Annotated in this window: 38 protein-coding genes, 1 rRNA gene and 1 pseudogene; 25 read left to right on the top strand and 15 right to left on the bottom strand. The window is 42.9% G+C overall.

All coding sequences use genetic code 11. The features are described from left to right. Positions 1 to 254, top strand: a 254-nt coding sequence (locus N518_RS0110410) for a CoA-transferase (protein ID WP_026444218.1), incomplete at its 5' end; no start/stop codon positions are given. A 2-nt stretch (positions 255 to 256) separates the two neighbouring features. Continuing rightward, positions 257 to 910, top strand: coding sequence for a CoA transferase subunit B (locus N518_RS0110415; RefSeq protein WP_010700113.1), 654 nt, complete (start codon positions 257 to 259; stop codon positions 908 to 910). Between the two features lie 557 nt (positions 911 to 1,467). On the opposite strand, the gene N518_RS0110420 is transcribed toward N518_RS0110415, so the two are convergent. Further along, complete coding sequence (locus N518_RS0110420) at positions 1,468 to 2,472, bottom strand: patatin-like phospholipase family protein (RefSeq protein WP_005016034.1); 1,005 nt, start codon at positions 2,470 to 2,472, stop codon at positions 1,468 to 1,470. Positions 2,473 to 2,608: 136 nt separating this feature from the next. Between N518_RS0110420 and chrA the strand changes: the two genes are divergently transcribed. Next, positions 2,609 to 3,817, top strand: coding sequence for a chromate efflux transporter (gene chrA, locus N518_RS0110425; protein WP_026444219.1), 1,209 nt, complete (start codon positions 2,609 to 2,611; stop codon positions 3,815 to 3,817). 38 nt (positions 3,818 to 3,855) lie between these two features. Here the strand turns inward: chrA and N518_RS0110430 are convergent, their stop codons facing one another. The 3 genes from N518_RS0110430 to N518_RS0110440 all read right to left on the bottom strand — a co-directional run bounded on the left by N518_RS0110430 (position 3,856) and on the right by N518_RS0110440 (position 8,627). Then, positions 3,856 to 5,331, bottom strand: coding sequence for an alanine/glycine:cation symporter family protein (locus tag N518_RS0110430; protein ID WP_005016036.1), 1,476 nt, complete (start codon positions 5,329 to 5,331; stop codon positions 3,856 to 3,858). Positions 5,332 to 5,423: 92 nt separating this feature from the next. Beyond that, a complete protein-coding gene (gene gltS, locus N518_RS0110435; protein ID WP_005016037.1) occupies positions 5,424 to 6,659 on the bottom strand; it encodes a sodium/glutamate symporter in 1,236 nt (411 codons plus the stop codon). Between the two features lie 612 nt (positions 6,660 to 7,271). Next, a complete protein-coding gene (locus N518_RS0110440; RefSeq protein WP_005016038.1) occupies positions 7,272 to 8,627 on the bottom strand; it encodes a DcaP family trimeric outer membrane transporter in 1,356 nt (451 codons plus the stop codon). 386 nt (positions 8,628 to 9,013) lie between these two features. Between N518_RS0110440 and N518_RS16240 the strand changes: the two are divergent. Further along, positions 9,014 to 9,718, top strand: a pseudogene (locus N518_RS16240) (nitroreductase). 44 nt (positions 9,719 to 9,762) lie between these two features. On the opposite strand, the gene N518_RS0110450 reads toward N518_RS16240, so the two are convergent. Then, the gene (locus N518_RS0110450) at positions 9,763 to 10,971 is read right to left on the bottom strand and encodes a multidrug effflux MFS transporter (RefSeq protein WP_026444220.1); all 1,209 of its coding nucleotides are present in this window, start codon (positions 10,969 to 10,971) and stop codon (positions 9,763 to 9,765) included. 138 nt (positions 10,972 to 11,109) lie between these two features. Between N518_RS0110450 and yccS the strand changes: the two genes are divergently transcribed. The 3 genes from yccS to N518_RS0110465 all read left to right on the top strand — a co-directional run bounded on the left by yccS (position 11,110) and on the right by N518_RS0110465 (position 16,706). Further along, positions 11,110 to 13,281 (top strand): YccS family putative transporter, encoded by a 2,172-nt coding sequence (yccS, locus tag N518_RS0110455; RefSeq protein ID WP_026444221.1) that lies wholly within the window; start codon positions 11,110 to 11,112, stop codon positions 13,279 to 13,281. Between the two features lie 86 nt (positions 13,282 to 13,367). Continuing rightward, on the top strand, positions 13,368 to 13,928 hold the full coding sequence (locus N518_RS0110460) for a hypothetical protein (protein WP_005016053.1): 561 nt from the start codon (positions 13,368 to 13,370) through the stop codon (positions 13,926 to 13,928). A 168-nt stretch (positions 13,929 to 14,096) separates the two neighbouring features. Next, positions 14,097 to 16,706: a PepSY domain-containing protein gene (locus N518_RS0110465; RefSeq protein ID WP_017401204.1), complete on the top strand. Its 2,610-nt coding sequence runs from the start codon at positions 14,097 to 14,099 to the stop codon at positions 16,704 to 16,706. Between the two features lie 61 nt (positions 16,707 to 16,767). Here the strand turns inward: N518_RS0110465 and N518_RS0110470 are convergent, their stop codons facing one another. The 3 genes from N518_RS0110470 to N518_RS0110480 form a co-directional block, all read right to left on the bottom strand. After that, complete coding sequence (locus tag N518_RS0110470; protein ID WP_005024839.1) at positions 16,768 to 17,259, bottom strand: DUF934 domain-containing protein; 492 nt, start codon at positions 17,257 to 17,259, stop codon at positions 16,768 to 16,770. Beyond that, positions 17,252 to 18,895: a nitrite/sulfite reductase gene (locus tag N518_RS0110475; RefSeq protein WP_005024837.1), complete on the bottom strand. Its 1,644-nt coding sequence runs from the start codon at positions 18,893 to 18,895 to the stop codon at positions 17,252 to 17,254. The genes N518_RS0110470 and N518_RS0110475 overlap by 8 nt, the downstream gene beginning before the upstream one ends. 149 nt (positions 18,896 to 19,044) lie before the next feature. Continuing rightward, on the bottom strand, positions 19,045 to 20,178 hold the full coding sequence (locus N518_RS0110480) for a CaiB/BaiF CoA transferase family protein (RefSeq protein ID WP_005024835.1): 1,134 nt from the start codon (positions 20,176 to 20,178) through the stop codon (positions 19,045 to 19,047). A gap of 205 nt (positions 20,179 to 20,383) precedes the next feature. On the opposite strand from N518_RS0110480, the gene N518_RS0110485 reads away from it, so the two are divergent. The 5 genes from N518_RS0110485 (at position 20,384) to N518_RS0110510 (ending at position 26,360) form a co-directional block, all read left to right on the top strand. Continuing rightward, positions 20,384 to 21,394: an AraC family transcriptional regulator gene (locus N518_RS0110485; protein ID WP_026444222.1), complete on the top strand. Its 1,011-nt coding sequence runs from the start codon at positions 20,384 to 20,386 to the stop codon at positions 21,392 to 21,394. Between the two features lie 188 nt (positions 21,395 to 21,582). Beyond that, positions 21,583 to 22,788 carry an acetyl-CoA C-acetyltransferase gene (locus N518_RS0110495; RefSeq protein ID WP_005024831.1) on the top strand — a complete coding sequence of 402 codons (1,206 nt, stop codon included), beginning with the start codon at positions 21,583 to 21,585 and terminating at the stop codon, positions 22,786 to 22,788. A 10-nt stretch (positions 22,789 to 22,798) separates the two neighbouring features. Then, the gene (locus N518_RS0110500) at positions 22,799 to 24,937 is read left to right on the top strand and encodes a 3-hydroxyacyl-CoA dehydrogenase NAD-binding domain-containing protein (RefSeq protein ID WP_017401202.1); all 2,139 of its coding nucleotides are present in this window, start codon (positions 22,799 to 22,801) and stop codon (positions 24,935 to 24,937) included. A gap of 207 nt (positions 24,938 to 25,144) precedes the next feature. Continuing rightward, positions 25,145 to 25,471, top strand: a complete 327-nt coding sequence (locus N518_RS0110505) for a hypothetical protein (RefSeq protein ID WP_005016067.1) — start codon at positions 25,145 to 25,147, stop codon at positions 25,469 to 25,471. 19 nt (positions 25,472 to 25,490) lie between these two features. Next, the gene (locus N518_RS0110510; protein WP_005024827.1) at positions 25,491 to 26,360 is read left to right on the top strand and encodes a patatin-like phospholipase family protein; all 870 of its coding nucleotides are present in this window, start codon (positions 25,491 to 25,493) and stop codon (positions 26,358 to 26,360) included. A gap of 93 nt (positions 26,361 to 26,453) precedes the next feature. On the opposite strand, the gene N518_RS0110515 is transcribed toward N518_RS0110510, so the two are convergent. After that, positions 26,454 to 27,674: a class I SAM-dependent methyltransferase gene (locus tag N518_RS0110515; RefSeq protein ID WP_005024824.1), complete on the bottom strand. Its 1,221-nt coding sequence runs from the start codon at positions 27,672 to 27,674 to the stop codon at positions 26,454 to 26,456. Between the two features lie 102 nt (positions 27,675 to 27,776). Here N518_RS0110515 and trhA point away from each other — a divergent pair, with 102 nt between their 5' ends. Together trhA and N518_RS0110525 are read left to right on the top strand one after the other, a co-directional pair. Beyond that, positions 27,777 to 28,418, top strand: a complete 642-nt coding sequence (trhA, locus tag N518_RS0110520; protein WP_017401201.1) for a PAQR family membrane homeostasis protein TrhA — start codon at positions 27,777 to 27,779, stop codon at positions 28,416 to 28,418. 139 nt (positions 28,419 to 28,557) lie between these two features. Next, positions 28,558 to 29,871, top strand: coding sequence for an MFS transporter (locus N518_RS0110525; protein ID WP_017401200.1), 1,314 nt, complete (start codon positions 28,558 to 28,560; stop codon positions 29,869 to 29,871). Between the two features lie 63 nt (positions 29,872 to 29,934). Here N518_RS0110525 and N518_RS0110530 read toward each other — a convergent pair whose 3' ends face one another. Further along, entirely contained in the window at positions 29,935 to 30,945 is a 1,011-nt protein-coding gene (locus N518_RS0110530) for a metallophosphoesterase (protein WP_026444223.1), read from the bottom strand. A gap of 136 nt (positions 30,946 to 31,081) precedes the next feature. Here N518_RS0110530 and N518_RS0110535 point away from each other — a divergent pair, with 136 nt between their 5' ends. Next, a complete protein-coding gene (locus N518_RS0110535; protein ID WP_026444224.1) occupies positions 31,082 to 32,680 on the top strand; it encodes a phospholipase D family protein in 1,599 nt (532 codons plus the stop codon). A gap of 67 nt (positions 32,681 to 32,747) precedes the next feature. Here N518_RS0110535 and N518_RS0110540 read toward each other — a convergent pair whose 3' ends face one another. After that, positions 32,748 to 33,560, bottom strand: coding sequence for a lysophospholipid acyltransferase family protein (locus tag N518_RS0110540; RefSeq protein ID WP_026056672.1), 813 nt, complete (start codon positions 33,558 to 33,560; stop codon positions 32,748 to 32,750). Positions 33,561 to 33,740: 180 nt separating this feature from the next. On the opposite strand from N518_RS0110540, the gene N518_RS17230 reads away from it, so the two are divergent. From N518_RS17230 to N518_RS0110565, 5 genes are all read left to right on the top strand, one after another. Next, positions 33,741 to 33,878, top strand: coding sequence for a hypothetical protein (locus N518_RS17230; protein WP_005024813.1), 138 nt, complete (start codon positions 33,741 to 33,743; stop codon positions 33,876 to 33,878). Positions 33,879 to 33,967: 89 nt separating this feature from the next. Beyond that, positions 33,968 to 35,308: a ribosome rescue GTPase HflX gene (gene hflX, locus N518_RS0110550; RefSeq protein WP_005016093.1), complete on the top strand. Its 1,341-nt coding sequence runs from the start codon at positions 33,968 to 33,970 to the stop codon at positions 35,306 to 35,308. Positions 35,309 to 35,346: 38 nt separating this feature from the next. Next, on the top strand, positions 35,347 to 35,718 hold the full coding sequence (locus N518_RS0110555; RefSeq protein WP_005016094.1) for a hypothetical protein: 372 nt from the start codon (positions 35,347 to 35,349) through the stop codon (positions 35,716 to 35,718). Between the two features lie 12 nt (positions 35,719 to 35,730). Continuing rightward, entirely contained in the window at positions 35,731 to 36,399 is a 669-nt protein-coding gene (locus tag N518_RS0110560) for an LrgB family protein (protein WP_005024806.1), read from the top strand. 95 nt (positions 36,400 to 36,494) lie between these two features. Continuing rightward, complete coding sequence (locus tag N518_RS0110565) at positions 36,495 to 36,941, top strand: DUF2147 domain-containing protein (RefSeq protein ID WP_005404335.1); 447 nt, start codon at positions 36,495 to 36,497, stop codon at positions 36,939 to 36,941. Positions 36,942 to 37,055: 114 nt separating this feature from the next. Here the strand turns inward: N518_RS0110565 and N518_RS0110570 are convergent, their stop codons facing one another. The 3 genes from N518_RS0110570 to pdxA are packed head-to-tail and all read right to left on the bottom strand — an operon-like array spanning position 37,056 to position 39,700. Next, the gene (locus tag N518_RS0110570) at positions 37,056 to 37,898 is read right to left on the bottom strand and encodes a symmetrical bis(5'-nucleosyl)-tetraphosphatase (protein ID WP_017401196.1); all 843 of its coding nucleotides are present in this window, start codon (positions 37,896 to 37,898) and stop codon (positions 37,056 to 37,058) included. A 3-nt stretch (positions 37,899 to 37,901) separates the two neighbouring features. Then, positions 37,902 to 38,714, bottom strand: coding sequence for a 16S rRNA (adenine(1518)-N(6)/adenine(1519)-N(6))-dimethyltransferase RsmA (gene rsmA, locus N518_RS0110575; protein ID WP_005016100.1), 813 nt, complete (start codon positions 38,712 to 38,714; stop codon positions 37,902 to 37,904). A 20-nt stretch (positions 38,715 to 38,734) separates the two neighbouring features. Beyond that, complete coding sequence (pdxA, locus tag N518_RS0110580; protein WP_005024803.1) at positions 38,735 to 39,700, bottom strand: 4-hydroxythreonine-4-phosphate dehydrogenase PdxA; 966 nt, start codon at positions 39,698 to 39,700, stop codon at positions 38,735 to 38,737. Between the two features lie 553 nt (positions 39,701 to 40,253). On the opposite strand from pdxA, the gene rplM reads away from it, so the two are divergent. The 5 genes from rplM to N518_RS0110610 all read left to right on the top strand — a co-directional run bounded on the left by rplM (position 40,254) and on the right by N518_RS0110610 (position 43,206). Next, positions 40,254 to 40,682 carry a 50S ribosomal protein L13 gene (rplM, locus tag N518_RS0110585; RefSeq protein ID WP_005016108.1) on the top strand — a complete coding sequence of 143 codons (429 nt, stop codon included), beginning with the start codon at positions 40,254 to 40,256 and terminating at the stop codon, positions 40,680 to 40,682. 12 nt (positions 40,683 to 40,694) lie between these two features. Continuing rightward, entirely contained in the window at positions 40,695 to 41,081 is a 387-nt protein-coding gene (gene rpsI, locus N518_RS0110590) for a 30S ribosomal protein S9 (RefSeq protein ID WP_005016111.1), read from the top strand. A 336-nt stretch (positions 41,082 to 41,417) separates the two neighbouring features. After that, the gene (locus N518_RS0110600) at positions 41,418 to 42,071 is read left to right on the top strand and encodes a glutathione S-transferase N-terminal domain-containing protein (protein ID WP_005024799.1); all 654 of its coding nucleotides are present in this window, start codon (positions 41,418 to 41,420) and stop codon (positions 42,069 to 42,071) included. 9 nt (positions 42,072 to 42,080) lie between these two features. Then, positions 42,081 to 42,509: a ClpXP protease specificity-enhancing factor gene (locus N518_RS0110605; protein ID WP_005024797.1), complete on the top strand. Its 429-nt coding sequence runs from the start codon at positions 42,081 to 42,083 to the stop codon at positions 42,507 to 42,509. 19 nt (positions 42,510 to 42,528) lie between these two features. Beyond that, positions 42,529 to 43,206: a hypothetical protein gene (locus tag N518_RS0110610; RefSeq protein WP_005024795.1), complete on the top strand. Its 678-nt coding sequence runs from the start codon at positions 42,529 to 42,531 to the stop codon at positions 43,204 to 43,206. Positions 43,207 to 43,575: 369 nt separating this feature from the next. Here N518_RS0110610 and rrf read toward each other — a convergent pair. Continuing rightward, positions 43,576 to 43,690: ribosomal RNA gene (rrf, locus tag N518_RS0110615) — 5S ribosomal RNA — on the bottom strand. Positions 43,691 to 43,896: the final 206 nt, after the last annotated feature.

The raw sequence follows: 43,896 nt of genomic DNA on the forward strand, positions 1-43,896 counted from the left end.
ATATATCGCTGGTTAAAGCCTATAAAGCCGACAAAGCCGGGAATCTGGTCTTTCGCAAAACCGCGCAGAACTTTAATCCGGTCTGTGCCATGGCCGGAAAAATTACTGTGGCTGAAGTTGAACAGATTGTCGAGATTGGTGAGCTGGATCCGGATGCTATTCACCTGCCGGGAATCTATGTTAACCGTATTATACTCAATGCCACACCTGAAAAACGGATTGAACAGATGACACTGAAAACGGCGGAGGGATAAATATGGCCTGGTCACGTAATGAAATGGCACAGCGTGCCGCACAGGAGCTTGAAGACGGATTTTATGTCAACCTGGGTATTGGATTGCCGACCCTGGTCGCCAACTATATTCCAGAACAGGTCAATGTCTGGCTCCAGTCTGAAAACGGTTTACTGGGGATTGGGGAGTTTCCGACTGAAGAAACGGTGGATGCTGATCTGATCAATGCGGGTAAGCAGACCGTAACAGCCCGGCCCGGCGCTGCATTTTTCTCAAGTGCTGAATCCTTTGCCATGATTCGTGGTGGACACGTCAATATTGCGATTTTAGGGGCAATGGAAGTTTCCGAACAGGGAGATCTGGCCAACTGGATGATTCCGGGCAAGAAAGTTAAGGGCATGGGCGGAGCTATGGATCTGGTTGCAGGTGTACAAAAAGTCGTAGTGCTGATGGAGCACTGTGCGAAAGATGGAACACCAAAAATTGTAAAACAGTGTAGCCTGCCACTTACAGGTAAAGGTGTAGTCCACCGGATTATTACTGACCTTGGTGTGATGGATGTCACCGAACAGGGAATCGAGCTGATTGAACTGACTGAACAGGTAAGTTTTGAAGATATTCAGGCTGTAACCGGAGTCAGGCTCATCAATACAATTTCTACAGAACTGGCAGATTAAAATATTTGAATACAAATTTTAAAGTGGTTGTAAACAGCCACTTTAATAAGCTTTGGGAACTAAAAAATTTAATTCAATTAGGATATAAATTTAAAGTGAATAATTAACTATTAAGGACGTGTTAAACTTTGTAAAAAAAAATTAAGAGTGTATCTATAATATATTTTTTTTATATTACATATAAGCAAGGAATCCAAATAATAAGAATTATTCTCTTTTAAATCAATCTATAAAATTGCCTATAATTTCTACAAAATATAAAAATTATCTCTAGTCAGCTAATTTTATAAATAAATTAAATACTTATAAAAGTTTTTATTTAGCCTGCATTTATACTGACAATGTTTACATAAGTTCTCGAATTAGTTGCATTTTTCAATATACAGTTTGCCAAGCATATTGCAAACTGATCATGAGCTTATCAATGACCCTTTTATTTCACTCCAGAGATCTCAAGGTCATTGTTCTCCTCAGCTGGGATAAGAAAGTCAGATAATGGCTTTCTTAGTTCCCATTTAGGGCCCCTTCACTCTCGCTCCCAACCAGGGGCTCTTTTTTTACCTATTAGTTTTGACAGCAGCCGTATCATTAAGCGCAGTAAGATTTTTCTGGTCGTCTCTCTGCTGGTTGTTATGTTTAGTCTCAATAGCCAGTTCAATCATTTCCAGTTTTTCCAAGGTAGCCTCCCGACCAGCTTGCATGCTGGCTTCACGTCCACGCACATCAAAAATATGGGCTTTTTCACGTAAGTCAGGCTGGATTACTATATCAGCATACTTCAACTCTTCATTAGCTAGCCGGTTCTGCATGATATTAATATTCTGATTAAACAGACCCCAGACATTTGAAGTTTCGGTATGAGTGGGCTGTGCCAGAATATCAACTGCAATAATAATATCAGCGCCCAGATCACGTGCCACCTCAACCGGCACCGGACTGGTCAGTCCCCCATCAACATATTCTTTATCACCAATACGGGTAGGAATAAACATGCTCGGAATAGATGCCGATGCGCGTACTGCCTGTCCGGTATTTCCATAGTTAAATACAGTACGGGCACCCTCTTTGAGTTCAGTGGCTACTGCATAAAAAGGTATTTTCATTTTTTCCAGCGGCATGTTATCAACCTGCTGGTTAATATAGTCTTCAACTTTCTTACCATCAAAAAAGCCTTTCATATCCAGGGTAATATCGCGTACATCGGTGGCTTTCATATTAAGAGCAATACTCCGCAGCTCTTTTGCAGATTTTCCACTGGCATATATAGAACCTACAATACTGCCTGCACTGGTTCCCACAATAAAATCTGGACGGATTCCCTGCTGCTCCAGAACCTCAATTACCCCTATGTGCGCATAGCCCCGGGCACCGCCGCTACCCAAGACCAAAGCCACAACTGGCCGCTGCTCTACTGTTTTAATCTGAGCAAAAGGAACCTTTTCAAACTGTGCCCGTGCATCAGTGACCATCTGTGCAGCCTGTGGCTCAGATGTTTTAAAATGTTGGCAGCCGGTCAGGCCGACCAGACTCATCCAGAGTAAGCAGAATGTGAGCTGTTTCATGGGCACTTGAGAGATCTGAGTTATTTTTCTGAAAAAGGAATTGTAGAAGTACATTTCAGAAATTGCTGTATAAAATTTATTTAAATTGTCATGATTGGACTCTAAACTCAAGCCATTTGTGAGAAGAATATCGATCATGAATTTATCTGTTCAGTATCTCACTATTTTTCTTATTTTTTTAAAACTGGGTTGTACCTCATTTGGAGGACCAGCTGCACACCTGGTCTTTTTTCACCGCACCTTTGTTGAAAAATATCGCTGGCTGACCAGCGATGAATATACGCAACTGGTCGCATTAGCCCAGCTTCTTCCCGGCCCTACCAGCAGTCAGGTTGGACTCGGTATCGGTTACTTACAAAGGGGTTATGGGGGCGCTCTTCTGGCTTGGCTTGGTTTCACCTTACCCTCTATAATTTTAATGCTGGGCTGTGCACTACTGAGTGTTTCCCTGTCTTCCTGGCTTTCTTCATCAGTTTTTCATACAGTACAACTCGTCGTACTGGCCGTCGTAATTTTTGCTTTCTGGCAAATGTTAAAAAACTTCTGTAGTACGGTCTGGCAATTTATTTTGATGCTGGCTTCAGCACTTATTATTTATTTTATACCGCTAGCCATGAGCCAGCTGCTGGTGATTATCTTGGGGGGCGTGGCAGGATTATACTGCGTTCATACAGCGAAACTTGCTGCACCAATAGTTGTAAAAGATCAGCCAGAAATACAAAAAAATGTCTCTACACCCTTTCGTGCCTATTATTGGCTGTTGATATTTGTTGGCCTGTTTATATTACTTTTTATCATGCAATGGTGGGCACCTTCTTTTGCTGTACAAATATTTGAAAGTTTTTACCGTTCAGGCTCACTGGTATTTGGCGGAGGACATGTTGTGCTTCCTCTCTTATACCAGGAACTGGTAACGTCCAGACTAATTGAAGAATCAAATTTTGAACTAGGTTATGCCTTTGCACAGCTTGTACCTGGGCCCTTATTTACTTTTGCTTCTTACTTGGGTGCATTCTTACCGGTTACTTCTTCTCCATTAATTAATGCAGCGATTACTACAGCCGCCATTTTCCTTCCTTCATTTTTACTGATTTTCGGAACACTGCCTTACTGGTCTATCTTATTAAGGCAGACAAAAATTCAGGCTGCAGTTTATGGAATCAATGCCGCAGTAGTCGGTTTACTGCTGGCGATGGTATTGCAGCTCGGACAAAAAGGTATCCAGCACTGGAGTGATATAATTTTTGTTGGTCTTGTTATTGCTTTACTGAACAGTAAAATTCCGGTTCTATTGAGTTTACCACTCTCATGTTTAGGCTATTTTTTATTTTCACTTTATTTCTGATCATAAAAAAGCTCCTCGCAAGGAGCTTTAAACAAGTTTTACCAAATATCTGAATCGACTTTCTTCTTGAGTTCCGGATACTTATCTATTTTAAATTCCGGCTCCTTAATGCCTTTTTTAAGCTGAGAGCTATAATCTTTCAATAACATTCGCAAGAAAGGCGTCAGGAGTAAAATAGCAAACAGGTTAATTGTTGCCATTAAGCCCATGGATAGATCCGCCATTGACCAGACCAGTGGTACGCTGGTAATCGCGCCAAAATATACCATTGCCAATACCAGAAGACGAAATACAAACATGACTTTTGGCTGATTATTGATAAATTGAACGTTACTCTCAGCATAGGCGTAATTCCCGATAATAGAAGAGTAAGCAAACAAGAATAAAATCAGGGCCAGAAAATCATCACCCCAGCTACCGATCTGACTGACCAATGCCATCTGGGTGAGCGTAACGCCCTCAAAACCTGCTTCATGATACAGACCGGAAGCCAGAATGATAATCGCAGTACATGAACACACTACAAAGGTATCTACAAATACCCCAAGCATCTGTACTAGCCCCTGGTCTACCGGATGTTTTACATCTGAAGCAGCTGCAGCATTCGGTGCAGACCCCATGCCGGCTTCATTTGAAAACAGGCCACGTTTAATACCCTGCATCATAGCCATCGATACCATTGCACCAAAAAAACCACCCGCAGCAGCATCAAACTTAAAGGCTTCAGTAAAGATTAGTTTGAATATATCTGGAAGAATACTGAAATTTATTATGGCAATATAAAGTGCAACTGCCAGATAGAGCACAGCCATTAATGGCACCATACGCTCTGCCACGACCGCAATACGCTTGATTCCACCAAAAATAATTGCTGCGGTCATAATGACCAGTACTACGCCAACCCAAGAAACTTCAAAACCCAGTCCACCCAGATCAAGCATAATATTTGCACGGTCCCAGCCCCAGGCATGAGCAGTTGCATCTACAATCGAGTTAGCCTGTACTGCATTAAATACAAAGCCATAAGCTAAAATAAGAGAGAGTGCGAATACAACGCCTAACCATTTCTGCTTTAAACCTTGGGTAATGTAATAAGCTGGCCCTCCACGGAATTGCTGGTTCTGATGATCACGTACTTTAAATAGCTGTGCCAATGAGGACTCAACAAATGCTGAACTCATCCCCAGAAATGCAGTAAACCACATCCAGAATACGGCGCCCGGACCGCCAATTGCAATTGCAATTGCGACACCTGCAACGTTCCCTACCCCAACCCGACTCGCTAGACCCGTAACAAAAGCCTGAAACGGGGTAATACCATGCTGATCGTCACCTTCTTTACGGCTGCCCTTCATTACACGGATACTGTGTAAGAATAGGCGAATCTGAACTGCGCCGGTTAGAAGTGTATAAAACACTCCAACCACCACCAGAAAGACCACCAAAAAATCCCATAAAGGATCATTAAAGAAACTTACCCAAGCCATTAAACGGGTATTTAGTTGTTCATCCATACAATCTCTTGCTACTCAAATTTGTAAAATATCGCCGACTTCAACCTCAATAAAAAAGCCCCGTATGAGGGGGACTTTTTTATGAATGCCTGTTAAGCAAAGAATTTTAGAATCAGCTGAATCACGGTTGCGTTGATCAGGTCAACAAAGAAAGCACCACATAATGGTACGATCAAAAAGGCTTTATGTGATGGACCATACATATTGGTAATCGCCTGCATGTTTGCAACCGCTGTTGGGGTTGCGCCCATACCAAAGCCACAGTGGCCAGCAGCCAGTACTGCGGCATCATAATTCTTGCCCATTACCCGGAAAGTAATGAAAGCTGCATACAATGCCATAGTTAAAGTCTGTGCGCCTAAAATCACTACCAGTGGGCCTGCCAGATCAGCCAGTTGCCACAGTTTTAAAGACAGCAGTGCCATAGCCAGATAAAGTGACAGTGAAGAATTACCAAAGACATCAATTGCACGATCAAAGATATCAACCTTGAATATACTTTCTAGAACGTTACGCAGAACTACCCCACCGCCCAAGGCCCATACAAAGGTTGGCAGTTCAAACCAGGTACCTTTACTGTAACCTGTCATAAACTCAGCAAAGGCCAGACAGGCAGCGAACATGCCCAAGGTCGTAATCGCATTGTCAGCAGTAATCAGGCGTACCTGATGCGGATTTTCAAAAGGTGCAAGCTCGGGAAAATCGGGTGCAGGATGTGTATCCCGATCATTAATCTGACGCACGGTGCGTGGCTGAGACAGGTTGTATCGGTTAATTAAAAGTTTAGCCAATGGGCCGCCAATAATACCGCCAATAATCAGACCGAATGTTGCACTGGCCATCCCCAGAGCAAGTGCGCCTTGAATACCGTGTTCAACTTCCAGGATTTCGCCCCAGGCACCCGCTGTACCATGCCCGCCGGTCAGAGTAATTGAACCTGCTATCAGACCGATCAGCGGATCAACCCCCAGCAAACTGGCCAGACTCATACCGACTGCGTTTTGTACTACAATAAATGAAGCAACACAGATCAGGAATACCACCAAACCGATACCACCTTCTTTTAGCTTCATAAAGTTGGCACTTAGGCCAATGGAAGCAAAGAAAATCAGCATGAAGCTGGTCTGTAATTCACTGCTAAAAGTAATACTGTAACCCCAGAGGGAATGCACAAGTAACGAGACTACCGCAGCAACCAGACCACCGGCCACAGGTTCGGGAATGTTATAACGACTCAGAAAACCGATCTTGTTTACAAGGAAGCGGCCAAGAAGTAAAACAATTACTGCTGCAATAAGCGTGTAAAACGCATTAAAGGTAAATTCCATAAGAAGATCCATCAAATATGGCTAATGTCTTTCTTCATACTTTATTTTATATAAAATGCCGATTTTATAATCTATAGGCAACTTTACTTCAAATAAATTAAAGCATGCTGTAATCACAAGAATGTATCGCGTCTTTAAGTTAAGAATACATGAACTGTTCTATCTAAGAACGGAAAGTATCAAAACTCGACTGTATTACATCTTGCCTTATATTGAAGAAACATGGCCTTTGCATTTGGACCCCCATCCGGGATGCAAAACACAGCAACTTTAATGTATGGGTAAATACATGTTGAAACTGCTGAACAGGCTTAATACTGAGAGATAAACTCATTATAAGCTCCAAACTGTTGAATGAGTTCTTCTATAGAATACTACCTAGAAGTTGACTCGATGGAAGTTAAATTATCTTGGGTGTACAGATTAAAAAATTTGCTGATTATGCAGTTTTTTTTAAGGGATGTCTTGGGGGGATTGCAAATTTATCTACGACCTTAGTCTGACCTTTTTACTTCATTTTTATTGGAATTAGTCGAAAATATAAGAAGAATTCTTATTTGAATATAAAAAAACTGAGGCATGTGCCTCAGTTTTTAGTTTATTTACAATGATTTAGAAATCGTATTTAGCCATCATGCCAATGCGATTATCTTTACCTTTTACACCGGCAGCGGTTTCACGCTCACCATAGACATATTCAGCACCAAAAGTGATTGGTTTAACCGGATTAAACATTACGTTTAACCAGCCTTGTTGTAGCTGATCATTATCATCCGAGCCAGTTGCATCATCATAGAATATTGCGCCATATCCCAAGGTACTACGCCACTGCGGTGTGAACTTGTAGGTCGCGCCTAAAGACACAGCATTGAATTCATTCAGCTCAATATTATCGCCCTTAGCGGTATAACGGTTTTCTGTGTAAAGCAGGAACTTGTCATCACCCTTAACATGAGAATAATCAGCATTTAAGGTTAACTGGTCAGTTGGTTTAAAGTTGGCACCCACTGCCAGACCCCAGCCTAATTCTGTTTCATCGAAATAAGGCTCTGGTACACGATCTTTATCACCTTCTTTGCCAGTTAAATTTCTAGCACGAACTTCCTGTAACAGCGCACGACCAGTTACTACGCCTGCACCATCAGCAAATTTATGGTTAATTTTAGCAGTAGCTGCTGGCAGACGGTTATCATCATTACCTTTTTCCAGACCCAGGAAGTACCGGGTATTGGCATCTAGAGTATGGCTATAACGCACCATTGGAGTACGGTAGGTTCCGATACCCAGCGGTGCATTAAAGTCGAGCATTTCTGGTGTGGTTTCAGAAGAAAGGAATGATGAAGTAGTCTGACCAAACAGCCAGTCATTATAAGTCAGGTAGGCATGACGAATACGTACTGTGTCATTGCTGCTTCCACCACGGAAATCGACTTCAACTTTACCCCCAATATCTGCACCCTGGATTGGAGTTTTAAAATCCACTCCGACACGTGTAGTAGTCGCAGTTGCATCAAACCGATCTTCAGTGGCTTCCTTATCTGGCGCATTGTCCAGAGTTACTGTATTAATGCGGTTAAAGATCCCTCTTCCACCTTCAAACTGATAAGCTGCATCACCACGGACAAAACCGTAAAGCTTAACTTCCGCACCATTTGCTGTGCGGGCTGTTAAACCGGTTGCAGGCGTAGCAGGTGCCGGCGGGCTGGCATTATTACCAGACTGCTGAGATAAAGGGACAACTTGAGGTGTAGCTTGCAGTGCTGAAGAACTTGCTACAGTATTTTGCCCCTGATTGGAAGCTTGAGGTAAATGCTGGTGAATCAATGCCTTGAGTTCTTTAACCTCAGCACGAAGCTGTTGAAGTTCTTGTTGTTCTGTCATGGCATGTGCCGAGTTCATCATCAGTGCAGCAACTGCAACCGCGAGTCCCTGTGGCAGAAAAGCTTTTCGGCTAGATACTTTGCTCATCCTAATCTCCAGAAATATTATTATGTCCGCATCCGTGCAAGGTTGGCCAGGTCAGCCTGCAAGTTCAATTATGCTATTCCTTAAGTACTGCCAAACTCTTTTAAAAGTACTGCACTTAAATGCTTACAAAAATTAAAATAAAAACGCTAAAATTCCGTTGTTAGTAACATAATGTGTATTACTTAGGGCTAATGTAACAAGTTCTCTTTGTTATTAAATTCAGTTTTAACGTCTATTTTTAAATTTACGATCGTTTTTTGTGATATAAAACACAAATACCTTATTATTCTTAAGGTTATAAACCGGTATATAAAGCTATTATTTTATTTATAAGACTATTGTATATAGTAGAAGTAACTATAAAGCAGCCTGAACCCGGTATTTTTATGAACCCTGAGCAAGTTCGCCATGTCGATGAAGCCATCACTTCCCGTCATTCAGTCCGCGCATTTTTATCCACTCCAGTAGACCCAAAACTGATTCGGGATATTCTTTCAGTAGCCAGCTATGCGCCTTCCGGTACCAACACTCAGCCTTGGAAAGTATATGTTGTTTATGGCTAAAAGCGTGATGCTCTAGTTGAAGCCGTATGTCAGGCTCAGATTGAAAGCAGTCAACATCCAGAACTGGCAGCACAATATAAAGAAACTTTTGCCTACTATCCCTCTACCTGGATTTCCCCTTTTATTGACCGGCGTCGTGAGAATGGCTGGGGGCTATATGGTTTGCTAGGCATTCAAAAAGGAGAAAAAGAAAAAATGGCTGAGCAGCAGTTACGTAATTTCAAACTGTTCGATGCACCAGTTGGTCTGTTTTTTACCGTTAACAAAATTATGGGAATCGGGTCGAAGATGGATATTTCTATGATGATCCAGAATGTGATGGTTGCCGCTAAAGCTCGCGGTTTAGATACTTGCCCGCAAGCTGCCTGGAATCATTTTCACCCTCTGGTTTTAGAAATTCTGGGCGCTGCGGAAGATGAAGAACTGGTTTGCGCAGTTGCGCTAGGCTACGCCGACCCAGAAGCACTGGTTAATACGTTTATTACTCCACGCGAACCGGTAGAAAATTTTGCAGTTTTTCTGGATTAAACCACAAGAGATCTTTTATATATAGATGCCTTTAACTTTAATCCTTAAAGAGCTAGAGAGTTTCTGCTTTTAAATATACTGGCCACACCAATTACGATAAAGAACAGCATTACCAGTGCCATATTTAGCAGGGGGCTCCAGAACAGAAAATTCAGGATTAATCCGCCAAGCAGGCCACAGGCAAATTGCATACTCCCCATGATTGCGCTGGCTGTACCGGCGCGACTGCCCTGCTCGGCCATCGCCAAGGCCATTGCATTTGGTCCGGTAAAACCAATACCCGAGACAGCCAGAAACAGACCTGACATCACAATAGCAAGTGCAGTATCGTCATACAGTCCTGCACCAAGCAGAATAAAAACACCCATTAACTGGAGAATTCCACCAAGCTTTAAACGCTGTATGATCGACATATTTCGGGCCAAGCGTTTATTAATGGATGAAAATAGGGTAATCCCTACAGCATTAAATCCGAAAGCATAGGCAAAATGCTGCTGACTTAGATGATATTGATCAATCAGGACGGACGCAGCTGAACTGATATAGCAAAACAGCACTGCGCCAGTAAAACAGCCAATCACCATCGGACCACGGAAACTTTTATCCTGAAAAATTGTTTTATATAAACTGAGCACCTGTCTCGCACTTAACTTTAAACGACGTTCAGGTTGCAGAGTTTCCTTAAAAAATAAGGCGACACAAATACAGCAAATTACCCCAATCAGAGCTAAGGCAACGAAAATAGCATGCCATTCAAAATAGATGAGGAGCCAGGCGCCTAAGGCCGGTGCCATAACAGGCGCGATTCCCATCACAATCATCATACTGGCAAAAGCTTGTGCAGAAGCTTGAACATCTAGCCGGTCACGGATTGCAGCACGGGCAATCACAACACCCACACATCCGCCTAGAGCCTGTAATATTCGGCTGAAAATCAGGCTCCATTCACTGGTAGCGAATGCACATAGCAGACTGGCCACGACGTACAGAAGCAAACCAAAATAGAGAGGTTTTTTCCGTCCAATACGGTCACTGACCGGACCATAAATCAGCTGCCCGACAGCAAGTCCCAAGAAATAGGCTGGCAAGGTATTGGCCACCATTTGTGTACTGACGCCAAATTCCTCTGCCATGCCGGGTAAAGCCGGCAGATACATGTCGATCGAAAGCGGGCCTAAAGCAGTCAGCGAGGCCAGCAGCATCAGCCACGGTAAGCTGTAGTGCGAACGACTATTATCCTTGGATAGGTCCATAGATGATTGATGAATTTATAAGATTAAAGACAAGCTTACACGCTCCATAGTATGATTTGTCATAGTGATTCGTGAAGTTTCACATTATACAGTGTCTTTGAATAATTTTTATACAACCTGTTCTTAAAAAGGTGTCGATTGAAAGCTTGGCTTACCCGTGTTCAGCAGGCCACGTACAATACGTCCTTCATGTATAACGTGCGCATGATTATTGCCTTTACTGCAACCGCATTTGTGCCTTATCTGCTGGGTCAGCAACTGGCGACCATTCCTTTAACTTTGGGTGTAGTCGCGGCTGCACTAAGTGATATTGATGACCGTTTTTCAGTCAGGATTATGAATCTAGTCTATACCTATATCGGGTTCTTTATCACGGCTGCTTCTATCCAGTTTCTGTTTCCCTATCCAGTCCTGTTTGCAATCGGGCTGATCATTTCCTGTATTGGCTGGATATTGCTCGGTTCTCTGGGCCGGCGTTATGCCACTATTTCATATGGCTGTCTGGTTATTTCAGTTTACTCAATGCTGGGAGTACACCTGTTTGATCACTGGTATAACCAGCCTTTGCTCTTGGTCGCAGGCGCAGTCTGGTATGGAGTGATTTCCACCATCAGTTTCCTGCTATTTCCAGTACGTCAGGTACAGGATAAACTTTCCCAATGCTATTCGGCACTGGGTGATTTCCTGTTTGCCAAATCTGCCCTGTTTGATGTTGATATGACACCCGACAGCTATCAGCAAAGTATGATTGACCTGTCACTTGAAAACGGCAAGCTTGTGGGTATTTTCAATGAAATGAAAACTGCCCTGCTCACCCGGTTAAAAGGTGACCGGGGTCAACGTGATACCCGTCGCAGTCTGCACTATTATTTTGCGGCCCAAGATATTCATGAGCGGGTTGACTCAGCTCATATTGACTATCAGAAACTTGCGAAAATCTTTGAACATAGTGACATCTTGTTTCGTTTTCAGCGCATTCTCACTATTCAGGGCAAGGCCTGTAAAGACTTGGGTGAAAGTATTTTAAAGCGGACGACGTACCAGCATAACCGCCGCTTCAAGCATGCATTTGAAAACCTGCGTATTTCATTAGAGAAGCTGCGGGACGAACAGTATTATGATCAGGTTTGGGTAAATGCACTGTTTGCCTTGTATCGCAACCTAAAATCGATTGATGCCCAGCTGCGTAATGTTGAAACTGAACGTTATGTAGTTGAAAGAAGCAGATACCTTGAAAACCAGCTTAAAGATGATGATTTAAAAGGCTGGGATGATATTGTAATTCGTATCAAGCAGCATCTGACACCAGAATCTGTCCTGTTTCGCCATGCTGTGCGTTTATCAATTGTACTGTTTATAGGGTATGTGTTCGTACAACTCACTAATATTCAATATGGTTACTGGATTTTGCTCACCGCCCTATTTGTAAGCCAGCCCAACTTTAATGCTACCAAGCGCCGCTTACGTTTGCGTATTGTAGGTACACTGGTCGGTATTATTATTGGATATGCCATTTTATATTTTGTACCTTCAATAGAAGGCCAGCTTTGTTTACTGGTATTAAGCGGCGTTCTGTTTTTTGAGCTGCGCAGTAAACAATATGCCCAAGCTACTGCATTCATTACCATCTTAGCCCTTATCAACTTCAACTTGGACGGAATGGGATTTACCGCCGCCTTACCGCGTATGATAGATACCCTAATCGGCTGCGCGCTGGCATGGTTCGGTGTCAGCTTTATCTGGCCTGACTGGAAATTTCGCCGATTGCCACGCAGTATTCAGCGAGCACTCAGTGCACAGTGCGACTATTTAAATGAAGTCGTTCAGCAATATCATGAGGGCCGTAACAATGGTTTAACCTATCGGATTGTTCGCCGTAGCGCGCACAATACCGATGCTGAAATGGCATCTCTCATTTCTACCTTGGCAACTGAACCCGATTTTGATCCGTTACAGAAAAGTCGGGCATTCGAATTTTTATGTCTGAGCCATACCTTTTTAAGTTACATCGCAGCATTAGGTGCTCATCGGGAACAGGTAAAAGACCAAGAGATTCTTAAACTGCTAGATCAGGCTTTAGATGACATACGCGGCGCTCTGTTACGTGATGAGACACCAGACCTGAGTGCCCAGAATATACTCATTGCAACTCGCGAACGTCTCAGACAAAATCATGAAGAAGATCAAAAGTCTCTGATTATTCTGCAACAACTTTCACTAATGCTCAGTATTTTGCAACAGCTCAGTACGCTCAAGCAAAGCCTTAGCAATGAGCAGGATAATGCTGCGACCGAATTGGCTTCCTTGTAATTCAGTCTTAAATTGGCACAATATACTCCCTGAACGGGCAGAATTAATGCTAAACTTTGAAGAGTTTACCATTCATTATTTGCACTATGAACGCGAAAAATACTTATAGCTATACTTTACAGCCGGTCAATTACGAAGTTTCAGAAGCCGAACAGCGTCAGGTTCAGTTGCTGATCTGGCGTAGTACCAACAAGATCGGTATGAAAGCCTGGGCCATTATGGGCGTAATTGCCGTTCTGGCTATTTTGGGGATTATCTTTCTTAAAAACTACTCAACCATTTTCTGCTGGGTAGCTCTGGTTGGTGTAGCGCTTTACCTGCTGGTACGCAAATATGGTCTGGAGTGGTATGTTAAGCGCAAAATGACTGAATTTCCGGTTCAGGAAATCAAGGGAATTCGTTTGGGCGTTCAGCCACATGGCATTGTTATGCGCCAGAAAATGGGTATGCAGGAAGGTGTAGGAACCATCGGCTGGAAAGATGTTTATGAATGGTATGATGCGCCGGACTTTATTCTGATGAATTTTAAAGTAAAAGATCAGCCAGGTGCATATATCCTGCCAAAGCGTATGGACAGCAAGAATTTCTCTTTTGCCGTTATTCGCAAGCATCTCAAAGAAGCGGTGGGTGAACCTAAAACCATCTGAGTATTTTAAAATTCAGAGTTAAAAAACCTCCTGCTTATGGAGGTTTTTTATAAATTACTTAAAATAAATGATAATGAGAATGTCTATTAATCGCAAAATCCATTTTATCTACTTAATTTTTGTTTATAATCGGTGCCATTCTTGGCACATGATAATTCCACTACGCACATGTTTAAAAAAACATTTTTCCAAGTTCACTGGTTTCTGGGGATTACTGCGGGGCTGATTCTCTCGATTATGGGAGTAACGGGAGCAATTTACTCCTATGAACAGCAAATCTTAAAATGGATTAATCAGGACAGTTATGTAGTTCAGGCCGAACAACGTGACAAGCTGACACCTGCCGAGCTGTATCAACATTTCCATCAGCAGTCGCCTGAACTTAAAATTAACAGTATTACAGTCGACACTGATCCAGCTGCTTCTTCTACAGTCAATATCGAGAAAAAAGGAGAGCGCCGCGGTTATAACATGATGGTAAACCCCTATACCGCAGAAGTTCTACCTGAAATTCAAGGACGCAAGTTTTTCCAGTTTATTCAGCAGCTGCACCGTAATCTAACAGTAGGCCCGGTCGGCAAACAGATTACCGGTGCCTGTACATTAATGCTGATTTTCTTTGTGCTAAGCGGACTCTATTTGCGCTGGCCCAAAAAACATTCATGGCGTCAGTGGTTTTTCATTAAACCCCGCTTAAAGGGACGCAACTTTATCTGGGATTTGCATGCCGTAGTTGGGACTTGGGTAGTGATCTTCTATCTGATTTTGGCCTGTACCGGCTTATTCTGGTCATATGAGTGGTGGCGTAATGGTATGTTTAAGGTACTGGGTGTAGAACGTGAACAGCCTGCTTTACAGGGAGGTAACCAGCCACGAGGGCAAGAAAAAGAATTGCAAGCGTCTACCGGTAGAAGCGGTGGACAGCAGACAGGTGACCGTGAAGCTGATCGTAAGCGTGGTCAGGGCCTTCCTCCCGAACAGGTTCAATTGGCACTGACTCAAGCCTGGACAGGCTTTAATGCACAAATTGAACGTGAATATTCAAGTCTGACCCTGACATTACCTAAAAAACCGGATGGTAAAATTGAGCTGTCCTTTACAGATGCTGTGCCTCAACATGAGCGCGCCCGCAATAAAGCAGTCTTCGATTATCGGACGTCTCAACTTGAAAATCTTGAGCTTTATGAAGATAAAAAGCTGAATGAAAAAATCATGAGCAGCATGTTACCCGTGCACCGGGGCAGTTTCTTTGGATCGGTTTATCAGTTTTTGGTTATGCTGGCAGCACTGGCCATGCCACTCTTCTTTGTTACAGGCTGGATGCTGTATTTAAAACGCCGCAAGCAGAAAAAACTGACACAGGCTGCACGTAACAGCAGTACTGCTCATTCTATTGATCCGAATGCAAAATCCTGGCTCATTACCTATGCTACTCAAACCGGTATGTCTGAACAGCTGGCGTGGCGTACTGCAACCAGCTTACAAGAAGCCCGACAACCGGTTACTGTCAAACCGATACAGCAGCTGCATGAGGCTGACCTTAAACAGGCAGAGCATGTATTATTTGTAGTGAGTACCTACGGTACTGGTGAAGCTCCAGATCTGGCCACTGGTTTTGTTAAAAAGCTAATGAAGAGTGATCTGGATTTAAGCCACTTGAACTATGCTGTTCTGGCCTTGGGTTCACAGGAATATCCTGACAGTTATTGCAGCTTTGGGCATGAGGTGAATCACTGGTTAAAACGCTCTGGTGCTCATCCCCTATTTGATGTCATTGAAATTAATAATGGCAGTAATGAAGATATTCAGCGTTGGAATCAGGCCCTGGCTCGGGCTACCCGGCTTGATTTAAGCAACATGAATATTGAAAAAGTATTTGACCAGTGGATACTGGATAAGCGCGAGCTGCTTAATCCGGGCAGCTTGGGTCGTCCGGCCTATAATGTCGAGCTGAAAGCCAAGCATGATGTAATCTGGCAGGCGGGCGATATTGCCGAGATACAGCCGGGCAATAGCCAAGCACGTATTCAAGACTTTCTGAACCAGCATCAGCTGGATGGCAATACGCAAGTAAATTCAATAAATATGAGCCTTGCAGAGGCTTTATGGGATCGTGACCTGACCGGAACGGTTGAAGTCTTTAATAGCGTTGATCAGTTACTGGAACAGTTACCTGCCCTGCCTTCACGCGAGTATTCGATTGCCAGTATACCTTCACAGCAGGTTTTGCGTCTGGTGGTACGTCAGTGTGAAGGAGCAGATGGTCTTGGTTTGGGGTCAGGCTGGCTGACCAAGCATGTACCCTTACACTCACCGGTGGCACTACGCATTCGTACCAATGAATCTTTCCATCTGATCGATGATAATCGTCCAATTATCTGTATTGGTAATGGAACAGGTATCGCAGGACTGATGAGCCTGCTGCACAGCCGTGTACGCCAAGACTATACGCAAAACTGGCTGATTTTTGGTGAGCGCCAACGCAACTGTGACTACTTCTATCAGTCTACCCTAGAAGCCTGGCAAACTACAGGTATGTTGCAACGTCTGGATCTGGCCTTTTCACGTGATCAGGAGCAGCGTATGTATGTACACCATATTTTACGTGAACATAGCGAAGAGCTAAAAAGCTGGATTGAACGTGGCGCAGTAATTTATGTCTGCGGCAGTATTAACGGAATGGCAAGCGATGTAGATCAGGCCCTGATCGATATTTTGGGTGAGTGCTGTGTGGATGATCTTCGCCAAAATGGCCGCTATCGCCGTGATGTTTATTAAACTTTAGACTAGATGTAAAAAACCGGGCATATAGCCCGGTTTTTATTTACAGTTTTTGAAATTAACGGAAAAGACCCGTCTGATAATTGGCCTGTCCTACACCCGTCGAGGCCTGATAAGGATGAGTAAAGTCTTGCAGACCAGCCGCAGCTTCCTCAACATCTTTACCTTCCTTAACTACGAAACTGTCAAAGCCGGAACGTTTCATATAGTTCAAAACGTCCTTAAAAATATCACCTACTGCACGTAGTTCACCCTGAAAGCCCTGACGACGCAGTAACGCTGCAAAGGAATAACCACGGCCATCATTAAAACCGGCAAACTCAATAAAGATGGCATCCAGTGCATCTAACGGAAACTGGTGATCTTCTGGTGAGTCATTGACTGTCAAATAAAGTGCCTTTTTACCTTGTACTTGTGCCAGCTGCTCCAGCTGTGCTGTAGTCAGTAGGACATCTCCCGTAGGTAACTGACCATCTTCACCAATCAGCTGATAGGTATTATCCGCAATCGTGCCATCTTTATAAAGTACAGGTAATGCTGTATTAAGCATATGCACGCTCCTTAAAGGTCTGAATTCCTACGCGGCGGTAAGTATCAATGAATTTTTCATTGTCTGTACGCAAATCCAGATATGTATTTAAGATTTCTTCAATAATATCTGGTACCACTTCAGCTGCAAATGAAGGCCCGAGAATATCGCCAATAGAAGCGTCATGGTCAGCATTACCACCGAGTGTAATCTGGTAAAACTCAGCGCCTTTTTTGTCTACCCCTAAAATACCGATGTTACCGACATGGTGATGACCACAGGCATTCATACAGCCTGAAATATTCAGATCAAGCTGACCCAGATTATACAGCGTATCCAGGTCTTCAAAACGGCGGGTAATCGCTTCAGCAATCGGAATAGACTTGGCATTTGCCAGTGAACAGAAATCTCCGCCCGGACAGCAGATAATATCTGTCAGGAATCCGATATGTGCACGTGCCAGGTTCTGTGCATCAAGAGTCTGCCATAATTCAAACAGGTCTCTTTGCGGCACATCGACCAGCGCAATATTCTGCTCGTGCGTAGTACGCAGTTCACCAAATGTATAACGGTCTGCCAGGTCAGCAATCAGATTCATCTCTTCCGTAGTCATATCACCAGGCGCCACACCAGCACGCTTGAGCGAAATGGTTACAATACGGTAACCCTGCACTTTATGAGCATGGGTATTGATATTAAACCAGTGCTTGAATTTAGGATGAGCTTCAAACAGTTCAGTAAAGTCTTCATCAGCCAGATTCTGGTAATCAAATGGTGTGAATTCTTCATCCAGCTTTTTAAGAACTTCTGGCTGAATTTTCAGACTTTCACGAGTATGTGCAAATTCGGCTTCGACTTTCTCTGCAAATACTTGTGGTGTCAGGGCTTTAACCAGAATCTTGATCCGTGCTTTATATTTATTGTCACGGCGTCCATGCAGGTTATAGACACGTAATACTGCTTCCAGATACGCAATTAGGTCTTCACGTGGCAGGAATTCACGGATTACACTGCCAATGATAGGAGTACGGCCCAGACCGCCACCTACCATAATTTTATAACCCAGCTCGCCCTGTGCATTACGTACGATATAAACACCAATATCGTGAAACGCAGTCGCAGCGCGGTCAACTTCTGCAAGTGCTGAAACAGCAATCTTGAATTTACGCGGCAAGAAAGCAAATTCCGGGTGAAATGTACTCCACTGGCGGATCAGCTCGCAAGTTGGTCGCGGATCAGCAATCTCGCCTGCAACCACACCGGCATACTGGTCAGTCGTCGTATTACGGATACAGTTACCCGAAGTCTGGATTGCATGCATCTGTACTGTTGCCAGTTCAGCCAGAATGTCAGGCACATCTTCAAGTGCCGGCCAGTTCAGCTGGATGTTCTGACGGGTAGAAACATGCGCATAACCACGGTCATATTTTTTTGAAATTTCAGCAATTTTTCTTAACTGCTTGGAATTCATCAGGCCATAAGGTACTGCCATACGCAGCATAGGTGCGTAACGTTGTACATATAGACCATTCTGGAGGCGCAGTGGACGGTATTCATCCTCGGTAAGTTTACCGGCTAAATAGCGTTCTGTTTGATCACGGAACTGTGCAACGCGTTCATTGACCAGCTGTTGATCGAAATCAGTATATAAATACATGGCGTACGGCTAGATTCATTATAACGGCTGATAGCATAACGAGCTTTGGTTCATCAACAAAATGCGTTTTTTACATATTTAATAGCGGTTTTATTGATAAAGAGCCAAAACACGATGATCAGCTGTTATTCTACCTGTTCCTGTGCAATTTACTGAGACGATTCAGGCCAGTTTCCCTCTCCTAGGCTCTGACCGCTAAATGTATAGCGTGCTTGTGATCGGGAGAACTTGATAGGACAAGCCAGCTGCGGTTCGGTTTTTTTCAGGTCTGCTGCTACAGGCACTTGAACAATCCATTTACGGGCTTGTGCTAAAGGAGAATTTAGGGCCTCATCCAGCCTCAGCACCGGTTCGACACAAATATCCAGTGCTGCAAAAGTATTACTCCACTCTGCCCAGGTTCTCGTTAAGATTTTGGCTTGAATAGCCTGTTTGACTTGTTTTCGGTCATCACTATCAAAAGAAGTACCTTTTTCCAGCAGAACAGGAAGATCCAAGACTTGGGCCAGACCTTGCATAAACTGCGGTTCCAGACTGCCGACAGATAGATAACGGCCATCTTTAGTCTGGTAATAGTCATAATATGTGCCGCCATTTAAGTGTTCCTGTTCTGGCATCTGCGGAGTTTTCCCGGCCAGAGCAGCGGAAGCAGCCATACTGTTTAAAGTCGCTACACAGTCTGTCATGGAAATATCAATATATTGTCCGAGACCGCTTTGCTGACGCTCGATCACTGCGGTGAGAATACCGATGACTGCATGGAGTGAGCCTCCTGCAATATCTGCCACCTGAATGCCCAGAGGGGGTGGACCATCTTTTTCTCGTCCGCTATGGCCTGCGATACCAGCAACAGCAAGGTAGTTAATATCATGTCCTGCCCGGTCCCTATAAGGACCATCTTGACCATAGCCAGTGATTGAACAATAAATCAGTCGCGGATTAAGTTCGGCCAGTACAGCATAGTCTAAGCCTAAACGTTTCATTACGCCTGGCCGGAACTGCTCCACTACAATATCGAATTCACTTATTTTTTGCCTGATCAGTTCAATACTGGTCTTATCTTTCAAATCCAGAGTTACTGACTGTTTATTACGGTTTAAATAACTGTGTGCAGTTGCCTGTCCATTAGCATAAGGCGGTAAAAGCCTGATCAAGTCGGGGCGAGTTGCAGACTCGACATGAATAACTTCTGCACCGAGATCGGCCAGATACAAACTGGCAAAAGGTCCAGGCAATAAAGTCGAGAAATCCAGTACCTTCAGTCCATTTAAAGGGGTAGTCATTATTGTTTTATCCAGATAAGGTTTCATTTCATCTTAAAAAGATAAAATCGGGTAAACAATGTCATGTTCAGCCATTTACCTTGATCATTTCGGCAATTTATCATGTAAAAATGGTAGTCTACCTATTGTAAATTGCCAATTAAATAATTTTTAGCGTCATTTAGGTCAACCACACGTGAACATAAAAGAGACTGAAGGATTTAACATGAGCCGCGATACGATCAGTATCCATTTCGTCAATGCGGCTCTGACTGGTGTAAAACGCCTCGGCATGGATGTAGAAACCTTACTTTCACATGTCGGTGTCGAGGCCGAACTGCTACGCCAGCCGAAAGCTCGTATCTCGCCTGAACAGTACACCCGTTTCATTAAAATGCTATGGATGGTCACTCAGGATGAACACGTCGGTTTTGACGTACAGCCACGTCGGCTCGGCACCTTTGCCATTATGTGCCAGCTGATTATACATGCCAAAACTCTCGGTGATGCACTAGAACTTTCTTCACAGTTTTATAAGCTGTTTGGTGATGAATGGTCAGTTACGCTAGAGCGTGACAAGCATGAAGCACGGTTGGTGCCATTAATTCCTAAAAGTATGGACCCGGACCACTTTATTACTGAAAGTATGCTGATGATCTGGCATGGTCTGGCTTCTTGGCTGATCGGACGCCGCATACCGCTAGAACGGGTACATTTTGGTTATGGCCGCCCTGCCCATGCAGATGAATATGATGCGCTATTTTTTGCGCCGGTCATGCAGTTTGATGCACCACGTACTGAAGTAACTTTCGCTGCCGACTATCTGGACCTGCCCATCCGTCAGAATGATGAGTCACTGGAAGAGTTCCTGAAAACTGCGCCAGCACAACTGCTGGTGAAATTCAAAAATGTAAATTCTCTTACATCGCGTATTCGTGATGTGTTAAAGAGCCAGATTGGCGAAGAGATGCCAACCTTAAACGATGTTGCTTCCATGCTTTATCTGTCACCGCAGACCCTGCGCCGCCGTCTGGCTGCAGAAGGTAAAAGTTATCAGGGAGTTAAAGATGCCTTACGCCGCGATGCTGCCATTCACCTGCTGCTTAATCCGGAATTAACCTTGGAAGATGTTGCACAGCAGGTCGGTTTTAGTGAAACCAGCACCTTCCACCGCGCTTTCAAGAAATGGACTGGTGTCACCCCGGGTCTGTACCGCCAATTACATGGTTATCATTAAGTCTTAACTCAATTTCCGAGTTTTCCTCCGCCCAGGTGTAAACACTTGGGCTTTTTTATAATTATTTATATTCAGTATTGGCAAAAACCAACATTTAGCCTGATTCGTTCTCGTCATTGCACTCTGTTTGCTTTGCAGTACACTCAAAAATTAGAAAAACCAGTCATTCAATATAAAAAGGAAAAATTATGAGCGAGGCTTATATTATTGATGCCATTCGCACCCCGCGAGGAAAAGGGAAAAAAGACGGCTCACTTTATGAAGTTAAACCGATCAGTCTGCTCACCGGATTACTCAACGAATTACAGCATCGTCATCAGCTTGATACTTCTAAAGTTGATGATATTGTTTTGGGCTGTGTAACGCCTGTAGGTGACCAAGGGGCAGATATTGCCAAAACCGCAGCTGTCGCGGCGGGCTGGAATGATGACGTTGCCGGTGTACAAATTAACCGCTTCTGTGCTTCAGGCCTTGAAGCGGTCAATATGGCGGCAATGAAGGTTCGCTCTGGCTGGGAGGATCTGGTGGTGGCAGGTGGTGTCGAGTCTATGTCACGTGTACCGATGGGCTCAGATGGTGGACCTTGGGCACTTGACCCGGAAACCAATTTATACAGTGGTTTTGTGCCACAGGGTATCGGAGCTGACCTAATTGCTACACTGGACGGTTATACCCGTGAAGACGTAGACCACTTTGCGCTACATTCACAGCAGAAAGCTACACAAGCACAGGCCAGTGGTTATTTCAAAAAGTCTGTAATACCGGTTAAGGACAAAGCAGGTGTTGTCATTCTGGCAGAAGATGAATTTATCAAGCCGAATACCACGGCTGAAGGGCTAGCCAAACTTAATCCGAGCTTTGAAATGATGGGCCAAATGGGCTTTGATGCAGTAGCCCTACAAAAATATCCGGAAGCACAAAAGATTCATCATGTACATCATGCCGGAAACTCTTCTGGTATCGTTGATGGCGCTGCACTGGTACTGATTGCCTCTGATAAAGCAGTGAAAGAACAGAATCTGAAACCTAGAGCTAAAATCTTGTCGACTGCTCTGGTTGGCACCGATCCGACGATCATGCTAACCGGGCCAGCACCTGCTGCACGTAAAGCACTAAAAAAGGCTGGACTGAGTATTGATGATATTGACCTGTTTGAAGTCAATGAAGCTTTTGCAGCAGTGGTCATGCGCTTTATTCATGAACTCAAGGTTGACCCAGCCAAAGTAAATGTCAATGGCGGTGCAATTGCAATGGGACATCCGCTAGGTGCAACTGGCGCCATGATTCTTGGGACCTTACTGGATGAACTGGAGCGTCAGGATAAAAAACGTGGCCTGGCGACTTTATGTGTCGGCGGCGGCATGGGAATTGCTACTATTATCGAGCGCGTATAAGGAGAATAACATGAGCGCAATTCAATACGAAAAGAATACAGACCAGATTGTAGTGCTGACCCTAGATTCCAGCGGCCAGTCAGCTAACACCATGAATGCCGAGTTCCGTGCATCGCTAGATAAAGTTGTTCAGCAGCTCAGAGCTGAAACTGAAGTAAAAGGTATTATTTTCCGTTCAGCCAAAAAAACATTCTTTGCCGGTGGAGATCTTGACGAGCTGGTGACTACCACACCGGCACAGGCAACTGAATTTTTTCATATGGTACAAAAACTCAAAGCAGATTTACGCTATATCGAAACTATGGGTATTCCAGTGGTTGCCTGTTTAAATGGTACAGCTTTAGGTGGTGGCTGGGAGCTGGCACTTGGCTGCCATTACCGTATCGCTTTAAAAGACTCTAAAACCAAATTCGGCTTACCTGAAGTGACCTTGGGTTTGTTGCCGGGAGGTGGAGGTATTGTCCGGATGATCCGACTGCTGGGCATTCAAACTGCCCTGCCTTATTTAATTGAAGGAAAACAGTTTGGTGTAGAAAAAGCTTTATCACTGGGTCTAATTCATGATACGGCAGATCATGAAGAAGAACTATTACAAAAGGCCTTTGACTGGATTCAGGCTCATCCGCAGTCACAGCAGCCTTTCGATGTTAAAGGCTTCAAGATTCCGGGCGGAGATCCAAAACACCCTGCGGTTGCCCAGATGCTGGCGATTGCTCCAGCCATACTGATTGATAAAACGAAAGGCTGCTACCCTGCCCCTGAAGCGATTCTGGCAGCAGCTGTTGAAGGTACGCAGGTCGACTTTGATACTGCACTTACGATTGAATCACGCGCTTTTACATATCTGGCCACCGGACAGGTGTCTAAAAATATGATAGGAACATTCTGGCATGGCTTAAATGCCATCAAGTCAGGGGCTAGCCGTCCGGCAGGATATGAAAAATGGCAGGCTAAAAAGGTAGCTGTTTTAGGCGCTGGCATGATGGGAGCAGGAATCGCCTATGCTATTGCAATTAAAGGAATTCCAGTAATACTCAAAGATGTATCTATAGAAAATGCTGAAAAGGGTAAGGCCTACAGCCAGAAACTGCTTGATAAAAAAGTCAGTCAAGGCCGTATGAGTGTTGAAAAACGTGACCAGATTTTACAGCTGATCCATCCTACAGCTGATATGAGCACCCTGGAAGGTTGTGATCTGGTGATAGAAGCTGTATTTGAAAATCAACAGCTTAAAGCACAGGTTACCCAGCAAGCAGAAGTTTATTTAAATGAAACGGGTGTGATGGCATCAAACACCTCTACCCTGCCCATTTCTGATCTGGCACAGGCCAGTCGTAATGCTGCGCAGTTTATTGGTCTGCATTTTTTTAGTCCGGTCGACAAAATGCAACTGGTCGAAATTATTAAGGGACAACAGACCTCGGCAGCCACACTGGCTAAAGCCTATGACTTTGTGCAGCAAATTGGTAAAACTCCTATTGTGGTCAATGACAGTCGTGGTTTCTTTACCAGTCGGGTGTTTGGCAAGTTTGTACAGGAAGGTCTGCGCATGCTGGCTGAAGGAATCCATCCGGCACGTATAGAAATGGCAGCGCTTAAGGCAGGTATGCCCGTCGGTCCACTCGCAATTCAGGATGAAGTTTCACTGACTTTAAGCGAGTATGTCGCAAAAGAAACCCGTAAAGCATTACAGGCCATAGGTCAAGATTTACCCCTGACACCGGCTGATGAAGTGATTCAAACTATGATTCATGAATTTGACCGTAAGGGTAAAGCCGCAGGTCAGGGTTTTTATGAATATCCGGCACAAGGTAAAAAATATTTATGGAAAGGCTTGAGCCGCTGGAATAAAAATAAGGAAGTACCAGAGCAGGAGCTGATTGAACGCTTTCTTTTTGTTCAGGCTCTAGATACCTTACGCTGTTTAGAGGAAGGTGTGCTGGAATCTGTAGTCGATGCCAATGTAGGCTCTATCTTTGGCATCGGTTATGCACCATGGACCGGTGGTGCCATACAGTACCTGAACCAGTACGGATTGGAACGCGCCTTGGCTCGTGCTGAACAGCTAGCTGCAGAATATGGCGAGCGTTTTGCTCCACCACAGCGATTAAGACAACATGCACAATCTGGACTACCAATCGCTGCTTAATGATCAGAACAAAAAGACGCGATTGCGCGTCTTTTTTGTTTCTCATGTAGACATTTCATATTTAACCATTTTTAGCTTTTATATTTTAAACAAAAAATTCTTTTTTCATTTTCAGTATATTAGAAATCCCCAGTCTATTTCTTGACAGTTTTATGCTATAACTATACCCAGTTTAGTCAGTATTTTTTCTTACTTTGGATATTTATTATGGTAGATCATTCTTCTCCTGAGCATTCTCCATGGGGCTGGAAAGCACTGATTGTTGCCGTGATTCTAGGCTGTTTCTTTATGGGCTTTTTTTATCTGGCTGTAACCAATGAGCCAGACTATATGCCAAGTCAGCAGCAAAAAAATACTCAGCAGCATGCCTTTAAAAATGCACCGGCCATGTCACCTGAAGCCATGCAGGCAGCACAGGCTAACCAGCAAAAGGCTAATGCAACTCAGCAGCCGGATCAGCCCTCTACTGAAACCTCAACCGCTCCGGGCGAACATATTGAACATAGCCACGGTGATCAGGAACATTCTCATTAAACTGATGAATTAAAAGCATATGACAGATCTAACACGTAATGCACTTGTAGTAGAGGGCGGCGGTATGCGCGGCTCTTTCACCTGTGGTGTGCTCGATGCTTTCTTAAAACATGATTTTAATCCTTTCAGTTTATTTGTCGGGGTTTCTTCTGGCTCAACCAATGTAGCCAACTATCTTGCAGGCCAGATAGGAAGGAATATTGATATTTATCTGGATCATTCCCTGCGCCGTGAGTTCATCCACTATGGCCGTTTTCTTAAAGGGGGTGATCTGCTAGACATGCAGTGGATGTGGGATGTTGTTGAACAGGAATCACCTTTGGATCAGAATGCACTGTTCAGGCAAAATCCAGATTTTTATATGGTTCTGACTCATGCCATTCATGGCCATGCTGAATATGTACGTGCCAGCCAGGAGAACATTTTCGACGGATTACGTGCGTCTAGTTCCATCCCGGTACTGACCCGTCAACCCGTACTGGTAAATGGTGAACCTTATTTCGATGGTGGCGTAGCAGATGCCCTGCCAATACAGTGGGCAGCAGCCCAGCCTGATGTTACGCAACTAATGGTGATTCGTACCCGGCCAAAAAACTATTTTAAAGCCAGCAGTAAGGGTGACCAGTTTCTGGCAAAATATATAGTTAAAAAGAATCAAGGATTTGCCTTAAGTTTGCAAGAACGCTGTGAACGCTATAATCAGTCGGTAAAGTTCATTCGACAGGCTCAAACTGCACCGGTGACACAAAAGATTCTGGAAATCTGCCCACCAGATGACAAACGGCTTGCCAACCGTCTCTGCAAGGATAAACGAAAACTGCAATATACCTATGAAGTGGGATTAGATGTGGGTCTGCAGGCTATTGAGGCATGGAAAGCCTTGAGATAGTCCAAGGCTTTTATAATATTTTCAGTTTTGCGCTATTTCATTCTGGTTCACAGTGCACTAGTGCTTAGTTAAAGACTGAACAGATTTTCCAGGTTAACATTTGCAACCAATATCCTGTTGATCCCATTGGTCATTTAACAACAGTTCCAGAGAATGCTTGCGGATACCATACATCTCCTTTAAAGCCCTGATCTGTTCCAGTACAGACTGGTCAGGCTGCTTGAAGTTCTTGCGCTTGGTCGCGAGTATCATTTTGTTCTTACTGGTATGTTCTAAAGATATAAATTCAAAGACTTTGGTATCATAGCCATAAGCTTTGAGTAATAAGGCACGGATAGTATCTGTCAGCATCTCGGCCTGTTGTCCGGCGTGAATTCCAAATTGCAGCATTGGCTGGAGAACCTCAGGACTTTCTAGCTGAGGGCGTAATTCTTTATGACAGCATGGTGCGCACATAATCATGGATGCATTTAAACGGATACCGGTATGAATGGCAAAATCGGTTGCCACATCGCAGGCATGCAGGGCAATCATGACATCAAGATGCTCAGGATGATAGGTCCGCACATCTCCTTCAAAAAAATCAAGATGTTCAAATCCAGATTTCTGTGCGATTTCCTGACAGAAACTGACCAGATTAGGCCGCAGTTCTACTCCGGTAATTAAAGGCAATTTCTGTTTCTGTTCTTGCAGATAGTCATATAGAGCAAAGGTTAAATAGCCCTTGCCTGAACCAAAATCAACAATTCGTACTTTATCTTGTGTAGTAATCTGTTCAAAAGCACCTGAGAAAATTTCAATAAACTTATTAATCTGTTTCCATTTACGCGCCATGCTCGGAATAATCTGGGCCTTTTCGTCGGTAATTCCTAAATATTTTAAAAATAGGCGATCTTGTGCAACATAACGCTGCTTTTCCCGGTCATGAGTAATAAGTGGTGTATCTTTGCTGGTTATGTCTTTTCTTTTTGTACGGGTAAGCATGACCTTTTTCTTGTTTTTCTTCAGCTGTAGTTCATGAGATGCAATCAGCAGGTTAGCCTGTTTACAGTCATGAAGCAGAGATGTAATGTGCAGCACTGCCTCTTCTAGAGTATAGTTTTTTGTGACATCTTGAGTCTGATAATGATACAGGCCAGAGAGTTTTACTTGATTTTGCAGCTCAACCAGACGGAAAGTAATCTTTTGCAGCCCCTCAAGCTTACCTTGATACTGACTTAATATCAGACGTTCAAAATGATTTAAATCAAGGGATTGCTGAAATTCTTTTAAAAATTGCTGTTCCTGTTCAGAAAAGCTTTCAGGAGATGTCATGGAAAGAATCCTAGATAAATTAGTAATAATTTTAAATGTTCTTACCTGAAAAGCAAAACTGCATTAATATACACTTGTACTTTTAAATATATTGGTTGGTTTATGACTTCTCCACTTGCGGAATCTTATCATCCAAGAGAAGAACAGTTTAATGCATATAGCCATGCAGTCGGTGCAGTACTTGCCGTGATCGCCGGTGTCCTGATGGTCATAAAAGGCAGTGATCTCCCGACTGGCCAGTGGATTGGATTATGGATATATGCAGGCAGCATGGTATTACTGTTCACAAGTTCAACGTTATATCACTTTTCCAGAACCGAGCAGCGCAGATTCTGGTACAAGAAACTGGACCACACAGCCATTTATTATCTCATTGCAGGTACTTATACGCCTTTTTTAAGTATTGCATTGCCTACCACTAAAGCACATAACCTGCTTATTGCCTTATGGGTCATTGCTGGTATTGGCACAGTATTTAAATTGATTTTTATTCACCGTTTTCAAAAGATTTCCCTGCTGGCCTATCTGTTGATGGGTTGGATGGCATTGCTAGTTATGGATGACATGCGACAGTACCTGTCAAAACAGACCATAACCCTTTTAATTGCAGGTGGTTTGGCTTATACGATTGGTGCATTGTTTTATGCCTTAAAAAGAGTAAGATATACTCATGCTATCTGGCATATTTTTGTATTGTTAGGCGCAGGATTACACTTCCTGGCGATCTATCTTTACGTAATCTAATTCATTTGTACTCACTTTTCAGTGACCCTGAACGAGATTAATGGATTAATTTTCGTTGTTTTTTTAAGAAATTACGCCTTTTTTAAAAAGATTACGCTTTTAAAACTAATATTTATTTTTACGAAGTGTAAGGTTACCCATGGCGTCATCAACTACTACAGCTGCTACCACCGAAGTAGCGACTAACTCTAAGGCTCGTGTTTTATTCGCGAGCCTCGTCGGCACGACGATTGAATTTTTTGATTTTTATATCTATGCGACTGCCGCAGTGATTGTTTTCCCTCACCTGTTTTTTCCGGCAGGAATCGGTAGCGCGGCAGTACTCCAGTCTTTAGCGACTTTTGCTATTGCGTTTATTGCCCGCCCAATTGGTGCAGCACTATTTGGCCATCTCGGTGACCGGATTGGCCGTAAGGCAACACTGGTAGCTGCCCTTCTGACGATGGGTATCTCCACAGTCTGTATTGGTTTATTACCTACCTATGCACAGATTGGTATTATAGCTCCGTTATTATTGGCACTTTGCCGTCTGGGCCAAGGTTTGGGGCTGGGGGGTGAATGGAGTGGTGCAGTATTGCTGGCTACTGAAAATGCACCAGAAGGCAAGCGTGCCTGGTATGGCATGTTTCCTCAGCTTGGTGCTCCAATTGGCTTTATTCTGGCGACTGGCTCGTTTCTGCTCCTAGGCGCTCTGATGTCTGAAGAAGCATTTTTGCAATGGGGCTGGCGTATTCCTTTTATTGCAAGTGCAGCACTGGTTATTGTAGGTCTGTATATCCGATCGAAATTACATGAAACCCCTGCTTTTCAGAAGGTGCTTGATAAACAGAAAGAAGTTAACATTCCATTTAAAGAAGTATTTACCAAGCACTTTTCAATGCTGGTTTTAGGTACTGTGGCTGCGATCTGTACCTTTGTTGTCTTTTATCTAACCACTGTATTTGCATTGAACTGGGCCACAACACAGTTAGGTTATTCACGGGGTGAGTTTCTTGAACTGCAACTGATTGCAACTTTATGTTTTGCTGCTTTTATTCCACTCTCTGCAGTATTTGCAGAAAAGTTTGGCCGTAAAGCTACTTCTATTGGGGTATGTATAGCGGCTGCCTTATTTGGTCTGGTATTTTCTTCCATGCTGGAATCAGGTAGTACCTTGGTCGTATTCCTGTTCTTATGTACCGGCCTTGCAATTATGGGAATGACTTATGGGCCAATTGGTACGGTTTTATCTGAGCTGTTCCCGACTTCAGTACGGTATACCGGTTCTGCTTTAACATTTAACCTCGCAGGTATTTTCGGTGCATCATTTGCACCGCTGATTGCGACTAAACTGGCTGAAAATTATGGCCTGGCAGCAGTTGGTTATTATCTCTCAGCTGCTTCTATTCTTTCACTGATTGCGTTTATGCTGATCCGTGAAACTAAAAATGAAGATGTAAATAACCAGATCTAAGCTGAAGCAGTTATAAAAAAGACGGGCTTCTCCCGTCTTTTTTATATGATGAATCTGCCTGTATCAAATTAATTCAATAATATCAATAGTTGGCGGTACACGAAAACGAAAAGGTACCCCAACCATTCCAGTCCCTACCGTTACAAATACATCTGCATGTTCGTGCTTGTACAAACCGCGTTTATGCCCCAGTATCGAGACTTTCTTCATAATATAGTTGGTTACCCAAGGCAATTCGACCTGTCCACCATGAGTATGGCCTGAAAGCATGAGGGGACGTGTCGGTAAAGCAGGTACCATATCTACTGTATCTGGATTATGCGACAAAATTAACCAAGGCTTGTCTTGAGGTAACTCTGGAAGTAAGCGCATGTCTGTTTTACCTGCCCACAAGTCACCTACTCCAATCAGTCGGAATTCATCAAATTCAACAATCTTCCCCTCAATGTCGATGACATTATTACTCTCTAATGCGTGTCGTAATAATTCCTGAATAGGCGGTCCCGGATACTGTTCGTCATGATTTCCGGTCACCGAATATACGGGGGCCTTAATCTCACGCAACATCTCAAGTTCTTTTGCCAGCTGGTTTTCAGGTTCATATGTCCAGTCTCCGGCAACCACAACAATATCAGGATTTTCCTGATTAATTTTATTTACAATAATCTTAAGCTGGCGTTCATGTCCGGAAAATAAACCTATATGCAAGTCAGCAACCAGAGCAACCTTAACCGGTTTTTGGAAAGGTTTTTCAGGATTTAAAGAGAACTGGTGCCGATGTACATGCACTAAATGAGGCTCAATAAAACGTGCATAGATCAGCACACTGCTGAGAAGAAAGACAAATACAGCTTCATGGATATTGAAATAACCACTCCAGCCTGCATACAGGCTAAAAAAGAATAAGGGAAAAAGCAGATAAGAAAGATAGAAAGCCAATAGATGCACAAAAGCTTTAAAAGGATGAATCGTTTCGGTACGCGACTGGCTGATCCAGGCTTGAGAGACTGCCCAAAGCGCAATGAGTCCAAAGCTCAGATAAAAGTAAAATACTAGGGATGTCAGTTTCAGCATACTCTATCTCTGATCCATATCGCCCCGAATGGGCTATATATTTATATTTTGTTACGACCCAATTATACTCTAGCTCAGTTCTGTACTCGTAAGCATATTGCTACGGTTTCTTCTGTCCTATCGGTCACTCTTATTTATGCGTTTACGATCTTTGAAATCTTCGTCTGGCGCTGTGCTATTAGCGAGCTGCAGTTTACTGCTCACTGTTCCGGCTTGTACCACGCTACCTCGACAAATGCCTCAGGTTCCTCAGTACGCCCATGATATTGATGCAAGCCAAACCAGCCTTTCGCAGATCGTTACACCACTACGTGAACAGAATCCGGGCCTGACCGGTTACCATGTGCTATATGATCCACTTGAAGCATTGGCAGCACGTCTGCGTCTCATCGATAAAGCTGAAAAATCTTTAGACTTACAATACTACATCTGGGATAACGACCGGATTGGTGCACTGGCTCTGCATGCCCTGATTCGTGCTGCAGACCGCGGTGTTAAAGTCAGGCTCCTGATAGATGATAACAATGCCAAGAACATGGAAGGAATTTATTTAGCGTTATCACAACATAAAAACATTGAAATTAAACTATTTAATCCGTATCGCTTCCGGAAATACCGTGCCATGGACATGGTGCTTGACCTAAAACGCATCAACCGGCGTATGCATAATAAAAGTTTTATTGCTGACCACCAAATTGCCCTGATCGGTGGACGTAACATGAGCAACCAGTACTATAACGTTAGTGAAACCTATCAGTTCTCAGATGTTGATGTCATGCTGCTAGGGTCAGCAGTTGATGATATTGTGCATTCCTTTGATGACTACTGGAATGATGATTATGCCTATCCGGTTAAGGAAATTGTCAGTGCACAGCGACATCATTTACGCTATGAAAGCTTAAAACGTCAGCTCGACATCCATAATCAGGAAGTGAGTGTACAAAACTATCTGGATCTGACGAACCGTTCTAAAGCATTTGATGAATGGCTTTATCATAAAATTGGTTTTGACTGGGTAAAAGCAGAAGTCGTTAAAGATCCACCTGAAAAAATTAAAGCAAAAGCAAAAAAGGAAGGTTTACTCAATTTTCAGTTATTAAAATATCTGGATAAACCAGAACAGAGTGTTGATCTGATCTCGGCCTATTTTGTTCCTGAAAAGCAAGGTTCGAAAATGCTGAGCCAGCTGGCAGAAGACGGTATTAAAGTTCGGGTACTCACTAACTCTTATGCAGCAAATGACGTCGCCGTTGTACACGCATTTTATGCCAAGTACCGTCAACAGTTGCTCGAAAATGGTGTACAGCTTTATGAGTTTCTACCTGCTGTCACGGATGAAGAACTAAATGAAGTAAATCAGGAGATTTCAAAAAAAGCCAAAGTCAGCATGAAAGGACTCAGTCGCTCCAGCCTGCATGCCAAAATGATGGCACTAGATGAAAAACAGGTATTTATTGGTTCTTTTAATTTTGATCCCCGTTCAGCCTATTTAAACTCTGAAATTGGAGTCATTCTTAACAGCCCTCAACTGGCGAACGCTGTGCATAAAACTATGGATGAAAATCTTAAAAAATATGCATATAAACTGGTTTTAGATGCCAATAATAAACTGACCTGGGAATTCCAGCCACAAGAGCCGGGTGGAAAGATCTATCATAAAGAGCCACGAATGAAATGGTGGGAACGTGCCGGCATTAAGGCCCTGTCTTGGTTACCTCTAGAAGGCTTTATGTAAAGTATTCAGAACAGAAAATAAAAAGCTCAGACGACCGAGCTTTTTATTTTCAAATTGGCTATTCAATTTAAGATATAGCAGTAGTTTTTAAAACATTTTGATGTAGTTCGGCCAGACCGTTGACCATAGCCTGCTGGACTTCAGCAGTTAAGCTCTCAAGCGTATGGCCTTCTACTGAAATAGCGGGTAAAGCCATCAGGTGGGCTGTAACAGGTGGCATTTCAAGTACACGGCGCACATGTTCAGCAAAAGTCAGATCATCAATAAACGGAACAATCGTATCTAACTTTCCCTGCTGGTTAACATAACAGATCAGCGCAATCTGTACCGGTTTGTGTGCAGCCAATGCGGCGCCCAGCAAACGGCCATATACCCGCTTGATATAACTGCCATCAGATGTAGTGGCCTCAGGAAAAAATAGAACCGGAATATTCTGTTTCAAAAAATCGGTAAGCTGCTCACGAATTCTGGTTGAATCACCAGAACCCCGTTTAATAAATAACGTACCGCCTGCTTTAGCCAGTTTACCCAGCACTGGCCACTGTTCAATTTCGGCCTTGGCCAAGAAAAATACCCGTGCTGCTGAACCAATTACTGCGATATCCAACCATGAAATATGATTACTGACCCAAAGTGCTGGCTGGCGAGGAATAGTGCCATGAATCCGCACCTCGACATTAAATACCTCGCCAAGACGGCGACAGAAATACTGTACATAACGGGTATTTTCTACTTTATTAGGATGCTTATATAACCTGTGACGATAAACCAGATAAAAGCCCTCTATGATAAGTGCTATACCCGTGACGATTTTTTTACTGTAAAGCCAGATTTTAGAAAGCCCGGAGACCGGCACAGGCTGAGTGGAAAGCTGAGACATAGAGTTATCACTAAAACTGATCATATTTTAACAATTTCAATTGCAGCTCCATTCTATACTTTTAAAGCACTCCTTGCATTGATGATAAAAACCGAACATAAGGATAAAAAAATTCAATTTTAATTATTTTATCCAATCAAATATTATATATTCATCGGATTAATAAATAGAGGTAAGGTGATGAAAGTATCTAACCAGCAGCAGCCCCCTGTAGAACATATTGAAATGTTTTCTACCTTAAAAACTATTTTAGGCTGGTCAATTCTGTATGCCGGTGGAATGATCTTAACAGCTCAGGCCTTTTCCAGCATGATCTAAAGCTTGTTACCGAATTTAATTAATTAAGCTCGCGTAGGATACAGCTTTTATTTAAAATGAAGTTTTAATGCTAGAGAGTCTACAGATTAGTGGAATATTTTGAGCGACATCAAGGTGGTGAACGAGCAATCCTGGTCAGTGTTTCGGTCCAGTTATTGGAAGATATCGATACCGAAGAGTTTCGCCTTTTAGCTCAATCAGCAGGCGCTGAAATCCTACACCATGTAACTGCACAACGTATTAAGCCAGACCCAAAACTTTTTATTGGTTCAGGTAAAGCAGAAGAAATTGCTGAACTGGTCAAGACTGAAGAGATTGATCTGGTTATTTTTGACCATTCCCTGTCTCCTGCACAGGAACGTAACCTCGAACGAGTCATGCAGTGCCGTGTCATTGACCGGACTGGCCTTATCCTGGATATTTTTGCACAGCGTGCTCGGACTCATGAAGGTAAACTGCAGGTTGAGCTGGCACAACTTGAACATTTGTCTACCCGTCTGGTGCGTGGCTGGACTCACCTAGAACGACAAAAAGGCGGGATCGGCTTGCGTGGTCCGGGGGAATCACAGCTAGAAACAGACCGTCGCTTACTGCGGATCCGTATGGGCCAGCTAAAAGACAAACTTGAAAAAGTACGCCAGACCCGCATGCAAGGTCGTGCTGCACGTCAGAAAGCTGCTATTCCAACTGTTTCACTAGTGGGTTATACCAATGCCGGTAAGTCTACCCTGTTTAATATATTGGCAAATACTGAAGTCTATGCGGCTAACCAGCTCTTTGCCACATTAGATCCAACCTTACGGCGACTGGAATGGGATGGTATTGGCAGTCTGGTACTGGCTGATACGGTAGGGTTTGTACGTAACCTGCCCCACTCTCTGGTAGAGTCATTTAAGGCTACGCTCGAAGAAACACTGGAAGCGACTTTGTTGCTGCATGTGATTGATAGCAGCACCCCTGATATGATGGAACAGATTGATGCCGTAGAGTCAGTGCTTAAAGAAATTGGAGCTGATGTACCTGTACTGCGCGTATACAATAAGATCGATGTAAGTGGTGAAGCAGCCAAAATTATCTATGCCAAACCGCACATGCCGGAACGGGTGTATGTATCGGCACATTCAGGCCAGGGACTTGAACTGCTACGTCAGGCTGTTCAGGAATGCCTGATGGGCCAACTCCAGCAATTTGAACTGGTCCTCAATCCTGCTTATGGCAAGCTACGTACACAGCTTTATGCTCTGAATGTGATCCAATCAGAAGCCTATGATGATGAAGGTCAACTTCATCTGACTGTGAATATGGCCCCCCACAAACTCGAGCAACTGATCAAGCAAGCTCATTTACCCATTGATGAAATACTTGGTCAGAACTCTCAACAGTTCAAACGACCACTGGAAGAGTTTGAAATCAGGGACCAGATAGGTTAAAACGTGATAAATAACGTTTTAAAAAAGCTGAATAAGACATGGACCGAATTAAAAATATAGACTGGGCCGCTTGGGCAGGTACGCTTGCCCTGATTGTTATCTTCCGTGAAGCTGCTGTTTGGGTCATGTCAATCTGGAATCATCCTGAACTGGGTAATCTGACTGGACTGATCAGCCTGCTGATTATCCTGTTGATCTGGCGTAGATTTAAAAAATTGCCACACCGTCTGGTGGATACCAATAATAAGATCATGAAAGAAAGCGCTTTTGCCTTTTTACCCATCTGTGCCGGCTCACTTATGATGCTGATACATATGGGTAAAGATATTCCGTTATTTCTGGTAGTGCTGGTGATCAGTACCCTGTTCCCGTTATGGGTTTATGCAAAAATGGCAAAACGCTGGTTATAAGGAATAAAAACGATGCTCATGATTATTTTTGGCTTTTTGCTGACTACAGTCAGCTACTTCTGTGCAAAATATTTGAATCAACGATTTCCTCAGGTTCCCCTACTGGTTTTTGGTATGTTTATTGTGGTCGGACTGCTAGCCTTGCTTCAGCAGCCTTATGAAGATTACATGCAGAATGTCAATCCAATTTTTAATCGACTGCTGGGTTATGTAACTGTTGCTTTAGCTGTCCCGCTGGCGGCCATGCGTTATGACGATCTTCCCTTAAAATCAATGGTCGGCATTCTGGTCTTTGCCAGTGTTAGTGCGGTTGCATTACCCATGACTCTTGCTTATTTATTGCACATGTCTGAATCCACTGTTTTAGCTTTTGCAACCCGGGCAGTCACAACACCAATTGCACTGAACATTGCTACCTTGTTACATGCACCTTTAACTCTCGTCACCCTGATTGTAATTCTATCTGGTGTGATTGGGGCTGCTTTTTCACCTTTGCTCTTGAGACACATTAATGATGAACGGGCATCTGGCCTTGCACTGGGGCTAGCAGCACATGCAATTGGTACAGCTCAAGCTTGGCAACGTGGACAGGTTGCCGGTCGTTATGCAGCATTTGGAATGGCTGTCAATGGTGTATTTACCGCAATCTGGCTTCCAACATTCTTGCTTTATTTACAATAAATGTGACCTGGTAATCATAAATAAAGATTGAAGAGTTTAAAGTTTAACCTTACTATAACATTTGTGATCATTTTCATACAAAAAGGATTTGAATGATGCAGAAAATTAAGTTTGCCAGCGCCATCATTTTTTCCGCATTGTCGAGTGCAGCCTTTGCACAGGATATTTCGGGGACCTGGAAAAATATTGACGATAAAACTGGCTCATCTAAAGCATTGATTGAGATCAGGCAGGAAGCCAATGGTTCATTTACTGGGCGTATTATCAAAGTTACACCACGTCCAGGTTATACACCTAAAGAAACATGTGTAAATTGTCCAGCGCCTTATACCAATAAACCAATTCTTGGTATGGATGTATTAACTGGTCTAAAACATACTGAAGGTGAAAACTATACGGGCGGCCGTATTATCGATCCTTTAAGTGGAAAAATTTACAGTATGAAAGCCAAACTGAGTTCGAATGGTAAACGTCTTCAGTTACGTGGTTATGTTGGCGTTTCTGCTTTGGGGCGTAATCAGACCTGGATTCGTCAGGACTAATTTAATCTATAAAATCTTTTCATTAAAAAACCACTCATACCGAGTGGTTTTTTATAGATTATTTCTAACAATTTTTTCTAGCATATTGCTCATCAAGAAACCAGAATAAGCCTCTTATTCAAAGCAGGGATTATCGACTTTAAATAATTGCTGATCTTCCAGACGAAATGCAACCAGCTGATTTCCCCAGACACAGCCTCCATCAACATTCTGGATATTCGTACTGACAGTCTTAGCCTGTAAGGCTGCCCAATGACCAAATACAACCTGATGTGTTTCTGCGGCTTTAGAATCAAATTCAAACCAGGGCTGAAAGCCTGCCGGCATTGGGTCATCTAAAGAATCCTTGAAGCTGAACTCAAGACGGCCTTCCGCATTGCTAAGGCGCATCCGGGTCAAATAATTGGTAATACAGCGTAAACGCGCATTACCCTGCAATTTATCTGACCATGTGTCTGGTTCTGTGCCGTACATCGCGCTTAAAAAGTCATCCAATACTGTAAAATCTTCATGAGCCAGTATAGCCTCCACCTCATGGGCCAAGCAGGCAGTCTGTTCTGCGGTCCAGATACAAGGCACGCCGGCATGGGTTAGTATTGTTTTCTCGTCAGGAAATAGACACAGGGGTTGTTTTCGTAACCAGTCAATCAGCTCGTCACTATCTATAGCATCAATCACTTCCTGAGTTTTATCTTTGGGTTTGGTTTCTTTCAAACCACGGGCACAGGCCAAAAGATTCAGATCATGATTTCCCAGAACTGTAGCTGCTGCCCCATTCTCAACCAGTTTTTTGACAAAGCGCAATGCACCCAGTGAGTTTTCACCACGTGCGACAATGTCTCCAGCAAACCAGATAAAATCTTGGCTAGCGTCAAACTGAATATGCTTGAGTAATGCTTTTAAAGCCTTAAAACAGCCCTGTATGTCTCCGATAATATAGTTATAGCGTTTTGCCATATCTTAGTTCACCATATTGTCAGAAAGAGCAACAAATTCGGCAAGTGTTAATGTTTCCGGACGTGCCATTGGATTAACCCCGGCTTTTTCAAAACCATTTTCTGCCAGCATTCCTTTTAAGCTGTTACGCAGAGTTTTACGACGCTGGGTAAAAACATGCGAAACTAAACGTGCCAAAGCCTTTTCATTCTGGGCTACGATCGGTTTGTCTTTGTAGGGTTCCAGACGAAATACTGCAGATGTCACTTTTGGTGGTGGATTAAATGAACCAGGTGGCACTTCAAACAAATAGGTCGGCTTGCAATAATACTGAATCATCACTGACAGACGCCCATATTCTTTAGTATTTGGCTCAGCGGTAATTCTATCCACAACTTCTTTTTGCAGCATAAAATGCATATCTTTGACTTTATCGCCAAACTCCAGGAGATGGAACAATAATGGCGTAGAAATATTGTAAGGCAGATTGCCTACTGCACGTAATGGCTGACCTTCTTTAAAAAGCTGACTGAAATCATATTTTAATGCATCGGATTCTATAATGGTCAAACGCTCAGGATAAGGTACCCGTCCAGGCAAACCTGCTGCAAGATCACGGTCCAGTTCCACCACGGTCAGTGCTTCACACTCGGCAATAAGAGGTGCAGTTAACGCAGCCAGTCCAGGACCAATTTCTACAATATTATCACCCGGCTGAGGATTGACTGAACGTACAATCTTTTCAATTACCCGTTGATCATGCAGGAAGTTTTGGCCAAAGCGTTTTCGCGCCTTATGCCCTTCATCTTTAGGGTTTAGGGCATTAATATGATACATAGAACGATTTCCAACAAAAATTAGTGAGCTAACTCAAGCGCCAGGTCAACAGCAACCTGCAGACTTGAACTTTTTGCCCGACCAGTTCCGGCAAGCGATAATGCAGTGCCGTGATCAACTGAAGTACGAATAAACGGTAAACCCAATGTAATATTAATGGCTTCACCAAAACCTTGAGATTTTAGCACAGGTAGTCCTTGGTCGTGATACATGGCCAAAACAGCATCAGCATCTTTTAGGTTTTCTGGCGTAAATAATGTATCAGCGGGCAGGCTCAGACTCATATTAATATCTTGTGCACGGTAATGTTCTAATACCGGGTTAATTACTTCAATTTCTTCACGGCCCAGATAACCATTTTCACCTGCATGCGGATTTAGACCACAAACCAGAATCTTCGGTTGCTCAATCTTAAATTTAGTTTTTAAATCATGAAGCAAAATATTGATCACCTGATGCAGGCGTTCTTCTGTAATGGCATCGGGAACAGCACGCAAGGGCAAATGAGTAGTGACCAGTGCCACTCTTAAGGTTTTGGTTGCCAGCATCATCACTACACGCTCTACCCCGGCAAACTCCTGATAGTACTCAGTGTGACCACTAAAGTTTATTCCAGCTTCATTGATTACAGATTTTTGTACAGGTGCAGTCGCTACCCCCGCGCTTTTTCCTGTCATGGCATAAGCTGCCGAGCGCTGTAACTGCTCAAGTACATATGCTGAATTTTGGGGGTTTAACTTACCATTTTTACAAGGTACTTTTAGAGGAACATGTTCGATATATAATTCACCCGGAACACAACCTTGCTGCTGTCCTGTATAGTCTATCAGTTTAAGGCTATAGCCCAGCTGTTCCGCACGGTCGAGTAATAATGTGCGGTCAGCCAGAATAACAATCGGCCGTCGATCCATACGTTCTGCCAAACCAAGGCAAATATCTGGACCAATTCCTGCTGGCTCACCACTGGTCACATATAAAGGCAGCATACTTAACGACTCCTGAGTTTTAAGGATGATTAACTTCAGACCTAATCATCTTTAATTTATATTGTACAGCTGAGAGCATTGTATAGGGTCTTAAATTGTATGTAGCAGCGTTATGCTGATTAAAATAAACAAGCTTCCAGATAAAAGATTCTATAGCTTCATCAATTTTATTTAAAACTCTATAGATATAGAGAATACTAGCAGTAAAATTAATATTTAAAATATTAGGGCTCGTCATATAGTGCTAATACAGACTATAAACTGACTAGCCCTTTTGGAGCCCCGTTATTCTTTATGAAGTACAAGCACTTCACACAAATTTAGTGCCGTATTTTTAAAAAGGCCTACCTTTCTTTAACTAAGATATCTTTATACAAATTTGCTTTAGAAGGATCCAGTAAACAACCTTCTCTTTTTATAATTTAAAGCGTAACATTAGAAGCCTAATACTCGATTTTTTTATTGTGGTTCTCCTGATTATCGGGTAGAATTCGGTCTCCTTTTTGTTTGGACAGCTTCTTTGTCCAAACCAACTATAATAGGTAGTGGTTGAATGAAAACTCTCAGCGCGAAGCCAGCTGAAGTACAACACGACTGGTACGTTGTTGATGCTTCTGGCAAAACTCTTGGTCGTCTAGCGACTGAAATCGCTCGTCGTTTACGCGGTAAACACAAGACTTCTTATACTCCTCACGTTGACACTGGTGATTACATCGTTGTGATTAACGCTGAGCAAGTTCAAGTAACTGGTAACAAGGCACTTGACAAGAAATACTATCGCCACACTGAATTCCCAGGCGGTTTAAAAGAGACTAACTTTGAAAAGTTAATCGCTCACAAACCTGAAGCAGTTCTAGAAAAAGCTGTTAAAGGTATGTTGCCAAAAGGTCCTCTTGGTTATGCAATGATCAAGAAGATGAAAGTGTACGCTGGTAGCGAGCATCCACACGCTGCTCAACAGCCACAAGTTTTGGATATCTAAGGGATACAGCACATGGCTACTAACTATGGCACAGGTCGCCGTAAGACCGCAACTGCACGTGTTTTCCTATCAGCTGGTACTGGTAAACTCGTGATCAACAACCGTTCTTTAGAGCAATATTTCGGTCGTGAAACTGCTCGTATGGTTGTACGTCAGCCTTTAGAGCTTCTTGAAGCTACTGAAAAATATGACCTTTACATCACTGTTAAAGGTGGTGGTATCGGTGGTCAAGCTGGTGCAATCCGTCACGGTATTACCCGTGCTCTGATCGCTGCTGACGAAACACTAAAACCGTCTCTTCGTCAGGCTGGTTTCGTAACTCGTGATGCTCGTGAAGTTGAACGTAAGAAACTTGGTCTACGTAAAGCACGTAAACGTCCTCAGTTCTCTAAACGTTAATTCGTTTACCGAATCGGTCAAAGAAGCTCTGGTTTTTATCAGGGCTTTTTTATTGATTCATCCCTCTATTCTAAAGTAGACGATTAAATTTTTATTGTTCATGAACATCCTTACCCCAGATTCCTTCATGACACCAGAATGACTTGTTTAGATAGTAATTAATTACTCCGATCATAACAAAAAATATTAATAGCATTAATTTAATCATCATTTTATCCCACTCCTGTCATTTTTCTTATAATCTATCCCGTCTTAATAGGATTAGTCCTTTATGGTTCGTGCTTTTTAGGTTGAATTTTAGTATCCTAATTTATCCACTTTGCTTCTTGCTGGTTTATGTCTTTGGAAAATACACCACTACAGGGTATTACGTTATATAGTCATGCAGATGACTTCCGCTCACACTGGATTCGCTTGGTACTGGCTGAAAAACAGATTAAATACCATCTGGTATTGGTTGATCATGAAGATGAAGACCTAGCCAGCCTGAACCCTTATAACCGCTTACCAATGCTGGTTGAACAAGATCTTAAGCTCTTCAATACAGTCATTATTTCTGAATATATTGATGATCGCTATAGACAAAATAAGCTTTATGCGGATGCACCTATGCAGCGTGCAGAGCAGCGTCAATATATCTGGCGTCTTGAACAGGACTGGCTCAGACTTGCAGACATCCTGCTATGCCATACCGACACATTGAGCCAGCCAGAACAAAAACAGACACGGCAGGAGCTTAAAGATACCTTGGTTTCTTTAACTCCGCTTTTTCAACATTTTCCCTATTTTATGTCTGAAAACTTTACAATATTAGATTGTATGCTGGCACCTATTTTTATACGGTTAAAATCTATGGGAATTGAACTGCCAAGACAGCATTGCCGGCCAATCCTGCTTTATTGTCAGCGTATTTTTAGCCGTCCTGCTTTTGTCAAATCGATGACCCAGCAAGAAAAAAACCGTTTCAATGAAATTCTAGTTAATCAATAGAGCTCGATTATGACTGAACAAGAACTTAACTTGTCCCCTACCCGTCCTTATCTGGCCCGGGCAATATATGAATGGATTTGTGATAACCAGTTAACACCACACTTGCTGGTCAATGCAACCCATCCTCAAACGATGGTTCCAGAACAGTTTGTTCAAGACGGACAGATTGTGCTTAATATTGCACCTCATGCAGTACATCAATTTCATATGAGTAATGAGGCTATTACTTTCTCTGCACGTTTTTCCGGCGCATCTCGCGAACTTTATGTTCCTATTGAGGCAGTACTAGGCTTATATGCACGAGAAAATGGTCAGGGCTTATTTTTCGATCCAGCAGAATATCCAGATACCCAAACAGAAAAAGATACTTTAAAATCTGCTGAACAAGAAACAACTGATTCACCTAAGAAAAAACCGAGTTTGAGACTTTTAGATTAAAAAAATTAGGGAGTTCACCATGGCTTTTGATTTAGTCCAATATTTCGCTGAGCAAATACAAATTCAAAAGCCTCAGCTGCTTAAACAATACCCAGCTGACCAAAGAAAAAAGTATATTTGTGAAATTAATACGCTTGCTTTAGCAAAGCTGATTACTTTATGGCGTTATGATGCTAATAAGGTTTATCAAGAAATTCGTACTCAAGATCAGCTGTATATACAGGAAATCGCCCGGCATTTAACCACCTGCCCTAAGAATCAGTCCAATTTAAGTAAATCTGAGCTGGAAGATGCGATTACACAGGTATTATCAGTACAGTTCTCTGAAATTAAACAGTTAGATGATACAGGGAATTTCGGACCTTCAGGACTAAAAGAACTCTTACTAGGACAAATTGAACACTTATCCGGACAGGCAGATGACTGGATTTGGGCAACAAGTGAGTTAACTGAGTTGATAGGTTCTAAACCAATTGAGCAAGAAGAGTTATCATTAGAAGAAACCATGAAGGAGTTTAATCAAATGGTAAATCAGCAAAATATTCAAGAGAGCCCTCATCAGCAGCCTGTACAGGCACTACAATCGACTGCAGAGTCTACTCCACTTGTGCCTGGATGGGCGCGGGTCCTTGAGCCAATTGTAGCACTTGTGATTCTTTGGATTCTGTTTAGTGTTTATCATAATCTGATGGGTTAACTAATATAAAAATTATAAGAACTAGGGCTGAACTGCCCTTTTTCTTTATCCTCACAATTTTTTATTCGATTAATTTATGAATAAATTGAATATATAAGAATAAAAAAGTTCTATTTTTTTATAAGGTTAAATAATTTTTTTAATACTCAGCCCCTTAAAAGAAATTTAAATATTAAAATGTTTATACGCTAGAGCAAGCTTCTTGAATATTCATTAAATTTTATATTGTTTAACCCTTATATAGGGCTACTTAACATTAGATGAATTATTGACTATTATTTAAAAGAGTTCAAAAAATATCATTCTAATATTATTTAACCCCCGCATAAAAAAAAGCCCCCTCGATGAGGGGGCTTTTTTAGAATAATGAGCTGGCGATGACTTACTCTCACATGGGTAACCCCACACTACCATCAGCGCTAAGAGGTTTCACTTCTGAGTTCGGGAAGGGATCAGGTGGTTCACTCTTGCTATGGTCGCCAGCACAACTGTTGATGGACTTGTTCGGGTCTGATTTAACTGCGGTGCAGTATGTGCCGTACTTTGGTCCAAATGAGTTATTAACAGAGGGCAGATCCGGGTCTGAATTGTATGTTCCAGCATTAGGCTGAATCAAGGGATATTGCATATTTATGAATCGATTGATGCTTTGTATACAACTGTTTGGGTGTTGTATAGTCAAGCCTCACG

Source organism: Acinetobacter sp. UNC436CL71CviS28, assembly GCF_000620525.1.
Lineage (GTDB): Bacteria > Pseudomonadota > Gammaproteobacteria > Pseudomonadales > Moraxellaceae > Acinetobacter > Acinetobacter radioresistens.

What these genes read in the sequence shown, in the direction of transcription:
- pdxA (WP_005024803.1), bottom strand. Translation starts at nt 39,700, where the DNA reads ATGCTGCCTTTATATGTGACCAGTGGTGAGCCAGCAGGAATTGGTCCA.
- N518_RS0110565 (WP_005404335.1), top strand. Translation starts at nt 36,495, where the DNA reads ATGCAGAAAATTAAGTTTGCCAGCGCCATCATTTTTTCCGCATTGTCG.
- gltS (WP_005016037.1), bottom strand. Translation starts at nt 6,659, where the DNA reads ATGGAATTTACCTTTAATGCGTTTTACACGCTTATTGCAGCAGTAATT.
- N518_RS0110495 (WP_005024831.1), top strand. Translation starts at nt 21,583, where the DNA reads ATGAGCGAGGCTTATATTATTGATGCCATTCGCACCCCGCGAGGAAAA.
- N518_RS0110610 (WP_005024795.1), top strand. Translation starts at nt 42,529, where the DNA reads ATGGCTTTTGATTTAGTCCAATATTTCGCTGAGCAAATACAAATTCAA.
- N518_RS17230 (WP_005024813.1), top strand. Translation starts at nt 33,741, where the DNA reads ATGAAAGTATCTAACCAGCAGCAGCCCCCTGTAGAACATATTGAAATG.
- N518_RS0110570 (WP_017401196.1), bottom strand. Translation starts at nt 37,898, where the DNA reads ATGGCAAAACGCTATAACTATATTATCGGAGACATACAGGGCTGTTTT.
- rsmA (WP_005016100.1), bottom strand. Translation starts at nt 38,714, where the DNA reads ATGTATCATATTAATGCCCTAAACCCTAAAGATGAAGGGCATAAGGCG.
- N518_RS0110480 (WP_005024835.1), bottom strand. Translation starts at nt 20,178, where the DNA reads ATGACTACCCCTTTAAATGGACTGAAGGTACTGGATTTCTCGACTTTA.
- N518_RS0110430 (WP_005016036.1), bottom strand. Translation starts at nt 5,331, where the DNA reads ATGGATGAACAACTAAATACCCGTTTAATGGCTTGGGTAAGTTTCTTT.
- N518_RS0110440 (WP_005016038.1), bottom strand. Translation starts at nt 8,627, where the DNA reads ATGAGCAAAGTATCTAGCCGAAAAGCTTTTCTGCCACAGGGACTCGCG.
- rplM (WP_005016108.1), top strand. Translation starts at nt 40,254, where the DNA reads ATGAAAACTCTCAGCGCGAAGCCAGCTGAAGTACAACACGACTGGTAC.
- N518_RS0110460 (WP_005016053.1), top strand. Translation starts at nt 13,368, where the DNA reads ATGAACGCGAAAAATACTTATAGCTATACTTTACAGCCGGTCAATTAC.
- N518_RS0110505 (WP_005016067.1), top strand. Translation starts at nt 25,145, where the DNA reads ATGGTAGATCATTCTTCTCCTGAGCATTCTCCATGGGGCTGGAAAGCA.
- N518_RS0110500 (WP_017401202.1), top strand. Translation starts at nt 22,799, where the DNA reads ATGAGCGCAATTCAATACGAAAAGAATACAGACCAGATTGTAGTGCTG.
- N518_RS0110540 (WP_026056672.1), bottom strand. Translation starts at nt 33,560, where the DNA reads ATGTCTCAGCTTTCCACTCAGCCTGTGCCGGTCTCCGGGCTTTCTAAA.
- N518_RS0110420 (WP_005016034.1), bottom strand. Translation starts at nt 2,472, where the DNA reads ATGAAACAGCTCACATTCTGCTTACTCTGGATGAGTCTGGTCGGCCTG.
- N518_RS0110515 (WP_005024824.1), bottom strand. Translation starts at nt 27,674, where the DNA reads ATGACATCTCCTGAAAGCTTTTCTGAACAGGAACAGCAATTTTTAAAA.
- N518_RS0110525 (WP_017401200.1), top strand. Translation starts at nt 28,558, where the DNA reads ATGGCGTCATCAACTACTACAGCTGCTACCACCGAAGTAGCGACTAAC.
- N518_RS0110510 (WP_005024827.1), top strand. Translation starts at nt 25,491, where the DNA reads ATGACAGATCTAACACGTAATGCACTTGTAGTAGAGGGCGGCGGTATG.
- chrA (WP_026444219.1), top strand. Translation starts at nt 2,609, where the DNA reads ATGAATTTATCTGTTCAGTATCTCACTATTTTTCTTATTTTTTTAAAA.
- trhA (WP_017401201.1), top strand. Translation starts at nt 27,777, where the DNA reads ATGACTTCTCCACTTGCGGAATCTTATCATCCAAGAGAAGAACAGTTT.
- N518_RS0110560 (WP_005024806.1), top strand. Translation starts at nt 35,731, where the DNA reads ATGCTCATGATTATTTTTGGCTTTTTGCTGACTACAGTCAGCTACTTC.
- rpsI (WP_005016111.1), top strand. Translation starts at nt 40,695, where the DNA reads ATGGCTACTAACTATGGCACAGGTCGCCGTAAGACCGCAACTGCACGT.
- N518_RS0110465 (WP_017401204.1), top strand. Translation starts at nt 14,097, where the DNA reads ATGTTTAAAAAAACATTTTTCCAAGTTCACTGGTTTCTGGGGATTACT.
- N518_RS0110470 (WP_005024839.1), bottom strand. Translation starts at nt 17,259, where the DNA reads ATGCTTAATACAGCATTACCTGTACTTTATAAAGATGGCACGATTGCG.
- N518_RS0110450 (WP_026444220.1), bottom strand. Translation starts at nt 10,971, where the DNA reads ATGGACCTATCCAAGGATAATAGTCGTTCGCACTACAGCTTACCGTGG.
- N518_RS0110555 (WP_005016094.1), top strand. Translation starts at nt 35,347, where the DNA reads ATGGACCGAATTAAAAATATAGACTGGGCCGCTTGGGCAGGTACGCTT.
- N518_RS0110530 (WP_026444223.1), bottom strand. Translation starts at nt 30,945, where the DNA reads ATGCTGAAACTGACATCCCTAGTATTTTACTTTTATCTGAGCTTTGGA.
- N518_RS0110485 (WP_026444222.1), top strand. Translation starts at nt 20,384, where the DNA reads ATGAGCCGCGATACGATCAGTATCCATTTCGTCAATGCGGCTCTGACT.
- N518_RS0110475 (WP_005024837.1), bottom strand. Translation starts at nt 18,895, where the DNA reads ATGTATTTATATACTGATTTCGATCAACAGCTGGTCAATGAACGCGTT.
- N518_RS0110605 (WP_005024797.1), top strand. Translation starts at nt 42,081, where the DNA reads ATGACTGAACAAGAACTTAACTTGTCCCCTACCCGTCCTTATCTGGCC.
- N518_RS0110600 (WP_005024799.1), top strand. Translation starts at nt 41,418, where the DNA reads ATGTCTTTGGAAAATACACCACTACAGGGTATTACGTTATATAGTCAT.
- N518_RS0110535 (WP_026444224.1), top strand. Translation starts at nt 31,082, where the DNA reads ATGCGTTTACGATCTTTGAAATCTTCGTCTGGCGCTGTGCTATTAGCG.
- N518_RS0110415 (WP_010700113.1), top strand. Translation starts at nt 257, where the DNA reads ATGGCCTGGTCACGTAATGAAATGGCACAGCGTGCCGCACAGGAGCTT.